This is a genomic window from Leifsonia sp. Leaf336, assembly GCF_001423695.1.
GTDB lineage: Bacteria > Actinomycetota > Actinomycetes > Actinomycetales > Microbacteriaceae > Leifsonia.
Genome location: NZ_LMOZ01000001.1, coordinates 281,648 through 337,290, shown reverse-complemented (window position 1 = coordinate 337,290; position 55,643 = coordinate 281,648). Strand labels below are relative to the sequence as shown.

Below are 55,643 nucleotides of genomic sequence, written 5' to 3'. Positions count from 1 at the left end.
CGCCCGGGTCGGGAGGGCGTCGGTGCACGGTCGGACCACGTGCGGTCGCACGGACGACAGGGGGGCCGTCGCACGCAATCTACCCGTGGATTCACGGGCCTCCCGGGCATTTCGACGGGGCGTCGCGCGAACCCGGCGACGATCGACCCGCCCGGGCTGCAGCCCCGATTCGCTTTCTGTCAGGGACTTCCGTATGCTTATTCGTCGGTGGTCATCAGAAAAAGAAAGTCTTCTGGGACGATCCGGCCCCATCGTTTAGTGGCCTAGGACGCCGCCCTTTCACGGCGGTAGCACGGGTTCGAATCCCGTTGGGGTCACGATGGCATCCTCTACAATTGAACAGCAACACAATTAGGCCCTGTAGCGCAGTTGGTTAGCGTGCCGCCCTGTCACGGCGGAGGTCGCGGGTTCAAGTCCCGTCAGGGTCGCCAAGGCGACAAGCCCTTCCAGATGGAAGGGCTTCCGTCTAGGTGGACGCAGTAATAGGCGTCCTCCGGCTCTGTAGCTCAGTTGGTAGAGCGTTCGACTGAAAATCGAAAGGTCACCGGATCGATGCCGGTCGGAGCCACAGCAGAATAGAGAACCCCCGGATCCCTTGCGGATGCCGGGGGTTTTTCGTTGCCTCTCGGGGCTCGATGGACGCCCGTATCACGCGTCGAACCCGCGTTCCCGGTAGAGGTCGATGCTCTCCTTCAGGGCCTTGAGCACGTACGGGGGGAACTCCATGCCGCTCCGCTCTGCCCAGAGCAGTTGCGCTTCGATCCGGCCGACCTCGCGCGCGTACTTCTCGAGATCGTCGGCGAAGCCGAGCACGCTCGCCACACCGCCCATCTGGGCGCGATAGCGGTCCTGGCCGTTCGTGCCGACGAGGTTGTACGTCTTCTCTCTCAGGATGCGCGCCAGGTAGAGCTGCCACGGCTTGAGCTCACCGCTCTGCACGAGCTGGGTCGCGCTCATCCGGTAGAACGCGAAGTGACCCGGTTCCTGCCTGCGGATCGGGCTGACGATCGTCTCGGCGATCGCAGCCTCGCCGAGGTCCAGCATCCCGTCGTAGAGGACGTTGTACGCCAGCACCGCCTGCCGCTCGGTACTCGCGCCGGTCAGGTAGTAGAGCAGCCGCGCGATGTCCTGGATCGACGAGAAGTGCGCGAGAGCGCCCATGATCTTGATCTTGAACGAGACGGCGAGCTCGGGTTGGGCGGCCGGCCGGCCGAGATCCTGCTGCAGGCGGTCGAGGATCAGTCCGTGCTGGATCTCCTGCGGCTGCCACACGTCGGCGTAGAACATGCGATCGACTTCGTGCACGTCAGGCAGCAGAACGAGCAACTCGAGCACGTTCCGGTCGACTTCGAGCTCCACCCGCGCGAGGTAGTCGATGACGTGGCCGTAGCGATCGGCGACAGCCGCTGGTGCGCGGACGTCACGGTCGACCGAGTCGAGAGCGATCGGCGGATGCTGCTCCCCGAGCCGCTGGACGTGCTCGAGAATCCTCTGCGGAGAGACGCGATCTGCCATCACGTCCATCATGGACCGACATCGTCGCCGTGTCAGGATGGAGTGCGCTGCCGGCGCTGGGCAACGAGTCGCCGCCGAAGTCGGATGAGTCCCATCCGGCCGCGGCGTCCTGGGCGCCGCGGCCGGCTACTGACTGTCACCTCGCGAGCGCGGAGACTCACCGTGGCGTCACCGCGACGTCCTTCCAGGTCGCACCCGCGTTGTAGGTCCGCACTCCGATCGCTCCGCTCGTCGGCGTGCAGCCGGTGTCGACCGCGCCAGCGGAAACGATGGAGCCGCCGTTCGCCGGCTGACCCGTCACGGTGATCGTGCAGCCCACAACCTCCACCGTCAGGTGATACCAGGTGCCCGTGGGCAACGAGACCGGCAGCGTCGCCGACGCGAGCTGCGTCCAGTTGTACAGCTCGCGGCCGAGCACGAGGCCGGTCGGGGTGACGCCTGCGTAGTAGCCGTCGAGGGAGTCAGCTCCGACTGCCGGGTTCGTCACGCGCACGATGAAGCCCGCGTTGGCGTTCGTGCCGAGGCTGTCGAGTCTGACGTCGCCCGTCAGCGAGTAGTTGCCCCAGGTGGCGGAACCCGCGACGCTCTTGTCGCCCGAGCCGCCTGCCGAGTCGGCGTACGTCTCTGTAGACGCGCTCGTGGTCCACGTGCCCCCGTAGCCGGTCCATCCCGTGGCGGCGCCGCTCGCGAATGGCGCGGCGTACGGGGCGACGGCGGTGGAGGCCGTGGCGCCGGCGGTGACCGCGATGTTCCGGAACGACGCGGTGCTGCCTTGGTCGCGGACGCCGATCGCGCCGGACGTCAGCGTGCAGCCGCTGTCGGTATACGTCAACGCGGTCGGCGCGGCCGTGCTCCCCACGGGCACCGCGCTGACAGTGAACGTGCACCCCGACGCCTGCGCCACCAGGTGGTACCAGGCTCCGGTCGTCACTCCGCCGGGGAGGCTCGCGCTCGACAACGACGTCCACCCGGAGTTCTCGCGGCCGAGCACCAGCCCGGTCGTCGTGATGCCGAGGTAGTAGCCCTTGAGCGCGTCGGTGCCGGCGGACGGGTTCGAGACCCGAAGCAGGAGGCCGGCCTGGGTGCCGGAGTCGATCCGCACGTCGCCCTGGACCGTGTAGTCGGTCCACGCGGTGGAGCCGGCCACCGCCTTCGGCCCGGCGGTGCCGCCGCAGGTCTCGGTGTAGACGTCGCCGGTGGTCGACCAGCAGCCGTTGTAGTCGACCCAGCCGGAGTCGCCGCCGCTGAAGGTCGAGCGGAACGGAAGTACACCCGCGTTGGTCTGGCCGGTGACCTCCTCGCAGCCGTTCGGCCCGATCGCGGAGGGCGCCGTGTAGCGAACCGACTGACCCGACGCCGAGACGAGGAGGTCGGGGCTGTAGTCCACGCTGCAGTTCGAGGCGGAGCCTGTCGTCGCGACGGGCGCCGGGATCCAGGACCACGGGCCGGTCGCGTTCGAGGACGAGGTGACGAACACGATCTGTCCGCCCTCCGAGCCTCCCGACTCGGTCTGGCCCGCCAGCAGGAACTCGCCGCCGCCGGCAGGGCTCCACGCGATGTACGGCGAGTGGAAGAGCTGCCTGCCGTCGGTCGTCGTCGCGGTCGTGCCGAGATCGGTCGGGCCCGACCCCCAGGTGTCGCCTGTGGTCGAGGATTTCACCCGGGCGACGCAGTTGAACGCAGGGCCGCACACCTCGTACGCCATGACATACGTGCCGGACGCGCTGACCGCGACGGTCGCCATTCCCGGTCTGTCGGACTGGGCCGTGCTGGCCACGTCGTTCACCTCGCCGGGCGCCACGCGCGTCGAACCGTCCGCGTTGGCGCTCCAGCTGACGCCGCCGTCGGTCGATACGATGTGGGCGAGCTTCTGGCTGTAGGTGGCGCTCTGCCGCTCGTCGGAGAAGTAGCAGTTCAGCTTGCCGGACGAGTCGAGCGCGAGGAAGGGCTCCCAGATCCCGGTGCCCTCGCCGCCTCCGGACTGGAAGGCCGAGACGTAGGTCCAGGTCGCGCCATCGTCGGTGCTGCGCCACTCCACGAAGGTGGTGCTGGCGTTCGCGGTCGGCGCGACGTTGCCGACGAGGAGGAGGGTGCCGGCGGGGTACGCGCCGAGCGCCTGCGGGAACTCGTACAGGAACGGCTGCCAGAGCTGGGACGACGGATGTCCGGCGCCGGTCAGCGGGTCGCTCAGGCTCGACTTCGTCGACCAGGTCGCGCCGTCGTCGGTACTCTGCCGGATGACGAACGAGGTCGCCGCGCCGCTCTTGTCCGCGTGCTCGAACGTCCCCAGCAGGGTGCCGTTCGCCGAGCCGCTGTGGGCCAGCCGGATCACTCTGCTGTACGCGAGGAAGTCGTTGGAGGACGTGGACGTGTACATGCTCGTGCCCGGACTGTTGGCGTGCGCCGGCGCGGCGACCCCCGCGACGAATGCGACGGCGATCGCGAGGATCGCGGCGGCGAGCGCCGCGACCCTGGCCATGAGCGGACGATGTACGAGTGACTGCATTGTCGACCTCCTGTTTCCGTGTGGGTGGAGCGGGTGGAGCTGGATCGGTGACGCGCCTACTTCCCCGCCCCGACCGCGATCCCCGCGACGACGTAGCGCTGCAGCAGGAGGAACACGATGAACAGCGGCAGCACCCCGAGCACGAGCGTCGGCAGCAGTTGCTCCGGGCTCATCGTGTGCGTCCCGATGGTGGCGTAGACGGCGAGGGTGACGGTCTGCTTGTCGTCCGACGACAACAGCACGAGCGGCAGGATGAGGTCGTTCCAGACCTGCAGGATGACGAAGATCGCCAGGGTGGCCGTGGCCGGGCGCAGCAGCGGGAACACGATCTTCCAGTAGGTGCGGATGAGCCCGGCGCCGTCGACGGCCGCGGCCTCCTCGAGCTCGGCCGGCACCGTCCGCAGGAAGCCGGCGAAGAAGAACACCGCGAACGGCATGATCGTCGCGGTGTACGCGAGCACGATGCCGATGTAGCTGTCGAGCAGGTGGAGCTTCTGCATCACCTCGTACAGCGGCGTCAGCACCACGAAGATCGGGATGGTGAGGCCCGAGACGAAGATCTGGTATAGCGTGCGCGTCCAGCGCCGGGTGTGGCGCACGATCGCCCAGGCCGCGAGTGAGGCCGCGAACACCGTGATGACGGCGGTCGCGAGGGTGATGACGAGCGTGTTCCCGACGCTGCGGAGGTAGTGCATGTTCTGGAACGCGTTGACGTAGTTCTGGAAGTCGATCGGCGCCGGGAGCGCGAACGGGTTCGACGGGGACGTGTTCCCGTGGTGCAGCGACACCATGACGAGCACCCAGATCGGCGTGAGGACGACAGCCGTGAACGCGAGCAAGATGATGGAGGCTATGACCTTCGACACGCGCGTGCGGAAGCGGCGGGAGCGGAACCGCGGGGCGCGGCCTCTCGGAGCCTCCGGGGTGACGTTGCCGTCGCGGGCGGCCTCGGTCTCCTGGCTGATGAGTGCGGTCATGCGAGGTCGGCCTCCCGTCGGCGCAGCAGCGTCGCCTGCGTGACGCCCACGACGATCGTGAGGATCAGCAGCAGGACGGCGAGCGTAGTGCCGTAGGCGAACTGGTAGTTCGCGAAGCTGTTGTTGTAGATGACGAGGCTCAGCGTCTGCGTCGCGTCCTCGGGGGCGCCCTGCGTCATGATGAACGGCAGGTCGAACACCCGCAGCGAACCGATGACGCTGAGCGTGATGTTGATCGTGAAGGACGGCGCGAGCAGCCGCCAATCGATGCTCCAGAACCGGCGCCAGCCCGCGGCGCCGTCAAGGTTCGCGGCCTCGATCAGGGCCGGGTCGATCGCCATGTAGTTGGCGAGGTAGATCGTTGCGGTGTAGCCGAGGAACATCCAGATGTAGATGGCCGCGATCGACATCAGCGCGGTGTGCGGGTCGCCCAGCCAGATCGGCTCGAGCGCGTGGAGGCCGAGGGCGTCCATGACGTCGTCGATCGGGCCCCCGAGCGGCGAGTACATGTACGACCACAGGTAGCCGACGGCGACGAACGCCATCATCGCGGGCAGCAGGAGGCCGGCGCGGACGAAGTTGCGCACACGCTCCAGCTTGAACAGCCAGAACGCTACGAGGAGGGCGAGGCCGTTCTGCACGACCACGACGACCGCGGTGTAGACGATCGTGTTGACGAGGGCGTGCAGCACGGTCGGGTCGGTCAGCGCGTGCACATAGTTCTTCAGCCCGACGAAGTTGCCGCCGCTGGGCCCGATCGCGTCGGTGAAGCTGAGCTGCACGCCGCGGATCAGCGGGTAGATCACGAACACGGCGAAGATGAGGGCTGCCGGCGCGATCAGCACCATCGCGGAACGGCCACGGATTTGCATGGGATCGCCTTTCGGGCTGGATGGTGCGGGTGCGGTAGAGCGGGTGCGGTGGTGCGTGGATTCCCGGCCGGGGAGGCGTGGGCAGCTCCTCGGCCGGGACGGTGGTGACTACTTCGTCTTCGGGATCGTCTGGTCGAGCTGCTTCAGGAGCGTGCTCGTCGACTGCGACGGGTCGTTGAAGAGCGAGGTGCCGACCTTCCAGAACTCCTGCTCGTAGGTCGGGAAGTGGAGGTACTCGATCGGCGACACCTGCGAGTGGCCGGCGTTGAAGGCGTCCACATAGGCGCTCGCCTTCTGCATCGTCGGGCTCGGCACGTTCTTCAGAGTGGTGAACGAGTTCTCCGCGGCCAGGTAGCGGCTGTCGTTGGCCGGGTCGGCCATGAACGCCACGTACTTCTTCGCGGCGTCGGTGTGCTGGCTCGCAGCGTTGACGCCCCAGCCGGAGCCGACGAAGGTCACGCCGTAGGGGCTGCTGCCCGCGTCTCCGCCCGGGAACGGGTTGAGCGAGAAGTCGAACTTCGCGTTCTGCTGGAAGTTCTGCAGCTCCCACGCGCCCATGATCGTGAAGGCCCACTTGCCGGCGGCGAAGTCCGCGTTGCCGGTGTTGAACGGCTCGATGCCGTTCATGAGCTTGCCGTCGACGTCACCCGAGGTCAGCAGCTGCTTGATGTGGTCGAAGACCGGCGCGAAGGACGGGTTCCAGTTGGTCTTGCCGTTGTCGTAGCCCTGGCCCCACTTGTCGTCCACCAGGTTCGCGGCGAGCGCCAGCGAGAGCTGCTCGCTGGTCCAGCCGCCCTGGTCGGCGAGCAGCAGGCCCGGCTGGCCGGCGGCCTTCAGCTTCTGCAGCGCGTCCAGGAAGTCCGGCCAGGTCTGCGGGACCTGGTCGATGCCGGCCTTCTTCAGGATGTCGAGGTTCGCGTACAGCCCGATCGGGATGTTCTGCTGGGTGAAGGCATAGGTCTTGCCGTTGATCGCGCCGAACGGGGCGACGTTCGGGAGGAGCTGCTTCACCCAGGACTGGTCGCTCAGGTCGGCGAGGTAGCCCTGCTTCTGCCACTGTTGCACGCGGGTCGCGTTCGTCATGAGGACGTCGGCGGCGGTGCCGGCGGCGAGGCGGGTGTTGTTGTACTGGTCGTACTCGCCGTTGGCGACGTACTTGTAGTCGATCGTGATGTTCGGGTACTTCTTGTGGAAGTCGGCGTTGATCTGGGGGATGTCGGCGAGCTCGGTGCCGCCGCCCTCGAAGCCGACGACGGTCAGCGTGGTCTTGCCGTTGCTGGAGCCGTCTGACGACGAGCAGCCGGCGAGCACCAGCGCCGCCGCCGAGATGGCGGCTGCGGCCAGGATCAGTTTCTTTCGCATGGGTGTCCACTCCTTTGTGAGGTGCCTGGTGTTGTCAGGTGGTGCGTTGCGTAGTGGGTGGTGCGGGGGTGTGGTGCGGGGGGTGTGAAGCCTGGCCCGCCCCGGGTCAGGGATCGAGGGGCGGCACGTCGTCGAGCTCATAGGCCGCGGGCCGCGACTGGATGTCGCGCAGGAGCCGGAGGTCGAACTTCGGCACGCGGCGGAAGTCGAGCACCCCGTTCTTCTCCTGGAAGACGTCCGTGAGCTGGGTGAAGCAGTAGCCGAACATGCCGGCGTCATCGAGCAGCGTGTCCACGAGCCGGCGGAACCGGTCGATCCACTCGTCGCGGGTGCGCGGCGCCTCGCCGTACCCCCAGGAGTCGTCGCCTGTGCGGTCGCTGTCCGACCACCAGATGCCGCCGAACTCGCTGCAGAAGTAGGGCTGCCCGGCGTACGGAACAGACCACTCCGTGCCGTCGAGCGCGGTGTTGACGTACGGGCGGCCGTCGGCGAGGCCCCCCATCCGCTGCGCGAACACGTCCGGGTCCTGCTCGTACAGGTGCGAATCGTAGATGTCGGCGCCGGGCACGCGGTGCGAGTAGCCGGACGCGTCGATCACCGGACGGGTGGGGTCGATCGCCTTGGTGACCGCGTAGAGCGCCTTGGTGGCGTCGTCCAGGACGGTCAGCCGGTCGGTCATCGGCTGGAAGGTCTCGTTGAGCGGGCACCAGCCGACGATCGACGGGTGAGAGACGTCGCGGGTCAGTGCTTCCACCCACTCGGTGACGAACGAGAGCGTCGGCTCCTGCGGTCCGCCTGGGCCGACCTTTGCGCCCCAGTCGGCGAACTCGCCCCAGACCAGGTAGCCGAGCCGGTCGGCGTGGAAGAGGTAGCGCTCCTCGAACACCTTCTGGTGGAGGCGGGCGCCGTTGAAGCCGGCGGCCATCCCGAGCTCGATGTCGGCCACGAGGGCATCGTCGCTCGGCGCGGTCATCAGGGTGTCGGGCCAGTAGCCCTGGTCCAGGACGAGCCGCTGGAAGACCGGACGGCCGTTGAGGAGGACGCGGCGGCCGTCGATCGCGATGGACCGCATCCCGGCGTAGCTGTCGAGGACGTCGACCACGGTCTCGCCGCGCAGCAGGGTGAAGCGAACGGAGTAGAGGTGCGGGTCCTCGGGCGACCAGGTACGCAGGCGATCGGTCTCGATCGGGAGGGTGAGCACGGGCTTCACCTGCGCCGTCACCTCCACCTCGCGGCTGACGACGAGGCCGTCGGCGTCGCTGATGTCGACCCGCGCGGTGAGTCCGGCGGCGGGGGATACGACGTCGAGCTCGACCGCGAACGACGACGAGGGGAGGTCGGGGCGGATGACCGGGCGGCCGAAGTGCGCCGGAGAGACGGGCTCGAGCCAGACCGTCTGCCAGATGCCGGTCGTGCGCGTGTAGAAGGCCTCGTAGTTCTCGGGGCGGCGGGACTGCTTGCCGCGCGCCTGGATGGTGAGGTGGTCGTCCTCCGCGAGGACGGAGAGGGTGAAGGAGGCTCCGGCGGCAGCCGCGACGGCGTCGGTGATGTCGATCGTGAACGGGGTGAAGCCGCCGCGGTGACGGCCGACCTCGACGTCGTCCACCCAGACCGTGGTGTCGAAGTCGACCGCGCCGAAGTGCAGGAGGAGGCGGTCGTCGGCCCAGTCAGCGGGGATCTCGATGGTGCGCTGGTAGCGGACCGCGGGGTGGAACGTCGTGCTGCCGATGCCGGAGCGCTCCGACTCGGGCGCGAACGGCACGAGGATGTCGCGGTCGAGGATCCAGGCGGTCGGGGCGGAGGCGTCCGCGGCCTCCGTCGCGCCGAAACCGAAGCTCCACACGCCGTTGAGGTTCAGCCAGCGGTCGCGCACGAACTGCGGGCGCGGGTACTCCGGGCGCGGCACGGCCTGCGCGACGGGAGCGTGACCGCCCTGTTCGATTTCCCTCGATGCAAATGACACGATCAGGATGCTAGCGTGCAGTTTGCCTCGATGCAAACACATTCTGGAAAATGTTGGAAATCACAGGCTGCACAGGTCACGGGACGGCCGGAGAAGCCGTACCTGCCCGCAGCGTGGGGGCGCTCTCCCGCACGATCAGCCGGTGCGGTCCCACGAGCACCTCCGGCTCCAGCGTCTCGCCCGCGAGCCGCCGCACGATACGGTCGAGTGCCGTCTCCGCCAGCCACTGCTTGTCCGGGCTGACAGTCGTGAGCGACGGGATGGAGAAACGGCCGTCCTCGATGTCGTCCCAGCCGACCACCGCCACCTCGTCCGGCACCGAGACCCCCGCCTCGTGCAGGGTCCGCAGCGCGCCGAGGGCCAGGGCGTCGGAGAAGCAGAAGATCGCGTCGAACGGTTCGCCGCCGTCGAGCAGGCGGCGCATCGCCGCGGCGCCCTCCGGCCGGCGGAACCCCTCCACGTACCCCACGATCTCGGGCAGGCCGAGGTCGGCGTGCGCGCGGATCGCGGCACGATAGCCCTCGAGTCGCTGCGAACTGGCGGCGCGGTGGCTGCGTTCGGCGCCGATCGCGGCGATGCGGCGGCGCCCCTGCGCGAGCAGATGCTCGACAGCCTCCCGAGCGGCCTGGAAGTTGTCGATCATCACCTTGTCGTAACCCGGGAACTCGTCTTCACCGAGGAACACCAGCGGACCGGCGGCGAGCGCCTCCAGATCCTCGGCGCGGAGGGCGAGCGGACTCAGGGCCAGCGCGTCGAAGAGCGAACCGCCCGCGGTCCGGCGGAGCAGGGCGAGCTCACGCTCCCGGTCGCCGTCGGTCTGGTCGACGACCACGGTCAGGCCCCGTTCGGCGCCGCCTTCGACGAAGGCACGGGTGAGTTCGGCGAAATAGGCGGTGTCCAGCTCTGGCAGCATCAGCCCGATGAGCCCGGACCGTCCCACCTTGAGGCTTCGTGCGAGCTCGCTCGGCTGGTACTCGAGCTCGTGGATGACGCGGAGGACGCGCTCCCGGGTCGCCGGCGCGACATGGTCGAAACCGTTGACGACGTTGGAGACGGTGCGGACGGAGACGCCCGCGGCCTCCGCCACCTCACGACGTGTCGCCGCCATGCTCCCCCGCTCCGTCGTCCGGTGTGCTCGTGTGTTTGCCTCGTGGCAACGGGGCGCGATCATCCTAGCGAAGAACGTGCAGGCGGGAGCGCGTACGCGTACGGGCTGAAGCTCCACGTCATCTCGCGACAGGAGATTCCACCCGTCCCATGAGGAACCCGGGGTTCGTTGCTCATTACAGCGCGAGCGGCACGCCGGTCGCCTGCTCCAGCCGGTCGACGAGGCGCGCCTGGAACGCCGGGTCGGCCGCGGCGGGGTGGGGCGCCCGTGGTTGCCGGTGGTACCAGTAGCCGCCCGTCACCGGGTGGATCTCGCTCGCTTCCGCGGTCGCCAGCCACTCCTGCGTTCTGTGCCCCTCCTCGAGGCTGTCCGGGGCGCCGCGCCCACCCATCCGGGTGGGCACCCAGCCCGGATCGACGGCATGCGACAGCGTCGGCGTCCGGGCGGCGAGCCACAGCGCCAGGGCGGTGACCAGGAGCTTGCTGGTCGAGTAGTCGCCGCTCCCGGCGAACGCGCGGTCGAGGTCCGGGGAGCCGGAGCGGTGCATCCCGCTGCTGAGCACGATCGACCGGGCCGGCGGAGTGAGCGTGGCCATGAGGAGGTACGGCGCGACGACGTTGACCGCCGTGACCGGACCATCGATCACGCCCGCGTTGTGGATGACCGCGTCGAAGCGGCCGAGATCGTTCGCCTCGCCCGCGAGCCGCTGTACGGCGGAGGAGTCGGCTAGGTCGGCGAACAGGAGGGCGTGCATCCGCTCGGCGACCTCCCCGTCGGCGAGACGGTCGGGCCGCCGCGCGTGGAGGACGACCCGGTGGCCGGCGCGGGCCAGCGCGTCCGCGGTCGCGAGGCCGAGTCCAGTGGATGCGCCGGTCACCAGGATCATCATGCGGAGGCCTCCCCTTCGCCGTCGAACAGCTCCTTCGCGATGGTCATGGCCGACATCGCCTTGGGCCAACCGACGTAGAAGGCCAGATGCGTGATCGCCTCGACGAGCTCCTCCCGAGTCACGCCGTTCTGCACGGCGAAGGGGAGGTGGAAGCGCAACTGGTCGACGTTCCCGCCGGCGAGAAGCGCGCTCACGGTGAGGAGGCTGCGGTCGCGCTTCGAGAGGCCCGGACGCTCCCAGACCTCGTCGAACAGCACCTCGTCGGTGTAGTGGACGAGGCCCGGCGCGAAGTCGCCGAACGCCTGCCGTCCTCCGGTCCAGGTGCTCATGACGCCCGCCCTTCGTAGTCGTCGTCGGTGACGTGCTCTTTCCACGTGGTCGTCGCGGCGGGGTCGTCGGCCGACTCCAGCATCGCGATGTGCTCCATGAAACAGCCCGGCGCCGCCGCGTGCCAGTGGTCCTGGCCCGGCGGCGTGTAGAGGGTCTGCCCGGGATGCACCTCGATGATGTTCCCGTCGCGGTCGCCGAAGCGGGCGACACCGGAGGTGACCCGCAGGTACTGCCCGCGGGCGTGGCTGTGCCAGGCGGTCCGCGCGCCCGGGGCGAAGCGGACGAGCGCGACGGTCATGCGCTGATCGCCATCGTGCGGAGCGGCGATCGGGTCGACCCAGACGTCGCCGGCGAATTGCTCCGGCGGGTTCTTGGCGGTGGGGGTGGTGGGTTCGATGTTCATGCGTTCTCCGTCTCCAGCAGCACCTTGACGGCTCTGCGCTCGTCCATGGCCCGGTAGCCCTCCGCCGCCTCATCGAGCGGCAGGGTGAGGTCGAACACCGCACCGGCGTCGAACTCATCGTTCATGATCGACTCGATCAGCTCGGGAAGGAAGCGGCGGACAGGAGCCGGACCGCCGTGCAGATGCACGCCGGAGAAGAACAGCTCCTCCCCCGGCAGCTCGACCCCGTGCGAGACGCCCACGTAGCCGACGTGGCCGCTGGGACGGGTGGCGCGGATGGCCTGCATCATCGACTCCTGCGTGCCGACGGCTTCGATGACCGAGTGCGCGCCGAGCCCGCCGGTGAGGGCCTTGATGGCGGCGACGCCGGCATCCCCGCGCTCTTCGACGATGTCGGTGGCGCCGAACCGGCGGGCGAGCGCCTGCCGGTCGGCGTGGCGGCTCATCGCGATGATGCGCTCGGCGCCGAGCCGCTTGGCGGCGAGGACGCCGAGGAGACCGACCGCGCCGTCGCCGACGACAGCGACGGTCTTGCCGGGCCCGGCCTCCGCGGCGACGGCGGCGAACCAGCCGGTGCCGAGCACGTCGGAGGCGGCGAGCAGGCTGCGCACCTGCGCCTGCGTGGGCTCGCCCGGCACCACGACGAGCGTGCCGTCGGCCAGCGGGACCCGCAGCTTCTCGGCCTGCGTGCCGATCGCGCCCATCGGGAACGCGTGCACGCAGCGCGACTGGTAGCCGGCGCGGCAGATCTCGCAGGTGTTGTCGGAGGCGAAGAACGAGCCGACGACGTAGTCTCCGACGGAGACGTTCTGCACCTCGGCGCCGACCTGTTCGACCACGCCCACGTACTCGTGGCCCATGGGGGTGGGCTCTGCGACCGCGTCCGTGCCGCGATACGGCCAGAGATCGGAGCCGCAGATGCAGGCGGCGGTGACGCGGATGACCGCGTCGGTGGGCTCCTGGATGGTCGGGTCGGCGCGTTCCTCCACGCGCACATCCCGGGGTGCGTACATGACTACTCCGCGCATGTCGGGATCCTTTCGTTCACGGCATCCAGCACACCGGGTCCTCTCGCGCCGAGGGAGTCCCTGATGAGAGGTGTACGGACGAGAGGTGTACTGAGAGAGCATCCCTGCCGGAGCAGGGTTCGGCTTAGCCTGGGCGGCATGGACAACCGATCCGAGGTGCGCGAGTTCCTGATGTCGCGCCGGGCGAAGGTGACGCCCGAGCAGGTCGGCCTCTCCGCAGGCAGCGGCCGCCGGGTCGCGGGGCTGCGCCGCTCCGAGGTGGCCATGCTCGCCGACGTCAGCGTCGAGTACTACGCCAAGCTCGAACGCGGCGGTATCGCCGGGGTGTCGGCCGGGGTGCTGGATGCGGTGAGCCGGGCCTTGCAGCTCGACGACACCGAGCGCGCCCACCTGTTCGACCTCGCGCGTGCCTCCGACGGCATCCCCCTCTCGGGGCGGCCGCGACGACGTGCCGGGAGCAGCCCGGCAGCGCGCCCGAGCCTCCACTGGGCGCTCGACGCGTTCACCGAGGGCGTGGCGGTCGTGCGCAACGCCCAGTCGGATGTGATCGCGTTCAACGCGCTCGGCCGCGCCTTCTACTCGCCGCTGATCGGCGACGGCGGACGGACGCCGAACTTCGCGCGGTTCCAGTTCCTCGACCCGGCGTCGCGCGAGTTCTACCCCGACTGGGACCGGTTCGCCGACATGTGCGTCGCCATGATGCGCGCCGAGGCGGGCCGCGATCCGCACAACCGCGCCCTGCAAGACCTCGTCGGAGAGCTGTCGACCCGCAGCGAGGAGTTCCGGAAGCTGTGGGGCGCCCACGACGTGCGGACCCACGGCGCCGGCACCAAGCGGTTCCGGCATCCTCTCGTCGGCGAGCTCACCCTCGCCTACGAAGAGTTCGCCATCACGGCCGAGCCCGGCCATGTGCTCCTCGTCTACACGGCCGAGCCGGGCTCGCCATCGGCCGAGCGGCTGCGGCTGCTCGCCTCCTGGGCCGCCGATCAGCCCGTGCCGCGTCAGTCCGTGACGGAGGAATCATGACGGCCTGGACCACCTACGAACGGCGCGCCATCGCCACCACGCTGAACGACCGCATCGACGCCGACTACGAGACGAAGTACGGCCGGAGCCCGTAGCCGACTGACCATCCAGCCCTATTCCGACAGTCCGGGCGCTGGTTGGAGCACGGCGTCAGCCGCTTTCGTGGGAGAGGGGTACCTCCCCAGAGACAGGTTCTGAACGAGCTCGTTGAGTTCGGCCATCATTTGGCGGTGCTGTTCGCTGAGTTGGATCAGGCGGTCGATCTCCTGCTTCGCCGCAACGTTCGTGTCGAAGTCGTGTTGGGCCATCGCGGCACTGATCGTGTCTTGACGCTTGGCGGAAATCAAGAGGATCGCTCCTTGCAGTCCGGCGAGCATCGAGAGGAACAGGTTGAGCAGGATGTACGGGTAGGGGTCCCACGACCCGTGTGCCAACGCGAGCGAGTTGACAGCAGCCCATACCGCCATGACGAGCAGAAAACCGCCGATGAACGGCCAGCTTCCCATGGCATTGCGGAGGACGTCGGCCGCACGTTGGCCCGCGGTGAGCGATTGAGCGTGCTTTTTGTGCCAGTTCTCGATTGCCATGCCATTGCCTCATTCCATTGCCCCGCGGGCACCCCGCGGCTGGTTGTCCCCTCGCTCGCTCAGGTCGACAACGTGAGCTCCGCCGACCGAAGATCGGCTGCAGTGAGTCCGTGTGGGCGGCGAGTCAGAGGCGCACGCACGCGCAAACCGTTCGTGGTGTGCTGACGCGCGGAGGGTCTGGGGATCGTTCTTTCTGCGCCCACCGCGAGCGAACCATCGAAATGAAAGGGAGTCGTCGGCGCGATCAGGAGCAGTTCGACGCCGTCCACGTGCGCGAGGACCACGAGTTCGGATCCTCCTGCCGCCAGCACCCGCGCTGCGTTCTTCTGAAAGACCAGGGCCATGCTAGCCCTCACCGAGAATTCGTTGCCGTTGTGATGCAGGACGACGACACGCTCACCAGGCATCGCGAGGTCGGATACGGCACTGGCCGGTCTGGTCAGATGCGCCCGCGGGGCGGGCTCTCGGACATGGAGCCGGATCGGTCCTGCACGCACATCGGCCGCGGTTCCCATTGCGGATCCCGATCTGCTTGTCGTCCGGGGCTTCTCACTCTGTAGGGGCTTCACACTCTGCGTCATCTTCAGACGTTACGCCGCCCGAATGTGAATAGGCCTGGCTTTCGCGCCTGTGTGCGCGCACATCTACGGCGCGTAGCGTCCGATCATGAACGCCCTCGACCGCTCGCCGTCCGCCGAACTCGAAGTCGGCGCCATCCTCACGGATGCACTACCTTCCACTCTGCTCACCCCTGAAGCCCCGGAACGGTACACCGTCTCCGCCGTCTTCACGCGCCGCCCCAGCCGGGCCGAGATCGACGCCATCCACGACAACGACACCCGCGACGCTCTCACCGCCGCCGGATACCCCGCCGTCGAGCTCCGGGTCTCCGATCGCCGGCTCGAGGTCGCTAACACCAACCTCGAGGAACTCACGTACGGGCTCGCTGCAGCCATCGCCGAACGGCTCCACGTCATCAGCCTGGACTCTGAAGCTGCCCACGAACGCTTCGAAGCCGAACTCCTGGAGAAGTCGCAGCGCGAGGCCGACCGTGCGGCGCTCGTGGCGCTCGCAGCCGCGGCCGTCACGTTCGCGCGAGTCGACGCAACAGCAGAATCCGAAGCGCGCTGGGAAGGCGAAGGCGGATCCGACGCGTCTCCTCATCGCCGCGCACACAACGACCGTCCGACCACGACCTGATCGACACCCGCTCGACGGACGCAGCATCGACGAGTTGTGAAGGCTTCGTTCTCTCTCTGCCGGGGCGCAACCCTGCCAGATGTGTGCGTACACATCTCGCAGACGTACCGTGAGTGCACACGGACCGCACTGATTCTGCGCCCAGCAGTTACGGGGCGCTGCGGCCGGCCCGCGTCCGTTGGCCTCACCCGCGAACGGCAATCTCAGAGAAGGTCATCATGACTGCAGGGCAAAGCATCAAAGACGCTGGCGAAAGTACCAGCAAGGTCACCGACCACGTCGTCGACGCGGTCGAAGACAAGGTCAACACCGTCACCGACGCTGTCGAGGACGCCCTCCGCACAGCGGCCGACAAGATTCACGCAGCTGCCAGCCAGCCTGCGTCCGTCCCCGCCGCCAAGTGACATCCGCCGCCTGAGTCGCGTCCGCGCGATGCCGCTCAGGCGGTTTTTCATGCCGCCACGCGAAACAGCGCCGCAGGTTTTCAGCCCCTATTGGTGTCGCATGGCGGCCGCGAGCCACTCCTCCGGGTCGAGCAGATGGCTGTGGTCGTCGAGCCCGAGGTCGATCTCGGCCCAGTCGATCCGCCCGGTGAACGACCCGTGGGGAGTGGTGTACCCCTCGTAGGCGGGCATCCCCGTATCTACGCCGACGTCGAGCCCCTCGTCGAACGAGAAGTACATCGGGTGCGTGCGTTCGACCTCGGCGCTGCCGGCAGGCTCACCATCGATGTAGAGGGTCACGGTGCCGCCCCTCCCGATTCCGCCTCCCGCGTAGGCGAACTCGGCGCGGACCTGGTGCTCGCCCTCCCCGATGCGTCGATCGGACAGCGCGGTGGACCGCAGCAGCCCGCAGTAGTTGTAGTGGAACCCGAGCTTGCCGCCTTCGGTGAAGAAGGACCACCCTCCGGTTCGCCCTCCCTGGGCCAGGATCGCGCCGTCGACCTCTCCGCCATCCGGTATCCGGAGCTGTGCGGTGGCGGACCAGGAACGGTTCTTGACGTTGATCGCCACGTTCTCGTTGAGGCGCTTCATGCCCTCGTGGAGGCGGAGCTTGGTGCCGGTGACGAGCGTCGGCCGTCCGGCGAACTCCGGATTCATCCGCTGGGCTGCGCGGTCGTCCATCGGGATGACGTTGTAGCGGGCGGCTTCGATGAGGAACAACTGCTGCAACTCGGCGAGTTTCTCCGGATTGGAGGCCGCGAGGTTGTTCGACTGCGTCCAGTCCGTGGTCGTGTCGTAGAGCTCCCACACGTCGGCGGAGAAGTCGGGGGCTGCTCCCACCACGTCCCAGGGGGTCCTGTGCTTCGTCTGCGCCGTCCAGCCCTCGTGGTAGATGCCGCGGTTGCCCATGATCTCGAAGTACTGAGTGCGGTGGCGTTCGTCGGCTGCGGCGTCGTCGAAGGTGTACTCAATCGAGACGCCGTGCATAGGCACCTGGGTGACACCGTTGACGGTGTGCGGCTGCGCCAGCCCGGCGAGCTCCAGGATCGTGGGCGCGATGTCGATGACGTGATGCCACTGGTCGCGGATCTCCCCGCGGGCCGCGATGCGGTTCGGCCAGTGCACGATCGTCCCGTTGCGGGTGCCGCCGTAGTGGCTGGCGACCTGCTTCGTCCACTGGTACGGCGTGCACATCGCGTGCGCCCAGCCGACGGCGTAGTGGTTGTACGCCTCGGGGCCGCCGATCTCGTCCAGGTGCTCCTTCCAGAAATCGAGAGTCTCGTACTCGGCTCCGCCGTTGGCGGCGGTGGAGAGCATGAAGGCGCCCTCGAGTCCGCCCTCGGCCGAGGCGCCGTTGTCGCCGATGATGTAGATGACCAGGGTGTCGTCGAGGAGCCCCAGGCCGTCGATCGCGTCGATGACGCGGCCGGTGTGGTGGTCGGCGTACTCGAGGAACGCGGCGTAGACCTCCATCTGGTGAGCGAGGATCGGTTTGCGCTCGTCGGGCACGTCATCCCAGGCGGGAATGCCTTCGGACCGCTCGGTCAGGACGGCGTCCGCGGGAACCACCCCGAGCTCCTTCTGCCGCGCGAAGGTCTTCTCGCGCAGCGCATCCCACCCGTCGTCGAACTCACCCGCGTGTCGGGCGATCCACTCCTTGGGAACGTGGTGCGGCGCGTGCGTCGCACCGGGTGCGAAGTAGACGAAGAAAGGCTTGTCCGGCGTCAGCTCCTTCTGCTGGTTGATGTACTGGATGGTCTTGTCGGCCAGGTCCGGCATCAGGTGGTAATCGGGATCCTCCGGAGGCTCGATCAGCGAGACGCCGTCGACCAGGGCGGGCGTCCACTGGTTGGTCTCGCCGCCGATGAACCCGTAGAACCGCTCGAAGCCGCTGAACGCCGGCCAGTGGTCGAAGGGGCCGGTCGGGCCGCTCTCCCACACCGGCACTTCGTGGCACTTTCCGAACTGGGCCGTGTTGTATCCGGCCTGCCGCAGGATCTCCGGCAGCGGGACGCAACTGTTCGGCCGGGTGGAGCGATAGCCGGGCGCCGGCGTGGCCGTCTCGGTGATCTGCCCCATCCCCACCTGGTGGTGGTTGCGGCCGCTGAGCAGGGCAGCCCGGGTCGGTGAGCAGATCGCAGTGGTGTGGAACCGGCTGTACCGGAGGCCACCGGCTGCCATCCGCTCGGCCGTCGGCATCGGCACAGGTCCGCCGAAGGCGCTGGACGCGCCGAACCCCACGTCGTCGAGCAGGACGAGAAGCACGTTGGGGGCCTTCTGCGGCGGACGCTTGACTTCGATCGGCTCCCGCTTCACCCCCAGCGTCTTCTCATCGACGGTGACCGGACCCACATAGACCTGATCGGGCAACGGAAGAACAGCACCCGGCAACACCTCGGACATACCCCACCTTTACTCGCCGAAACAACCACACAGAGAGGAGTCCGGCTCCCCCGTTGTGCAGAGATTTGCACAGTTCCCCGGGCGGGAAAAGAGTTGACAATCGCAGCGGCGCTTGCAAGAGCCGCCGCGGCATCGACCGCGGTCAGAGCCGCAGGTCACGCCGAACGACAGCCGCTGCGACCTCCGACAACCGTGCCTGATGCGAACGTGCGTACTGCCGAATCACGGTGAAGGCCTCCTCCACGGAGATCCGGTGCGAGTAGGCGACGACCCCCTTGGCCTGCTCGATCAAGACACGGCTGTCCAACGCCGTCTGCAGCTGCCGCCGGACCAGAGTGCTCTGCGCGATCGTGCGTGCGTGCAGAATGCCGATCGTCGCCACGTCCGCGAACGCGCGCGCTGCGATCAAATCGTCGTCGGGCAGTTCCCCGACCTCCTCGCCCAGCAGGTTGAGGGTGCCGATGATCTGTTCCCGCAGTCGCATCGGGACAGCGTGGACGGCACGAAAGCCGAGGTCGAGGGCCTTCGCGCGGAACTGGGACCACTCGGGAGGGGCGTCCCGGATATCGGCCAGCGACACCGGGCGACCGGTCCGGAAGCTCTCGATGCACGGCCCGGCAGACGCACTGAGCTGCATCACCTCGACCAGCCTGCTCGCCTCGCTGGTGGCAGCTACGACATCCAGCTCGCCGTGCTCGTCCGCAAGGAGGACTCCCGACGCGGTGGCGCCGAGGAGCGAACTGCAGGTCTCCACCAGCGTCTGCAGCAACTCGACGACGTCGTAGTCGTCCACCAGGGTGTCGGCCAGCCCGGCGAACGCCTCCAGCAACAACTGCTCGCGGGTCTCGGTCACGTCGACTCCTACCGTGTCTCGGGCGCAGAGAAGTCGATGCGGCGATCGAGCACGTCGCGGGCGACCTCCATCATCGATCGGTCGCTCGCGAACGCATGAGCCTGGATGACCAAGCGTGCATCGTCCGCGCTGATGCCCAACTGGGCCAGAACCATCCCTGTCGCCTGATGGATGATCTTCCGAGAGTAGGGCCGATTGTCTTCCGCGTAATCGTCGCCGCCTGCGCTCGCAGTCTGGAGGGCGGCTTGCAGGACCTGACGCGCGGTCGCGTCGGCAAAGTCCGCCGCCTTCTGCGTTTGACCGGGCTCGAGTGTGAGCGGCCGACGCGAGTAGAGATCGACCGCGCCGATCTCGAGAGGCCCGACGAGCAGCGGAAACGCGAACAACGCACGGATGCCTTCCGACCATACGGCCTCGGCGAAGGCGGGCCACGCGCCGCCGCCATCGCGGCGCAGATCGGGCAGGAGAACAGGCCGGCGGGACCGCACAGCTTCCCAGCACGGGCCTTCACCGAGGTCGAACTGTATCTCGTCGACGCGTGCGGCGAGCCGGTCGGTGGCCGCCACGGTCTGGACACCCAGCAAGTCGCCCAGAGTCGACACCGCGGCCCCGGTCACCGGAAACGAGCGGACGAAGCGGCGTGCCATCTCTTCGGCTGCGCCAGCCCCCGCCGGCCTCCCGTCTTCACCGGGCATCGCTCACGCTCCAGTCCCCGCACGCCCTGTGGTCAGTGACGACGGAACTCATTCACCAGGATGCTCGTCCTCATCCGGGAAGTCCAGGTCCGGGGGGTGCGGTCGTGACACCCGCGACGGCGGGAGGCAGCCCGCCGACGTCGAGCCCGGGCGCCTGGCGGATCTCGAGCAGCGGGCAGGCGAACGGATCCCTCTCGCCGAGACCGACCCGGTTGATGTGGCGGGTCACGATCGCGTAGGAGCGGAACAGACCGGTTTCGGTGTAGTGCACGCCGTTCTCCTCGCAGAACGCCCGGATCGCCGGGGCTGCGCGTCGCAGGTGCGGCCGGGGCATCGAGGGGAACAGATGATGCTCGATCTGGTAATTGAGGCCGCCCATCAGAAAGTCGAGCGCACGGCTGCCGCGGATGTTCCGGCTCATCAGCACCTGCCGGCGCAGGAAGTCGAGCTTGACTCCGTGCGGCACGAGCGGCATCCCCTTGTGGTTCGGGGCGAACGAGACCCCCATGTAGAAGCCGAAGAGTCCCAACTGCACGGCGAGGAACGCGGCCGCCTTGCCCGGCGAAAGCACCCAGAACACCAGCCCGAGATAGCCCAGGACACGGATGGCGAGGAACGCGATCTCCACGGGCCGCCGCTTGACCGGCTCGCGCGCGAGCACCCTCCGCACGCTCGAAGCGTGCAGCGAGACCCCTTCCAGCAGCAGGATCGGAAAGAAGAACCAGCCCTGGTGACCGATCAGCCAGCGAACGCCGGGAGGCCGCTGGGCCGCCTGCCGCGGGGTGAACGCGATCACCGGCAGCTCGATGTCGGGATCAGCGCCCTCCTGATTCGGGTTGGCGTGGTGGCGCGTGTGCTTGTGCTGCCACCAGCCGTAGCTCATCCCGACGAAGAGGTCCCCGACCACCAGGCTCACCCAGTCGTTCCAGCGACCGGAGCGGAAGATCTGCCGGTGCGCGGCGTCGTGGCCGAGGAACGCGATCTGAGTGAAGAGGAAGGCGAACAGGACCGCTGTGAACATCTGCCACCAGGTGTCGCCGATGACCACGAACACGACCACCATCGCCGCGGTGAGCGCCGGAACCAGCGCGAGCTTGGTCCAGTAGTAGCCGTATCGGCGCCGAAGCAGACCCGAGTCGCGGATGATCGCGGCGAGTGCGGTGTACTCGCCGCCCGATGCCGGCGGCTTCGGCCGACTCGCAGAGACCTCGGACATGGCCACACCCCTTCGCGCTGGATGACGTCGGGGTCCGGGCCGCCTGTGCTACTCAGCGTACGCGCGTCCGGGATTCGCGAGTACCGTCAGCGGCATGTTGACAGTAATCGTGATCCTCCTCGTCGTGTGGGCGATCCTGGCCGTCGTCGGGTTCGCCATCCAAGGTCTGCTCTGGCTGGCCATCATCGGCATCATCCTGTTCGTCGGCACCCTGATCTTCGGGATCGTCCGCCGCAACGCCAACCGGAAGAAGTCCGTCTGAGCGGCGCGCGGCGCCGTGACCACCATTGCCCGCCGGAGTCTCGAGTGGGACAATTCAAGTGATCGCCCTAGACCTAGGTGGTACCCCTGAGTGTGCGCACCGCCTTCCGGCCTGGCCCGGATCGCGGTGTTTCGGGTACTCCGCCATCCGGGCTCAGGATGTCGACGATGTCCTTTCGGCCCGTCTACGGGTCGGCCGGGTGGTCGTTGCGGACGTCGAACCACGTCGGGTCCGACGACCCATCCGCGTGCAGGACAGGCCCGGGCGAGCCGCCTGAAGAGGATGCGGTGAAGGTGACCGCCGCTGCCGCCAAGGCGATCAGCGCAGCACGGTCGGTCTCGCGGTGAGTCTTCGTCGGCGGCTCGGCCTCCGAGCGTTCGCGGGCAGCCGCGGAGCTCACGCTGATCGCGTACAGTCGTGCTGCGATCACCGACGCCAGGCCGCCGGCCAGCTCCTCGAGGTTCGTGTTCGCTATCTCCAGACGCCGGTCGGAGACGCGCAGTTCGACCGTCGGATGTCCCGAGTCGGTCAGCGTCGATCTGGTGGTGTTGTCCTGTATCTCGTCGATTTCCGCTCGGCTCGGACGGCGATTGAACACCGCTAGCACGGTGTACCGATCGGGGGCATCCGCCGTCAGCAATTCGCTCGGCAATGCATCCGCGAGAATGGCCCCGACACGCAGCTCATCCCGCCCGGCGTTGCGATGTGTGTTCATGATCGGACGTTACGCGCTGAACTTGTGCGTGCATCCAGGTTGCCGGTGAATCGTCGAGCGAACGTAGCCGACGACCCTCGGCAGGCGTACGCTCGAAACAGCGGGCTCCTCCGAGACGCGTTTCTGCCGGTCGATGCTCGATTCCGGGGCTCCTCGCTACTGATCGACGCGAATCGGTCAGAGAGGGGCACGTCATGTCGGATAGTTTGTTTCCCGAAGAGTCTCCCGAGCGGACCGAGCTCCGCGTCGAGAGGGCCTGGCAATCGCTGCGAACATCTCGCCGGGACGACCCCGACCGAATTCAGAAGGCTCACGACGCTTACCTGTCGGACCCGACCGACGAGGATTCGTCCTGAGTGTTCTGAACCGCTGGAAGGCAGATCGTACCCACTCTGACGTGGGCCGGTGAACTGCAATTCCCAGCAGGGGCGACGGCGAGGTCTCGCATCGGATCCCGATGCACCGGTCGCCGTCGTCCCGACTTCCTGCCGACTGCTCCTCGATGGCGCGTACTGTGCCTGACAACACGGGGGGAGGCAGGCGACGTGCGCATCGTGATCCACATCGACGGCCGTGTCTACGCCCCGGCCATCCGCTGGGAGCGGACTCGGCAGCAGATCGTCGGCGCCGCTCGAACCGGTGGGGGCTTCGTAGTGCTGCTGACCGCAGTCGGCGCGACCGAGGTCTTCGTCAGTGAGGCCAGCCGGATCTACGCCGAGCAGGTACCCGATGAACCATTCGAGCCTGAGCCCGACGACGTGACCTCCGACGGCGACTTCGACGATCTCTGACGAGGAGGCGTCAGGCGCGAGCGCGTTTCAGCAGCTCAAAGCCCGTCGAACGTGTCGTCGTCGATGCTCGACTGGGACACTTCGTCCGCCTCCGCGTCCGGGTCGCCTCCCACGTCGATCTGACTCCACACCACGGGCATGCCCGGCGAGAACAGGATGTCGATCCCGGGGCCGGAGTGCAGCGGCGGGATGTTCACGTAGTCCCCACCCGCCTGGATCGCGGCCTTGATCTTCTCGCGCAGCTCCGTCACTGAACCCGGCAGGAAGTAGTCCTTGCCGTCCACGGTAAGCCTGTTGACGATCACTGTTCATCCGTTCTGTCGGTCTTGTCCTGGGCCTGCGCCTGCGCCTCTGCCCCGGCGTCGGGTTCGTCGACGACACGGAGGCCCGAGACGCTGTTCGCCGTGCGGACGAGCGCCTCCACCCACGCGCGATTGATCGACTCGCGGGTATGCGTCGGGTAGGTGAAGCGGAGGCCGACGGTCGGCGAGATCCAGACCGAGTTCGAGCCGCTTCCGCCCGCGACAGGGATGTCCCACGAGAACACGAAGCTCTCGTTCCGCCGCAGCTTCGTGACGATCGCCAGCTGCAGGTGCGCGAGCAGGCGATCGTCGAACTCCACCGACGACAGATCGTCGCCGTAGAAGAGCGTCCCCATCAGCGCGCCACGGGCTCGGGGATCGCGCGGAGGCCGCCGACGCTGTTGGCGGCGTCCATCAGCGCCTCCGTCCAGGCGCGGTTCAGCGCGGGCCGGCGGCTGCCCACGTACTGGAAGTGCACCGGGACGGACGGGTTGATCCAGATCGCGGTCCGGCCGCGCGAGTAGGCCTCGTCGTGGTCCCATTCGAAGAGGAACTGCTCGTTCCGCCGCAGCTTCGACGTGATGACCAGCTGAAGGTGGGCCAGCAAGCGGTCGTCGATGTCGATCTTCGCGCCGGACCCGTAGATCAGAGTGCCCAACCGGTGCTCTCCTTCCGAGGGCGTGCGCCGCGCGGAGTCGCGTCGGCCTGACGATCATATGCTGCCCGAGCCGCCGATCGGGCGACGCACGCGCTCACGCGGGCTCGCGTTCCCGGGCCGCACGCAGGGCCCCTCGCGCCGCGGTCGCGACGTCCGCTGCGGACGGCCTCAGCGACGGCTCGGAGTGCGTCATCGCTTGGATGAGCGCGCGCCAGCGATCGGGGATGGTGTCGGGCGTCTCCGGATCGCGGTCCAGCCGGGCGAGCGCCGACTCCACGGGCGTCCCCGGAAAGGCGACCGTCCTCGTGAAGCACTCCAGCAGGACGAGGCCGAGCGAGTAGATGTCCGAGGCCGGCGTCAGCGTCTCGCTGCGCACCTGCTCTGGGCTCAGGTAGGCGGCGGTTCCGAACGTCGCCTCCGCGAGCTCCTGAGGGCGCGTCGCGTGGATGGCGATCCCGAAGTCCGTCAGCCTCGCCCGCGGGCGAGAGAACCGGGTGCCGTAATCGACGACCATGATGTTCGTCGGTGTCACGTCGCGATGGATCACGCGACGCGCGTGGACGTACTCGAGCGCCTCCGCGATCTCGAACGCGACCTCACCGATCTGCCGCGTGGTCAGCTGACCCGAGTTCAGCACCGCGCGGAGCGTGTCGCCTTCGACCAGCTCGATGACCAGGAAGGGGCGAGGGTCTTTGGGCGACGAGTCATCGACGCCCGCATCGAGGATCGACACGACGCCGTGATGGCGGAGGCCGGCGAGCACGCCCACCTCCGCCCGGAACCGCGCGAGATCGTTCCGGCTTCCCGAGGAGAACAGCTTGACCGCGACGTCGCGACCCAGGTTCTCGTCGCGAGCACGGAAGACCATCGAGGAGCCGCCGCGCGCGAGCAGCCGGTGGGGCCGGTACCTCCCGAGAAGAAGCGGAACCGGGGTGTCGGGTTTGTTCACCTCGACATTCTCCGACATTCCCGGCGTCGCCGCCGCCCACTAGACCGCGACGCGAACCTGCGGTATGCGATGCGGCTGCGGCCGCTACCGCTCGATTCCGTGGACGACCGCCTGATCGCCGCCGCCCCGCTTCGCGGCGTACATGGCCTGGTCGGCGAGGCGGATGAGATGGTCGATCGAACGGTCGGCGACCTCCGCGTCGGCGATGGCGATTCCGACGCTCGCGGTGATGTTCAACTCGGTGGGGATGCCGGGGAAGTCCTGCGCGATGGCCGCCCGGGCCCGGTCGGCCAATTCGAGGGCGTCCGACGTGCCGCCGACCTGCAGCGCGGCGATGAACTCGTCGCCACCGTAGCGAGCGATCATGTCCTCCTGCCGGAAGACGCTGCTCAAGCGCTCGGCCACCTCCTTGAGCACGGTGTCACCCGCGGCGTGCCCGAGGGTGTCGTTGATGGCCTTGAACCCGTCGAGGTCGACGAAGAGCACGGCCACCTGGTCGGTGTGCGCTAGCTCCGTCTGCTGAAGGTTCTCGTCGAACAGGCGTCGGTTGGGCAGACCCGTGACCTCGTCGAGCATCGCCGCGCGGCGCAGCCGCGCCTCCAGGCGCAGCCGCACCATGACCTGCCCGGCGAGCTGGGCCAGCGCCTCGGCCAGCGGCACGGCCTGATCGTCGAAGGTTCGGGGCTGATCGAAGTAGCAGGCGAACGCGCCGTACAGCACGCCGTCTTCGATGATCGGCACACCGATGACCGCGGAGACCCCCGCCCGCTCGAAGACACCGCTCAATCCGAGGCCCGGCGCGACGATGTCGGCCTCGGCGGGCGTCTGCACCGTCACCACGCCGCCGAGCGGGACCGCCTTGCCCTGCGAGTCCTTGGGCCACTCCTTCGCCAGCATGTTGTCGCCCGCCACGAGCGTGTAGTTCCCCGGCTCGCCGGTGTGCACGCTGCATGCGGTCGCGTTGAACGCTCGGCGCGCGGTCTCGGAAAGCAGTTCGCCGAGCTCCTCCTCCGACTGCGTCTTCGCGAACGCGACGGAGGCCGAGAGCAGCAGCTGCAGGCGGTCGCTCTCGCGTCGGCCGAGCGCTGAGGTGCGCTCGCCGACCGCAGCCAGCTCGGGGTCGAAGGCGACGATCGTGTGTCCCCCGGAGATCCGCACGGCGCGGATGACCACCGAGCTCCGCGTCCCCTGGTAGCTGTGCGTGGTGGACGCGAGGCGGATTCCGCCCGGGTTGCCTGTCGCCAGTGCCGCGGCCAGTTCGTCCGGGTCGACGCCGAGCACAGTGGCGAGCGGCATCCCGACGAGCGATTCGGAGGTTCGGCCGGCCCAGACCTCCAGTGCCATGTTGGAATCCACGACGACGTGGGATCGGTCGATGAGAGCTCGGGGGAAGGGCTGCATGCGCGCGACTTCGGCGAGCATGTCGGGCCTCAAATGTGTGACCGGTCTAAATGCATGTGTTGAGAGTGACGGTTGCCGAGGCGATCGTCAAGTCAGCGCGCCCTACTCATCCGCGTGGATGCGGCCCGGCGCCGACCAGAAGGCTGTCCACATCCGCCTTGGTCGTCGGACGCGACAGCAGATACCCCTGGCCGCGATCGCAGTGAAGCTCGCGGACTCGCGCCAGCTGCGCCTCCGTCTCGATGCCCTCCGCGACCAAGCGCATCCCCTGTGCTTTGCCGAATGCGACCGCGCGCGCCAGATCTTCGGCGTGGGCGCCGCGGGTCTCCTGCACGAGGGACTGGTCGACTTTCAACTCGGTCGCCTGGAGTGCGATGACCTGCTCCGGCGACGCGTACGCGGCGCCGAAGTCATCGATCGAGATGTTCACTCCGAGCGTGCTCAAGCGGTGGACGATATCGATCGCCTCCGGAACATCGGTCACCGGAGTGGTCTCGGTCACTTCGAGCGTCAGGAGGCTCGGGGCGAGGGAGAACTCGCCGAGCAGCCCGGCGACCGTGTCCACGATCGTCGAATTCCGAAGCTGGAGGATCGACACGTTGACCGCGACCTCGATCGGGTGCCCCTGGTTCTGCCAATCGCGGGCGGCGTTGCAGCCGAGCCGCAGCATGACATCCCCGATACCGCCGACGAGCCCCAGGCGCTCGGCCATCGGGATGAACTCGCCAGGCGCGATCAGACCCAGCTGCGGATGGATCCAGCGGCTCAGCGCCTCCGCCCCGACGACCTCGCCGGTCTCGAGGGAGAACTGCGGCTGGAAGAAGGCGACGATCTCGCCGCGGACCGCGGCGCGCGGGAGGTCACGCTCCAGTAGCGCGCGGCGATCGTCCAAGTGCACGATTGACCTCCCAACTTGCATCGACCGTCCTAGTTTCCCGTATCCGCTCGGAAGGCCGGGGGCGTTGGCAAACCGCTCGCGATGACGTACACTACGCCGACTGGTTCTTCCGCTGGTGACGGCTACGCTCGCGCCATGGCGCATCTCGACGGAGTGACTTGGCCTCCTGCCCCCATACGGACCGAGCGGTTGATCCTTCGTGCAGCAGAGGCGCGCGATCGCGAACCGATGCTCGACCTCTTCAGCGACGAGGAGGTCCACTCCTACGTCGGTGGCCCTGAGCCGCGCGAGCATCTCGACGAGCTGATGCCTGCCGTGCCCGGCCAGCGGCCCGGCTTCTTCGTCGTCGAACGCGATGGCGAGGCGATCGGCATCGTCACTCTCGATCGACGTGAGGCGCGTCTGGGACATGTCCGCCCCGAAGGCGGCGAAGCGGAGCTCGGATACATGCTGCTGCCGAGGTCATGGGGGCACGGCTATGCGACGGAGGCGTGCGCGGCAGCGATGGAGTGGTTCCGCTCGGCGCTGCCGGAGGAGCCGCTCGTGGTCTCGACGCAGCTCAAGAACACCCCTTCGCTGCGGGTCATCGAGAAGCTCGGCTTCGAGGAACTCGGCCGATACGAGGAGTACGGCGAGCCGCAATGGTTCGGAGCGTGGCCGCTGAGACCGCGGAACCCTTGACCGACCGCGAGGCCCCTCCCCGGGACGATCAGGTCACTCACCGAGCTCGGACGAGGAAGCGGCCGCCGCCCGTCCTCCTGCTCCGGCCGCGGAGCGCCGGCCCACGATGCGAGCGACCTCGCGGGCGTGGCTCAGCATCACCACGTGCGGAGCACCCTGCACCTCCACGAACCGGCCCTCAGGCGCGAGGGCGGCGACCGCGCGCGCCCAGTCCGCGCGGGCGATCGGGTCGCGCTCCCCGCGGACGATCGTGACAGGCGCCTCGATCAGCGGGAGGTCGTCTTCGAGGCGGTGGTCGAGCATCGAGGGCAGGACGCTCAGATACCACCGCAGTCCGCAACGCAGGTAGTCGGTGAGGACGAGCGCGTTGCTGTGCGGACTCTCGCGGAGGGTATCGAGGGCCAGCCTGCTCGCCGCGCGCAGCGGAGCGCGGTCCTCCGGTGCCATGACCGGTCCGAGGAGCACGAGCTCAGCCACGAGGTCGGGTCGACTCCGCGCGAGACTCGTGGCGACCTGGGTGCCCATCGAGTGGCCGACGACCACGACGCCGCGGAGCTCTCGGCCGTCGGGGAAGGTCGCGACGAGGTCGGCGTAGTCCTCGACGGTCATCCGGCGTCCGGGCTTCGGCGCACGGCCGAAACCCGGCAGGTCGACCGCGATGGTGCGGCCGCGCTCGGCGAGCACGGAGGACAGCCGATGGAAGTACCGCGAGCTGACGCCGATCCCGTGCAGCAGTAGCACGGTCGCCTCATCGAGGCTCTCGCCCTCGCGAGCCCGGCCACCCCGATCCGACGTCACTACGATGCGCGCCTGCACATCGGGCACCCCTGCACGCATCGAACCCCTTCCGGTCTCCCTTCGTACCGTCGGCCCGCGCCTCCTGACTGTCAAGCCCTGGTGCCGAGGTGCGTAGCCCCACGAAGTGGGGGTCCTCATAAATGAGGACAGAATGCTTATACTGTCCGCACCACAGAGAGAACTGAGGATTTCTCGACTGGTCTCAGGTGCCGGCACCCGACCCCCGGCACGAGGGGGCGAGCCGCATGGCCATCCACAGCATGCGCATCCATCCGCATGATCGCAACGGACGCTGGCTGCGTGCCGCGATCGTGCTCGCGTCGGTCGTCCTGCTCTTCGCGGGAACGGCCTTCGGCGTCGCGGCGTTCTATGCCGGGAGCGTCGCGAGCACGTTCGACTCGCACGTGACGAGGCTTCCGAACGCGCTGCCCACGGCCGTTCCGAGACCGCCCGTCTCATCCACCGGCGCGATGAACATCCTGCTGCTCGGCTCGGATTCGCGCGGCGACCCCACCGCCGTCGGCACCACCGCGCTGTCGAATCAGCGCTCCGACACGATGATGCTCGTGCACATCGACGCCGACCGCCGGGACGTCTACGTCATGTCGATCATGCGCGACCTCTGGGTGCCCATCCCGGGGAACGGCACGGCGAAGATCAACGCGGCCCTCGCCTGGGGCGGCACCCCGCTGACCGTGCAGACGGTGGAGCAACTGCTCCAGGTGCGCATCGACCACGTCGCGATCCTCGACTTCGCCGGGCTGAAAGACATCACGAACGCCATCGGGGGCGTGGACGTCGACAGCCCCGTCGCCTTCACCACGGTCAAGTCGCCGCACTACACATTCGTCAAGGGCATGAACCACCTCGACGGCGACGAAGCCCTCGCGTTCGCACGCGAGCGCTACGCCTTCCCCGAAGCCGACTATCAGCGCGTGGCCGATCAGCAGGCCCTCCTGGCCGGGTTCGCCACGACCCTGATCCACCGCTCGGTGCTCACCGACCCGTCCGCCCTCCTGGCGTTCGCGCGGAGCACCGGATCCGCCGTCAGCGTGGACTCCTCGTTCGACCTGCCGAGCATGCTCGCGCTGGCGGCGAGCATGCGTATCTCAGGCGCGTCGGGCATCCACACCTTCACGCTGCCGACCGCCGGGACCGGCACCTCCGCCGACGGGCAGTCGATCGTGAACGTGGACCCGGCCGCGCTCGCCCGCGTCCGCACGGCGCTCGCCACCGACACGCTCTCGCAGTTCGCTCCCGGTCCGTGATCGGGGCGGACGGGCGCTGACGGCGGCTTCGCGAAAGTCGCGGTCGACCCCACTTGCGCGATCGAATGTATGCGCATACGGTCCGCGGGGTGATCAATGACGACACGAAACGGAGACCGTCCATGACCAGACCCCGTCCCGCCCGGCGCTCCCGCCGGGCAACCGTGATCCTGCGACTGTCCGTCGCGCTCGGCCTCGCCGCCGGGTCCCTCATCACCGCGCAGACGGCGACGGCCGCCCCTGCGCCCGCGCCGGCCCCCGCCGGCCACGGGCCGGGCGGCATGCAGGGGATGAGCGCGCAGCCGCCGCTCACCGCCTCCCAGAAGGCCGACCTCCTGCAGGTCGCGAAAGACACCTGGAACTTCTTCAAGCAGGACGTCGACCCCACCACCCATCTGCCGCTGGACAACCTCGGCCCGGCCGCGACGCGGGGCGGATACACGTCGGCGGCCAACATCGGCGTGTATCTGGAGGCCGTCGTCTCCGCCGGCGACCTGGGGATCATCAAGCGGCCGGAGGAGCGGGCGCTGATCTCGTCGACGCTGACCGGCGTCGCCGCGCTGCGCTCGTCGCACGGCTTCCTGTTCCAGTGGTACGACACCGGCACCGGCCACACCATCCTGAACCCGGGCGCGGCCGACTGCTCCACCGAGACGACGCCGAAGCAGGACAACTGCTCGTTCCTCTCGGCCGTCGACAACGGCTGGTACGCGTCGGGTCTGCTCGTCGCCCGCCAGGCGCTGCCCGAGCTGCGGAAGCAGATCGACGCGCTGATCGCGCCGATGGACTTCTCGATCTTCTACGACGACCGGGCGCAGACCGCCTGCAACACCAACCCGGACATCGCGGGCAACCAGCCCACCGGCCAGATGTACGGCGGCTACTACGCCGACCAGGGCCCGGCCGGCTACCACAACGGCGCGATCTACAGCGACCCGCGCATCGCGATGTACATCGGCATGGGCCTCCACCAGATGCCGGGCGACGTCTGGTGGCGCACCTGGCGCACCCTCCCGCCGCAGCAGTGCAGCACCGATCCGGACTTCTCGTGGCAGGGGCAGTGGCCGGTCGCCGGCGACTGGCAGAAGTACACCGACCCGCAGAGCGGCAAGGTCTTCAACGTCTGGGAGGGCCACTACACCTATCCCGGCACGTCGCTGACGTTCCTGCCGACCTGGGGAGGAGGCATGTTCGAGGCGACACTCGCCAACGAGATCGTGCCGGAGACCACGTGGGGCCAGAACGGATTCGGCCTGGCAGACGTGCGCACCGCCCAGGTGCAGGAGAAGTACGCGACCCAGACGCTCGGCTACCCGGTCTGGGGCATGTCGCCGTCCAGCACGGCCGATGACACGGGCGGCTACGGCGTCTACGGCGCCGCAGGCCAGAAGTTCCCGGCGGGGCAGGCGCTCGCGCAGTGCCCGGCCTGCTCGGCGGAGGACGTGGTCACCCCGCACGCCTCCTTCACCACCCTCGGCGTGCTGCCGCAGGACTCCTACGCCAACATCGCGAAGCTGCGGTCGCTCTACCCGGGCATCTACAGCGCCGACGGCGGCTTCTTCGACGCCGTGAACCCGGCCAGCGGGTCGATCGGGCATCGCCGGCTGGTGCTGGACCAGTCGATGATCATGATGTCGATCGACAACGCCCTCCAGAACGGCGCCCTCCGCCAGCACTTCGCGGACGACCCGGCCTCCTGGGCGGCGAAGACGTACCTGTCGATGGAGACGATGACGCTGAAGTAGCCTGGCTGTCCAACACGGCCCAGGAGGTGCGATGAAGGACCGGATACTCGACCTCGTCTTCCTCCTGGGCGTGCTCTTCAAGGGGCTCGACGGCCTGGTCGAGCTCGTCGGCGGCGTGCTGCTGCTCTTCGTCACTCCGGCGAAGCTGCAGCACGTCGCCGACACCGCGACGTCCGGGGAGCTGGCCGAGGACCCGCACGACCTCATCGCCAACCTCATCGTCCACGGCGCCGCGCACCTCCAGCGCGGCAGCCTCGTGTTCGCCGCGGTCTACCTGCTGGTGCACGGCGCCGTGAAGCTCGCGATCGTGATCGCGCTGCTGGTCGGGTCGCGCCGTATCTACCCCTGGGCGATGGCCGCGCTCGGGGCGTTCCTGATCTTCCAGGTCTACGAGTTGGTGACGAAGCCCTCCATCGGCGTCGCCGTGCTGACCGTCTTCGACGCGGTCATCATCTGGCTGACCTGGCGGGAGTGGCGCCGCGGCCGCGAACTGCGCACGACCTGGCGGGGGACGGTGGCGTGGGTCTTCCGGAGGCCGGTGGCGGGCTAACCCGCCTCACGGCGCGTACGACGTCGACACCTGGTGCTCGAGCTGCTTCAGGTGGGTGCCGAGGGTTCCGCCGACCGCAGGGTAACTGCCGACCGGGTCGGGTGCCGGGTGCGCGGAGGCGCTGAGCGCGCCGATCGTCAGGATCACCGCGACGACGGCGGCGAGCGCGTCGAGGGCCAGGATCACTGCGAGCGCCGTGCGCCGGCGAGGTGACGCCGCGCGCTCCGACCGTGCGGGCCGCTCGGTCTCGGGCTCCGGGGTCGTCGACGGCCGCGCCGCCGGCGCCTTCGACGCCAACGGATGCGTCGGCTCGGCATCCGATGCCGGGAGCAGCAGCGTCGGCGGCAGAGTCGTCGTCACGTCCCGTGCCGCCACGGGCGCCGTGGGCACCTCGTCCGGCGCTGGAAGCACCGCCGTCCTGGCCTCCTCGGCGAGGAGGGCGCTCAACTGCGACGCGGCCTCCCCCGCGGCCAGGCGCCGACCGGGCTCGCGCGCCGTCATCCCGCGCAGCAGCTCCGTCCACGCGACGCCGAGCGACTCCGGGATCACCGGGTCGCGGGAGAGCCGGGCCGTCGCCGACTCCACGGCGTTGCCGGGGAACTCCCGGCGACCCGTCAGGCACTCCAGCAGCACGAGGCCCAGGGAGTAGACGTCGGTCGCCGCGGTCAGCGGCCGGCCGGCGGCCTGCTCCGGGCTCAGGTAGCTCGCCGTCCCGATGACCGTGCCGGTCGCGGTGACTTTGGCGTCGTCCACCAGGCGGGCGATGCCCAGGTCCGTCAGCTTCGCGGCGACCCCGGAGGCGGTCGACTCCGGGAGCAGGATGTTCGCCGGGGACACGTCCCTGTGCACGACGCCGGCCCCGTGGAGGTACGCGAGCGCCCGAGCGATGTCCGCGCCGATCGCGGCGACGGCCGGCGTGGCGAGCGGGCCCGAGCGCAGGCGCTCCCTGACGTCGGTGCCCTTCACGTACTCCAGCACCAGCACGCCGCGGCCCTCGGCGTCCGAGATCGCGTCGAACAGGGTCACCAGCGACGGATGCGACCGGGTCGCGAGAATGCGGACCTCATCCTGCTGCCGGCGGAGGTCGGCCGCCGACGCGAACTCCGGGCGGAAGATCTTGAGCGCGACCTCCCGGCCCAGCGCCTCGTCGGTCGCGCTGTAGACATCGGCGAGGCCCCCGCGGCCGATCCGGTCGAGGATGCGGTAGCGGTCGGCGATCAGCCTGCCGGTCTCGCCGGTCAGCTGTCGTGGGGTCTCGTTCGTCGTCGACATCACCCGTCACCGTCGGAGCCGGACTTGCCCTTGCCGTGGCCCTTGTCCTTCTGGTCCTTCTGCTGCTGCTGCTGTTGCTGGAGCTGCTGGAGCTGCTGCTGCAGCTGGGTCTTCTCGGCCTGGTCCTGCAGCTGCGTCAGGTCGGCGCGCACCGCGACGATGGAGGTGTTGATCGCAGCGTGCCTGGCGCCGCTGATCTCGCCCTTCGCCAGGGCGGCGTCGTTCAGCTTCGCCAGCGCGGCGAGCTTGGTCTGCGCGCCGGCGAGGTCGTTCGCGTGCGCAGCCGTCGCCACCTCGAGCACGCCGTGCTGGAGGGTGGAGGCGGTCTGAGGCGAGTACTCCGATCCCGCAGCGCAGCCGCTGAGGCCGAGAGCGACCGCGAGAGCAGCGGCGACGACGACACGCCGGACGGGTCCTCCGGCTGACCTCATACACGCCACCTCCTCACGGCCTCAAGCACGGTAGCCGCAGACGCGGCCGGTGTCGAGGCGGATGGGCAGTCACACCGGAGATCCTCAGCGAGCCGGCTGCTCCGTCGAGGCGGCCGCGTCGCGGGTGCGCGTCCCGATCCGGCGGAAGGGCGCGGCCAGCGTCGGCGGCACCAGGCGCGCCTGCCGCGCCAGCAGCGCGACCGCCAGCACCGCGTAGACGGCCGACACCACCCAGCGGGCCTCGGTGGAGGTGAACACGAACGTCGCCGCGAAGAGCACGAACAGGGCAGCGGCCCAGCGGCCGGAGAAGCGCAGCCCGACGAGCATCGCGACCCCGAGCACGGTCTGCGCGACCGTGAGCGTGAACTCCTCGACCTGGCGGCCGTCCAGCGGCAGCGCCCAGCCTCCGCCGCCCACGAGGTGCGCGACGGGCAGGGTGCCGACGAGCGCGGTCCACTGGTTGACCTTGCTGGCCAGCAGGATGCCGAGGCCCATCGCCGCCTTGCCTCGTGTGGCGAAGATGATCGCGATGACGAACTCGGGGGCCTCCGACGCAAGGGGCGCGAGCCACTGCACGAGGAGGAAGTCGTCGATGCCCGCTGCACGACCTCCCGCGATCAGGCTGTGCGCGAACGGCTCCGCGAGCAACAGGATGACAACGGCGGAGACGACGAAGATGCCGATGACGGTCGCGCGACGGGCGACCGTCGGGAGCGTGCCGATCGCGCGGGGCACGCCCACGAGCTCCGGCTCCTCGCTCTCGCCCCGCGAGACGCGCCAGAGGTAGTAGCCGAACAGCGCGAGCAGCCCGACGCCGAGCACGACCGGGATGCTCCCGGTCAGCGGGATGACCAGGGTGAGCATCGACGCGATCACCAGCAGGCCGAGCTCGACCCGATTGCTCTCGGGGAGGCGCACCGCGAACGGGCGCGCGCTCACGTCCGGGTCGGTCGGCCGGCGGCGGGCGCGCGCCGTGCGGTACACGAGGAACGCGATCAGCAGGAGGAAGGGCCAGCCGAAGCCGAGCAGCAGCCGGTTGGACCCCGTCATGTTCGCGGCGGCGTACTGCGCCTGGCTCGGGTCCGAGCCGGACGTGAACGCGAAGTAGAGGTCGATCGCGTACTCGGGGAGGATCGCGATGATCGCCAGCAACCCGACCGCCAGGCCTCCCGAGATGTCGACCTCGGCCGCCTCCCCCGCCCACGCCAGCGCGAACGCGGCGGCGACGATGGCGAGACCGAACATCAGGATGCCGACGATCGGCGGCGCCTCGACGCCGCTCAGGCGCAGCGCGACGCCCTGCGCCGCGACGAGCGCCACCAGCCCGAGCGGGATCAACACTCCGCGGAGCGATCCGGCGGCGCGCGGCGGCGCGGGTGTCGCGCTGGTCGCTCGGGTGTCTGTTCTGTTGCTGGTCATCTGGCCGGCCTCTCGGTCGAGGGCGCCGGACAGCACGCAGCAAGGAGAGTCCGGTCACCGTGGTGGGACCGAAGGTCTCGCTCGCCCGGCCGATGTGGCACGGGAGGCACGCCGGGCCGCTTCGACGCGAGCCAGTATGTCGACGTGCCCGCACACCCGGGAACCGGGTGCGGAGCTACTCCCCTTCGCGTCGTCCATCCTTCCGGACCTCGGCGCCCGCACCGGCATGCTCGGGCGGATTGCCAGCGTTTCGTGCGGCCTAACTCGACGGCTAGTCGGGGCGGCCTCTGGAGCTCGGAGGGTCAGGCCGTCGGGTGCGGGACGCCGAACACCCGTTTCGTGGCGATGACCGCCTCGCGGTCGTCGCCGCGGCGCAGGGCGCTCTTCAGCGCCTGGTACCTGCGCGCCAGGTCGCCGAGGTCGGCGTGCAGGCCTTGGGAGGCCACGCTCACGTGGTAGCTGAGCGACGGTGCGGCACGCTCGATGAGCTCGACAAGGACCGGGTTCGGGCACGACCGCAGCATCGCCCCGAAGAGCGACTCCGCCGAGCGCGTGATCGCGGGCACGTCGCCGGAGCCGAGCTGCGCGATCACGTCGTCGATGCCCTCACCCATCGCCGCGCGCGCCTCGGCGCCGAGCTGCGGCAGGGTGAGGAGGGTCGCGCCGGCCAGCAGCACGCCGATCGTCTGCAAGGTCTCCTGGGCCTGCTCGGGCCGCGGGGCGATGACGGCCGAGTGCGATTGCGGGGCCGTCTGCACCAGGCCCTCCAGGCTCAGCGTGTGCAGCGCCTGCCGGATCGGGGTGCCGGAGACGCCGAGCCAGCGGCGCAGCTCGGCCTCGTCGAGGCGCTCACCGGGCAGCAGCACGCCGGTGAGGATGGCGTCTTTCAGACGGCCGTAGACCCGGTCGCGCACGAGTTCGCGCGGTGCACCGGCGGCGCCTGCGGCATCCGGGATCGGCATCACGACGCCTTCCCCGGGGTCTGGAGGCCGGGCAGGTCGATGCGGAACACCACTTTCGTCGCATCGGCGACGCCCTGCGCGTCGCCGGCCTCGACGGCGTCGCGGAGCCTCCGGTAGGCCGCCGCCGCCTCCTCCCACTGCACGTCGAGCGCGCGGTAGGCCGTCGTCACGTAGTACGCCCGCGCTGCGAGGGCGCGCGCGGAGAACTCGACCAGCACGCTGTTGCGGCAGTGCGTCATCAGGCGCGCGTAGTAGGCCGCCGACGCGGCGATGGAACCGTCGATGTCCGTGCGGTCCAGGGCCTCGATGAGCCGGTCGAGGTCGCCGACGACGTCGAGCCGGCCGGCCTCGCCGAGCTCCTCGAAGACGAAGTCGAGGATGCCGAGGACGACCACGCCGATCGTCTGCAGGTTCGCGACGGCGTCCTCCGCCCGCGGCTCGACGACGCGCGTGTGCGACTGGGCGACGGTCTCGACGAACCCTTCGACGGTGAGGGCGTGGAGGGCCTGCCGGATGGGCGTCTTCGACATCCCCAGCCAGGCCTGCAGCCGGTCGTCGTCGAGTCGCTCGCCGGGGAGGATCGTGCGCGTGAGGATGGCGTTCTTCAGGGCCTCGTAGGCGCGGTCGCGTGCGAGAAGGCGCACGGGTGCGCTGCTCGGTGAACCGGGAACCGGCATCCCCCCACCTCCTCCCGACCCGCGTATCCCCGACCTCATCGTACTGACGGCTTCGGCCGAACTGGAACTTCAATCTGGATTAAAGTTCCAGTTCGCGCGTAAACTGCACGCACAGTGCGAATACCGCTCTCGAGAGCCTCGTTCCCCCGACGCGGCTCTCGACCCTGAGTCCCGGATTCTGATCTCGGGACTCAGTCGGGGTCCTGCGCTTCGGGTGCGCAGGACCCCGACCATCATTCTCAGAAACGCCTCCAGCCCGAGGGAGCCACCGCAGCGATGTTCCTCGATCGAACGGATCCCGGCGAGCTCACGGTCACCGTCGAGCACGACGTCTATCTGCGCCTCCTTCGTCGTGCCGCGGAGCACGGCCTGACCCCGGAGGCCTTCGTCGAGCGGCTCGCGCGCGACGCGTTCGACTGCGCGATGATCGTGCCCCGAACCGACGGCGTGCGACGGGACCCGACTTCCTAGTCCCCTACGGACGGGATGCCGGCGGTTCCTCCGCTGCGCCGAACTCGGCGGTGTACACCCGCCGGAAACGATCGCCGGAGGCGAATCCCCAGCGGACGGCGAGGTCGTCGTCGCTGGTCGACGGGTCGCTCATCCGGTCGGAGCGCGCCGCGGACAGCCGCGCATCCCGCAGATACCGGCCCGCACTCGAGCCGGTGCGCGACCGGAACGCCAGATCGAGGTCGTAGCGGCTCGCTCCCGCCGCTGACGCGATGTCGCCCACGGTGATCGGCAGCGAGAGGTAATCGTCGACGAAGGAGGTCGCCCGCCGGAAGATGGTGTGCTCGGACCGGTTGGTCGCCGGCCGCCTGCGGCGGTCGCCCACCAGCGGGAACGTCTCGAGGACGTCCACGGCGAGCTCGTGGAAGAGGCTCGCGCGGACCAGCGGGCTGTCGATCGTGCCTGAGCGGAGGAACTCCGCTGCGAGCTGGATGGATTGGAGCATCCGGTAGCTCCGACGCAGGTCGACGGGTCGCGGTGAGGCGAACTCCGGCACGGCGCTGTCGTCCGCGAAAGCCACCCGCGCCACGTCGCGGAGGAGTTCGGGCGCGATGTAGACGTTGACGATGGTCAGATTCTCACCGTGCCCGAACAACTCATGTCCCGGCCGGGCCAGGAACGGCGCTGCGTAGGCCGAATCGCGCTCCCCGTCGATCTCCCACCGATAGTCGCCCGAGAAGACGCCGGAGACGCTGAACTGGTCGAACTCGCCGTCTGACTGCCACTCGCCGCCGATCCGGTAGAGGCCGACCGACAGGCCGTCGTCGCCGGCCTGATCGACACGGAACGAGAAATCGGAGCCGGGATCCCGCGAGAAAGCGAACCGCCCGTCCGCTTCACGCAGCAGGACATCGGCCTCGGTCGGGTCCGCTGTGCTGCTCTGCACGCGCCTGAGGTCGCTCACAGACCGAACAGTACCCCCGGATGATGTCGTCGCCCATTCCCCGCGCTCGACGGCTGGAGGCACGGTGCGCCCGGCGGTACTGTGGTGGTCCCTGTAGCTACGGGTATGGGGAACAATGCCAGAGCCCGTCCGAGCGATCGGGCGGGCTCTGGTCTACTCGGCTCTACGCGGCTCTACTCGTCACGGGCGTCCGGCCGATCGAACTCATCGAGCTGATCGATGCCCTGCGGCTCCTCGATCTCCACCTCGACGCCGCCCTCGGCCTGGTCGCCGCCCTCCGCCTCGTCGCCGCCCTCCCGGTCGCCGCGGAACGCGCCGGTGCCCTCGTCGAGCGTGCCCTCGCCGTCGGGGTAGCCGGCCTCGTCGGGGTATTCGACGCCTCCGGTGTTCGAGATGTCCATGGGTCTCCCTCCGTCTGCTGACGATCCTGCAACACGGCCGAGGCGGCGCGCCAGAGCCACGATCGACGCGGGTGACGAACGAGTCGCGCCGCAGGTGAATCGGGGGTGATTCTCACGGTTTCCGGTACCCGGATCGCGCTCTGTGGAGGGACACTCTCTGACAACCCACACCTCCCGGAGCCCGCCATGCGCACCAGCACCCTCGTCCCGGTCGTCGCCGGCCTCGTCGCGCTCGCCGGCGTCGCCCTCGCCGCCGGACCGACGTACAGCGCGGGCGCCGGCGTCGATGCGGGGATGGCGCCCTCGCTCGACCTGGTGACGATCGACAGCCGCGGCATCGTGAACCGATCGCATGGCGACGCGGCGTTCCTCCCGCTCGGCGACGACGATCGGTACGCACCCGGGCGCGCGTTCCACCTGAACGTCGGTGTCGCCGACAACGATCCCGACACGGGCGCCGCCGTGACCCTGGCCGTCCTCCCGATGGACGTCGCGGGCACCGGTCAGGTCGGCGCCTCGCCGAACCTCACGCCGTTCCTGCTGGTGACGGTGGTCGACGAGACGACCGGGCAGGTGCTGGTCGGCGGCAGCGCGACCGATCCGAGCCGGGGCGTGGAGGTCGCCGACGCGTCAAGCCTCCTGAACCGTCTCGAGCCCCGCGACGCCGACCCGCTGCCGGAGGGCTCGCGCTGGATCCCGGGGGCCTCGGGAAACCGGCACGACCTCGACGTCACGATCTACTGCCCGGATACCCCGGCCGTGCGGGCGCTGGCGAACGGCCGGTCCGACCTCGACCTGATGGTCTACGGGACCGGAGCCCCCTCACCCCATTGACGAGGTCGCTCGAACGGCGTTCGGTAGTGGCATGGTTGCTCTCATCATCATCCTGCTCGTGATCTGGCTCATCCTCGCGATCCTCGGGTTCGCCGTGAAGGGCCTGCTGTGGCTGGCGATCCTCGGCATCGTGTTCTTCGTCATCACGGCGATCGTGGGCTGGTTGCGCCGACGCGCCTCGCGCAGCTGACCCCGCAGGGGCGTTCGGCCGATTCATCCGTGCGGGGGCACAATCGCATCGGCCTGCGCTATTGGACGAAGAGGCGCGCACCGGGGAGGCTGGTGGCATGACCTACGTACCGAACCCGTCCCGCTACGACCGGATGCCGTATCGCCGCACCGGCCGTAGCGGCCTGGACCTCCCCGCGCTGTCTCTCGGCCTCTGGCACAACTTCGGCGACGACCGTCCCTTCGAGACCCAGCGCGCCATCGTCCGACGCGCCTTCGACCTCGGTGTCACCCACTTCGATCTCGCCAACAACTACGGGCCTCCGTACGGCGCCGCCGAGATCAACTTCGGCCGCATCCTCCACGAAGACCTCCGCCCGTACCGCGACGAGCTGATCGTGTCGTCGAAGGCCGGCTGGGACATGTGGCCGGGGCCGTACGGCCAGGGTGGAGGCAGCCGCAAGTACATGCTCGCCAGCCTCGACCAGTCGCTCACCCGGCTCGGGCTCGACTACGTCGACATCTTCTATTCGCACCGGCCCGACCCCAGCACCCCGCTGGAGGAGACGATGCAGGCGCTCGACACCGCCGTGCGCAGCGGCAAGGCGCTCTACGTGGGCATCTCGTCGTACGGTGCGGAGGAGACCCGCCGCGCCGCGGAGATCCTGGGCGAACTGGGCACCCCGCTCCTCATCCACCAGCCGTCGTACTCGATGCTCAACCGGTGGATCGAGACCGAGGGGCTGCTGGAGGCCGCAGGCGAGCTCGGCGTCGGCGTCATCGGCTTCACGGCGCTGGCCCAGGGGATGCTGACCGGCAAGTACCTCGACGGCATCCCGGAGGGCTCGCGTGCCGCCGCGGGGACGTCCTTCGACGCGAGCTGGCTCACCGCTGACGCGGTCGAGCGGCTGCGCGGGCTCGACGCGATCGCCTCCTCCCGCGGGCAGACGCTCGCGCAACTCGCGCTCGCGTGGGCTCTGCGCGATCCGCGCGTGACGTCGCTGGTGATCGGCGCCAGCAGCGTCTCCCAGCTGGAGCAGAACATCGGGGCGCTCGACAACCTCGAGTTCTCGGCCGAGGAGCTCGCGGCGATCGACGGGTTCGCCGTCGACGCCGGCGTCGACCTCTGGGCCGGCGCCCGCCGCGGCGAGGTCTGAGTACGCACCTCGGCTACCACCTCTCCGATCGCACGTAAATCCCCTCCCCCGAGTGCGCGGGCGCACGTACCGTGGTGCCATCACGTCGGATGCGGCGTCGCGTGGATCACGGACACGGCGTCTTCCCGATGTGTGTGGGGCGGATCCCGGGCGGCGGGCTTCGAGCCGGCCTCCCGGGGTCCGAGTATTCGACGATGCGGTGAACTCCGGGCCACTGGTGGGTGAAATATCCGTAGATTATGTGTTTCCGCAGTCCTTCCCCAGGGAGTCCCCGGAGTCGTCTGATTGGCTGGATGCCGTTCAGGTATGCGAGGCGAGATCGGGGGATGCGACTTCGATGGCAGTGAGCACGCAGGCCGCGAGCGATCGCCAGGTCGGCACCCAACCCTTCCGGGCGGTCCGTCCGTGGACCCTCGCGATCACCTTCGGTCTCGTCGCGACGATCGTGTGCGCCGCCGGCAGCTGGATCCCGTCGCTCTGGGGCGACGAGGCCACGACGCTTCTGTCCGCGAGGCGCCCCGTCACCACGCTCCTGCCGATGCTCTTCCACGTCGACGCCGTGCACGGCCTCTACTATCTCGGCATGCACGGCTGGATCCGGCTGGTGGGCGAGAGCCCGTTCGCTCTGCGGTTCCCGAGCGCGGTCGCGATCGGCTTCGCGGTCGCGGCGGTCACCCTGCTCGCGGGGCGTCGTGGAGGCCCGAGGGCCGCCGTCGTGGCCGGCATCGTCGCGTGCGTCCTCCCGAGGATGACGTACGCCGGCGAGGAGGCGCGGTCGTTCGCCTTCACCGCTGCGGCCGCGGCGTGGCTGACGGTGCTGCTGCTCTGGCTGGTCGATGGTGGCGGACGAACAGCTCCCGCCTCCGTGCGCCGCAGCTGCTGGGCCGTCTACGCCGCCGGGCTGGCGCTCACCTCGTACCTCTTCCTCTACACCGCGTCGATCGCGGTCGCGCACATCGGCATCCTGCTCCTCTCGCGGGCCTCCCGCCCGGCGCTGCGCTCCTGGGCCGTGGCGACCGGCTGCGCGCTCCTCGCTCTCGCCCCGCTCGTGCTGCTCGCCTACTTCGAGCGCAGCCAGATCAGCTACCTGGGCAATCAGGCCCTCGACCCCTCCACCCTGGTGTGGATGCCGTGGTTCGGCAACGTCTGGGTCGCGATCGCGGCCTGGGCGTGCATCGCGCTCGCGGTCGGCGCGGCTGCCCACGCCCGGTGGGGCAGGGCCGGGCGGGAGGCGGCACAGGGGGCGTCGCTGTCGGTCTCGGCCACGCTGGTGGGCGCGTGCTGGCTGATCCTGCCGACCGGCACCCTGCTCCTGATCAATCTGGTCTTCCCGATGTACGCGGCGCGGTACTCCACGTTCGCCGCTCCCGCGGCCGCCCTGCTCGTCGCCGAAGGACTCCTCGTGCTCGGTCGCCTCGTCTCGCGCCGTGCCGGGGTTCCCGCCGTCGCCGTGACCGGGGCCGGCCTGCTCGCCTTCGTCGCCGTCTGCACTCCCGTCTACCTGTCGCAGCGCGGCCCGTACTCCAAGAACAACTCCGACTGGGCGGAGGTCAGCGCAGCGATGGGCACGGCCGCGCAGCCCGGCGACGCGGTGGTCTTCGACGAGTCCACCAAACCGTCGCAGCGCCCGCGGCTCGCGATGCGCACCTACCCGGCCGGCTTCACCGCGGTCAGCGACCCCACCCTCCGCACGCCGTACGACCGCAACATCGGCTGGGCCGATCGCGTCTACGCGATCCCGACGGCCGCTGAGCTCGGCCGCTTCGACAGTGTGCGGCGGGTCTGGCTCGTCGAGAACGACGTGGACGGCAGCCTCGACCATTACGGGCTCGCCGAGTTGCAGGCTCTGGGCTTCGAGGAGACCGGGCGCAGCATCCCGACCCACCGGACGATGCTCATCGAGCTGACCCGTTGACTCTCGCGCCGATTGACTCCCGCGCCGACGCCCTCTCGGCAGGGCAGGGCGGTCGAGCTTAAGCTCGGACCATGAACACCGCGGTGTCGCAGGACGGTCTCGGCGAACACCGGGCCGCCGAGCGGATCTCCCGCCGCCTGCAGGCCGCGTCCGTCGAGTCGCTCGCGCTCGGCATGGGAGCGCTCGCGTTCGTCGCCGTCGGGGTGGTGGCGTTCGTCGTCTTCGCCGGTCACGATCTCTCGATCGCCGGTGCGGGCTCGGTCGGCCAGTTCGCGGCGATCGCCTGCTGCATCGTGGCTCTCGCCGCCTACGGCGCCGGCCGCGTTGCGACCTGGAGCATCCCGTGGTTCAGCCGCCCCAGGGAGCACCGATCGCGGCTCGGCGAGGCCGTCGAGGTGTTCGACTCGCTCGCGATCTCGGTCGCACACGCTGTGGTCGTGCTGCTGCTCTGGACGGTGCTGAGCGACGTACTCTCGCGCAGCTTCCAGGACGCGCAGGTGTTCGCCCTCCCGGCCACCCTGCTCGTCGGCACGGCGGCGGCGGTCACCGGCTACTACGTGTTCCTGTCGGCGGCCAACATGAATCCGCTGCTGCTGTCGGCCGTGCTCGCGGTCTTCCTGGTCGTGGGGGCTCTGACGAGCATGCTCACGGCCTCCAACCCGCACTGGTGGAAGCAGAACCTCAGCGTGCTCGGCATCAGCGACGACTGGTCGTCGGCGACGTTCAACATCACGGTGATCGTGGGAGGCGTCATCGTGACGGCCATCGCCCGGTACGCCACCGACAGCGGCAGCCTCGAGCGGCGCCCGACCCGCGGCGAGCTGCAGGTGCGCACCGGGCTCATCATCGTCGGTGCGATGCTCGCGTGCGTCGGCCTGTTCCCCGTCGACCGCTTCTTCGTGCTGCACAACACCGCCGCGACCGGGATGGCCGTCGTCTTCTGCATCCTCGCCGTCGGGATCCGCTGGATGATGCCGCACCTCCCGCGCACGTTCTACGTGCTCGGCTGGGTGTTCATGGCCGTCATCGTGCTGGTGGCCCTGTTCTTCGCGGTGGGCTACTACAACCTGACCGCGGTGGAGCTGGTCGCGGCCGTGCTGATCTTCAGCTGGATCATCGTGTTCCTGCGGATCACGGAGGCGGCCAGCGGAGACCGGGCGGCGTGAGCGAGTGCGTCGCCGGGGGGTTCACACCGGCTGGATGAGTTCCGGCCCGTCGCCGACGACGGGGCCGACTCGGTCGAACACCAAGGCGTCCGCGACCGGCAGCGCCGCGCGCACGGCCTCGTCGACGAGCGCCTGATCGCCGACCACCGTCGGGTCGACCCAGTGGTCCCAGAGCTCGCGCGGCAGCGGCACGGGGTTGCGGTCGTGGATGTCGGACAGGGTCTGAACGGCGTCCGAGGTGAGGATGGTCGCCGTGAGGTGCCAGCGCTCGGGGTCGTCGCGCGAGAGCGCCGGGTCGGCCCACCAGGCGTACAGGCCGGCGAAGCCGAGCAGCTCGCCGTCGGCCGAGTGGATGAAGTACGGCGTCTTCTTCTTGGTCTCGGGGTCGGTCTGCCACTCGTAATAGCCACGGGCCGGGATGATCGCGCGCCGGGAGGCGACGGAAGCCTTGAACATCGGCTTCTCGGCGGCGGTCTCCGCGCGGGCGTTGAAAGTCGGAACCTTGGTCTTCAGCTCTTTGGACCACGAGGGGACGAGCGACCAGCGGGCGAGCTCGAGCCGTCGCACGCTCGGCTCGTCTGCCTTCTTGCTCTCGAGGAACACGGGGATGGGATCGGTCGGCGCGATGTTCCAGCTCGGCCGCCAGTCGCGGAAGTCCCCGCCCTCGGCCACGAACTCCTGGATCATGTCGTCGGTCTCTTTGTCCAACGCGAAGCGTCCGCACATGCCGCTAGCTTAGGCGCGACCTCCGACGCCGTGTCCGGGGGGCGCTCATTCGCGCGCACCCCCCAAATGCGGGGAGCGCCATCCTGAGAAAACGATGTATTCTCACCTTTGTGAATTGGTGAGGAACAATCACTTTATTGCAGGAGAACAACCCGAAGCCCGCACGGAGCGACCTCACCGGTGCACACCACCCGAAAACGCACCAACCCGAACCCAGGGACGACCCGTGAACCCGACACGATCGCACCGAGCGCCTCACGCACTCGACCCCATCCGGGGTGCCCGGCGCCTGACGGGCACGGGCCGTCCCTCGCGGAACGGAGTCGGCGGCGGTGAATCCGTTCGAGACCACGGTTTCCCCCAAGCCGCCGTCGGCTCTTCCACACTCCGGACGGAGGACCCACGATGACCGTCCTCCGCCCGCGCCTGGCGACACTGGCCCACAACGGCCACAGCCACGTCCGCCAGCTCACTTCGGAGCGCAGCTGGGCGCGGCACTACCGCTTCCGCCTGATCGCGACCGACACGCTCATCATCCTGGCGAGCACCATCGGCGCGATCTTCGTGCGCTTCGGCTTCGAGGACACCCCCAGCACGGCAGGCGAAGGCCTGCGGATCGACTACGTGACGGTGTCGCTCGTGATCGCCCTGACCTGGATGTTCACGCTCGCGGCCTACCACACCCGCGACTCCCGGGTCGTCGGCGTCGGGGTCATCGAGTACCGGAGGGTGGTCGCCGCGACCGCCATCACCTTCGGCCTCCTCGCCATCTTCTTCCTGGTCGGCAAGGTCGACATCGCCCGCGGCTACTTCGTGCTCGCCCTCCCGCTCGGCATGGGCGGCGTGCTGTTCTCGCGGTGGCTGTGGCGGCACTGGCTGATCAGGCAGCGCTCGTTCGACCACTATCTCTCGCGGGCCCTCGTCGTCGGCCGATACGACGACGTCGACACCGTCGTGCGCCAGATCCACCAGAAGTCGGGAGCGGCCTACAACGTCGTGGGTGCCGCTCTCGACACGGGGAAGCGGAAAGGCGCCAAGAAGGATGCGGAGCTGAGCCGCCGCATCGCCTCCCCTGAGAGGGAGGTGCCCGTCGTCTCGGACCTGTCGGGGGTCGCGGAGGCGGCAGCCCGGCTCGGCGCCGACACTGTGATCGTCGCCGGCCGGGCGCTCAGCGGGGGCGACTTCGTCCGCCGGCTGGCGTGGAAGCTCGAGGGCACCGCGACCGAGCTCGTGCTCGCGTCGCCGCTCACCGACATCGCCGGGCCGCGCATCCACTTCCGGCCGGTCGAGGGCCTCCCGCTCATCCACGTCGAGATCCCGCAGTTCGAGGGCGGCAAGCACGTGCTGAAGCGCGCTTTCGACTTCTTCGCCTCCGGCCTCGCGCTGATCCTGCTCGCTCCGGTCTTCCTGGCGGTAGCCATCGCCATCAAGCTCGACGACGGAGGACCGATCATCTTCTCGCAGGAGCGCGTCGGCCGCGGAGGCGAGCGATTCCGGATGCTGAAGTTCCGGTCGATGTGCGTCGACGCGGAGGCGCGGCTCGCCGCGCTCCAGGAGAAGAACGAGGGAAACGGCCTCCTCTTCAAGCTCCACGACGACCCGCGGGTGACCCACGTCGGCCGTGTGCTGCGCAAATACTCTCTCGACGAGCTGCCGCAGATCGTCAACGTCTTCCTCGGCGAGATGAGTCTCGTCGGGCCACGGCCGCCCCTCCCCGCGGAGGTCGACGGCTACGAGAACCATGTGCACAGACGCCTGTACATCAAGCCGGGGCTCACCGGGATGTGGCAGGTCAACGGACGATCGGACCTCTCCTGGCAGGAGAGCGTCCGCCTGGATCTCTACTACGTGGAGAACTGGTCGCTCACCGGCGACCTCGTCATCATGTGGCGCACCGTCAAGGTGCTGACACATCCCGTGGGGGCGTATTAGTTGCGCCCCCGGTATTCGCACCGCAATCCCGAGCACCTTCCCGACCGAACAGACACCGAGGTTGTCATGAGTACAGAGAAAGTCCCACGCGCTCGCTCGCTGGCCAGTTCTCGCAAACTAGCCTGGCTGACCGCCATCCTGACGGCCGTCGGCCTCATCTTCGGCGGGCTCGCCATCGCGCAGCCTGCCGCGGCCGACAGCAATCCCCCCGATCCCACGAACCCCTCGACCCCGCCGACCGTCACCGCCGACGTGCTGCCCACCCCGCAGATCAACGGAGTCGTCTGGTCGCAGGTGGTCGTCGGCAACACGGTCTACGTCGCGGGCAAGTTCACCTCGGCGCGGCCGGCCGGCTCGCCCGCAGGGACGAACGAGACCCCGCGCAACAACCTGCTGGCGTACGACATCACGACGGGCACTCTGCTCCCCTTCGCACCGAACCTGAACGCCCAGGCGCTCTCGATCGCGGCGTCGCCCGACGGCAGCCGCATCTACGTCGCGGGCGACTTCACGTCGATCGACGGCAAGGGCTACTACCGTCTCGCCGCGTTCTCCACGGCCACGAACACGATTGTCAGCACGTTCAAGCCGATCCTGTCGACGACGGGCCGCGCGGTCACGGCATCGAACACCGCGGCGTACGTGGGCGGTGACTTCACGACCGTCAACGGCGTCGCTCGCAAGTACCTCGCCGCGGTGAGCGCCACCGACGGCTCGACGCTCAACTGGCAGGCGGACGCCGACGACTCGGTCTACGCCACGGCTCTGACCAAGGACGGCTCCAAGGTGATCGCCGGCGGCCGGTTCCAGAACGTGGGAGGCCTCGCCAACTACGGTCTCGTCGCGGTCGACGCCAGCACTGCAGCGATCCTGCCGTTCGCGGCCAACCAGACCGTGCGCGACGCCGGGTCGCAGGCGAGCATCTACTCGCTGGCCACGACCAACGACCGCGTCTACGGCTCCGGCTATGTGTTCGGTTCGGGAGGCAACCTCGAAGGCAGCTTCTCGGCCGATCCGAACACGGGCGCGATCAACTGGATCGAGGACTGCCACGGCGACACGTACTCCGTGTTCCCGCAGGCGGACAACGCGCTCTACATCGCCGGGCACATCCACTACTGCGGCAACATCGGCGGCTTCCCGCAGACCAGCCCGACGTGGACGTTCCACCACTCGCTCGCGTTCAGCAAGGCGGCGACGGGCACGATCACGAACGACCCGTACGGCTACTTCAACTGGGCGGGCAACCCCTCCCCGTCGCTGCTGGACTGGTTCCCCGACTGGACGACCGGCACCTTCACCGGCCAGGGCCAGGCGACCTGGAGCGTCAACGGAAACAGCAAGTACGTCGTCTACGGCGGCGAGTTCCCGTCGGTGAACGGTGTCGCGACGCAAGGCCTCGCGCGGTTCGCTCTGACGAGCTCCGCGCCGAACAAGGTCGGGCCCATGGGCATCCCGCTCACGCCGACGGCGGCCTCCTTCAACGCCGGCCAGGTGCGCGTCAGCTTCGCGGCCACGTACGACCGCGACAACGGCTACCTCACCTACAAGGTCTACCGCGACGCCGGCACCACCCCGGTCTACCAGACCACCGTGCACTCGAACTTCTACACGCGGCCGATCATCGGGTTCGTTGATTCCGGGCTGACGCCCGGGAGCCACCCGGTTTACCACGTGAAGGTGTACGACCCGGTCGGCAACATGACGTCCCGTGACACCAACGCGGTGACCGTCGCCGCCACGAGCAGCGGAGGCGCCTACTCCGACTCGGTGAACCAGGCGGGTGCGACGTCGTACTGGCCGTTCGACGAGTCCAGCGGGACCACGGCGCTCGACCACATCGGGTTCACCGATCTGACCGAGACCGCCGTCACGCAGGGAGCCGCCGGACCGATCAGCGGGGTCACCGCGAGCACCTTCAACGGCTCGACCAGCCTCGCCGTCACGCCGACCGCGATCGCCGGCCCGAACACCTTCACGGTGTCCGCATGGTTCCGCACGACGTCGACGAGCGGAGGCAAGATCCTCGGCTTCGGCAACGCCAACACCGGTACCTCCGGAAGCTACGACCGTCACATCTACATGGACAACGCCGGGCGCATCTTCTTCGGTGTCTACCCGGGCGGTGTGGCGACCCTGAACACCGCTCCCGGATACAACGACGGCCAGTGGCATCAGGTGACGGCGTCGCTCGGCGCCAACGGAATGCGCCTGTACCTCGACGGCAAGCCGGCGGGAGCGCGCACCGACGTCACGGTCGGGCAGCCGTACACGGGCTACTGGCGGATCGGCGGAGACAACCTGGGCGGATGGCCGAACCAGCCGTCGAGCAACTTCTTCGCCGGTGACATCGGCCAGGTGTCGATGTACCCGACAGTGCTCGACAAGATGACGGTCGCCAACCAGTACGTCGCCTCCGGGCGCCCGTCGCCGCTGAACCCGGCTCCGGCCGACGCCTATGGCAAGGCCGTCTACAACGCCGGGCCGGACATCTACTGGCGGCTCGACGAGACCTCCGGCAGCACGGCCCTCGCCTCCGACCCGTACGGCACGACCGGGACCTACTCCGGCACGGCGACGACTCAAGGCGTCGCGGGTGTGCTGAACGGCGGCACCGACAACGCGGTGAGGTTCAACACCAACTCCAACGGGTCGTCCGGCGGAGTGGTGGCGAGCACGGTGCCGGCCACGAACCCGACGGTCTACACCGAGTCGATCTGGTTCAAGACCAACACCACGCACGGCGGCAAGCTGATCGGCTTCGGCGACCAGCAGACCGGCCTGTCGAGCAACTACGACCGTCACATCTACATGCAGGACGACGGCCGCATCGTGTTCGGCGTCTGGACCGGCCAGACCAACACCATCACCTCGCCCAACCCGCTGAACGACAACAGCTGGCACCAGGCGGTGGCGACCCAGGGACCGGACGGCATGAAGCTGTACGTCGACGGTCAGCTGATCGGCACCAACCCGCAGACGCAGGCGCAGTCGTACACCGGCTACTGGCGCATCGGCGGGGACAACACCTGGGGCTCCACCGGGCCGTACTTCAACGGCACCCTGGACGAGGCGGCGGTCTACTCGACCGTCCTCTCGGCACAGGACGTCGCCAACCAGTACAGCCTGGGGACGTCGGGTACACTGCCCAACCAGCCTCCGGTGGCCTCCTTCACCAAGACCGCGTCGCAGCTGACGGTGAACGTCGACGGATCGGCCTCGTCCGACCCGGACGGCACCATCGCCTCCTACGCGTGGGACTTCGGTGACGGATCGCTCGCGACAGGCCCGACGGCCAGCCACACCTACCTGCAGGGCGGCAGCTACAACGTCACCCTCACGGTGACCGACAACCAGGGAGCGACCAACACGACCAGCCAGGGCGTGAGCGTCGTCGCACCGCCGCCGAACCAGCCTCCGGTGGCCGCGTTCACCTCGAGCTCGACCTACCTCGCGGCCTCGTTCGACGGAACCACGTCGTCCGATCCCGACGGAACGGTCGCCTCGTGGGCCTGGGACTTCGGAGACGGCTCCACGGGAACGGGCTCCACTGCCACCCACACCTACGCTTCGGCCGGCACGTTCCAGGTCAAGCTCACGGTGACGGATGACAAGGGCGCCCAGACCAGCGTGACCAACCCGATCACGGTGGTGGCCAACCAGCCCCCGGTGGCCGCGTTCACGTCCTCGGCGACCAACCTGGCCGCGACGTTCAATGGCACGACCTCGTCCGACCCGGACGGCACCGTGGCCTCCTACGCCTGGGACTTCGGTGACGGAGCGACGGGCACGGGAGCGACGGCGAGCCACACGTACGCCACGGCGGGAACCTTCACCGTGACGCTCACCGTGACGGACAACGCCGGCGCGACCAACCAGGTCCAGCACCAGGTCACCACGACCCTGCCGCCGAACCAGCCGCCGGTCGCCTCGTTCACCGCCACCCCGGCGGGGCTGGGAGTCGCGGTCAACGGCAGCGCGTCGAGCGACCCTGACGGCACCGTCGCCTCCTACGCCTGGAACTTCGGCGACGGAGGAACGGCGACCGGAGCCACGGCGAACCACACCTACGCGACGTCCGGCACCTACACGGTCACCCTGACCGTGACGGACAACCAGGGTGCGACGGCGACGGCCACCAAGTCGGTGACGGTCACCAGCGCCCTCGCGCAGGACGCGTTCGAGCGGTCGACCCCCAACGGCTGGGGCAACGCCGACACCGGCGGGGCGTGGACGCTCTCGGGCGGCGCGACCAGCTTCAGCACCGCGGGCGGGTTCGGCCAGCAGACGGTCTCGGCAGGCACGACCAAGACGGCGACCCTGCCGTCCGTCACCTCCACCCGCAGCGACCTGACGGTCACCCTCTCCGGTGACTCGGCGGCGAGCGGCGGCGGCCTCTACTACTCGGGCATCGGCAGAATGGTGGGCAGCGCCGACTACGAGGCACGGGTCTGGGTGAAGGCCGGAGGCGCGGTGCAGCTGCAACTGCTGCAGGGCTCGACGACGCTCTCGGCGGCGAACATCACGGGTCTCACCGTGGTCAACGCCACCGACCAGCTGAAGCTGCGGGTCCAGGTCTTCGGCACCTCGCCGACCACCATCCGCGCGAAGGTCTGGTCGGGCACCGGCACCGAGCCCACCGCCTGGACGCTGAGCACGACCGACTCGACTGCGGCCCTCCAGGTCGCCGGCACCGTCGGCCTCCGCTCGTACCTGTCGGGCAGCGCGACCACCACCCCGGTGGTCACGCGCTGGGACAACTTCGCGGTGGTCCCGGTACCGTGACCCGGTCGCCTCACGCGGCCATCCTCGTGGCGCACCCCGGTTCGGAGCTGTACGGCTCCGACCGGGTGCTCCTCGAGTCGGTTAGCGGACTCCTCTCCGACGGCTGGGACGTGCTGGTCACCGTCCCGGCCGACGGCCCCCTGATCGCCGAGCTGCGGCGGCGGGGGGCCAGGGTGGAGCTGTGCCCCGCCCCGGTCGTCCGCAAGAGCGTCCTCCGCCCGCGGGGGTTCGTGCGCTTCGCCGCCACGACCCTCCGCGGGCTGCGGCGCGGCGGGGCGCTGCTCCGCCGGGAGCGGCCGGCGGCGGTGTTCGTCAACACCGTGACCATCCCGCTCTGGATCGGCCTGGCGCGGCTCGCCCGCATCCCCGTCGTCGTGCATGTGCACGAGGGCGAGGGCACGGCCTCCCCGATCGTCAAGAAGGTGCTCTCGGCGCCCCTGCTGCTCGCGCAGACGGTGATCGCCAACAGCGCCTTCAGCGTGGAGGTGCTGCGCAGCGCCTACCCGTCGCTCGGCCGCCGCACGACCGTCGTCTACAACGCCGTGCCGGGCCCCGAGCACCGGCGGCCCGCCAGGGCCGTCATCGACGGAGACCTGCGGGTCACCTACATCGGACGGCTCTCGCCGCGCAAAGGCGTCGACGTCGCGATCGACGCGATCGCCGAGCTCCAGCGCCGCGGGGTGCCCGCCCGGCTCGACCTGGTCGGCGCCGTCTTCCCCGGCTACGAGTGGTACGAGCGCGACCTGCACCGCAAGGTCGACGAGAAGCGGCTGCAGTCCCGGGTCTCGTTCGTCGGCTTCCAGCCGTCGGTGTGGGACTACCTGAGCGCCGGCGACGTGGTGCTGGTGCCGTCGGTCGCCGACGAGCCGTTCGGCAACACCGCGGTGGAGGGCATCCTGAGCGGCCGCCCCGTCATCGCCAGCGCGACCAGCGGCCTGCTGGAGGCCACCGACGGGTACCGCACGGCCGTCACCGTCCGCCCGGGCGACGCCGCCTCCATCGCGGACGCCCTGCAGCGGACGGTGGAGCACTGGGCCGACGCCTCCGCCCTGCTGGACCGCGACGTGCAGGCGGCCGAGGAACGGCACAGCCCGGAGTCGTACCAGCGGCGCATCGCGGAACTCGTCCGAGCCACCGTCGGCGCGACGACCGCACCCGCGCCTAAACTGAGCCCACGCACGCCGAGCCGTCGCACGCTGAGCCGCCTGAGGCTGAGCCCGCGCGGACGCTGACCGGGAGGGGGTGCGCCGTGCTCGTACTCTCGAACGGGCCGCTGGACGCCCCTTCGGTCGACAAGACTCTGCTGATCGCCGTCGCTGTCGCGGTCGCGGTCCTGGGCTTCGTGGTGCTGCACCGGTACCCCAGACTGGCCGTGGCCTCCTGGATCGTCTCGATCTGCTTCGTGCCGATCTGGCTGGGCTTCGGAGTCGGCTTCAACGGCAACTACTACCTCCCGCCCGCGACGGCCGCGGCGTTCCTGGTCGTGGCCGCGCTGCTGCCGGTGCCCCGATTCCGATTGAGCTGGCTGGACGGCCTGATGACGCTCGTCGTCGTCTGCGCGATCTGCTCGCTGTTCACCGGCAACGCCGGCATCGCGCTCGGGGCCGCGATCCTCGTTGTCACCTATTTCGTCGCCGGCTACATCGTCGGCCGGGTGGCGCCGCTGAAGGTGGACCCGCTCTGGATCCACGGCGCGATCGCGGTCTGCTTCACGATCGTCGCGCTGCTGGCGATCGTGGAGGGGCTCACCCGCTTCAACCCGTTCGTGCTGATCAAGGCGCCGAACTCGCTGTACTCCGCCTGGGGCTCCATTCAGTCGCGGGGAGGCGTCCCCCGGGCCGAGGGCGCGTTCGGGCACTCGATCGCCCTAGGCGCGAGCCTCGCGATGGCCATCCCGATCACGCTGGCGTCGCCGTTCCGGTTCTGGATCCGCGTCGGGATGTCCCTGACGATGCTGGTCGCGACCGTCTTCACGTTCAGTCGCATCGGGATGGTGTGCGCGCTGCTCGGCGTCGTGCTCTCGATCCTGTTCATGCGCGACGCGATCTCCCGTCGCGCCAGGATCACCCTCGTCACGATCGTCATCATCGCGTCGGCCGCGCTGTTCCCGCTGGTCATCTCGGTCTTCGACGACGCCGGCTCGGAGGCCACGGACAGCGCCAACTACCGCGGCGACCTCACCCAGCTCTTCGGCACGATGAACCCGATCGGGGTGGCGAGCTCGGCCGAGAAGAACTCGGCGGGCACCCTGTACTTCGGCAACTTCCGCTCGATCGACAGCCAGCTCATCCTCACCGGGCTCACCAACGGCGTGATCGTCCTCGTCGCCGTGGTGGTGGCGCTGGTGTTCGGCATCCTGCTGGTGCTGCGCGGCAAGGCGACCGCCGCGACCGTGGCATTGGTCGCACAGATCCCGGCCTTCGCCACAGTGGCGCTCATCACGCAGTACTCGATCTTCGTGTGGTTCGTCGCCGGGCTGGCCGCGACCACCCAGCTGATGCCGGAGGCCATGAAGATCGGCGTCATCGGCATCCCGAAGCGCGCGGACGAACCCACCGCGTCGCTCGCGCCGCTGCGCTGAGACCCGCGGGGTTTGCGAAGCCGCTAGGAGGTCGTGCGCGCGGGGTCGCCCGACGACTCGGGCTCGGAGGCCGTGCCGGCTGCGGCCTCCGCGATGTCCGGCTCGTCGGCGCCGGTCGCGACCGGCTCGAGCTGCTCGCCTTCCGCCTGCTGCGGCGTCGTGCGCGGGCTCTTCGTCCGCTCCGCCGACGTCTTGGCGCCCGACTTGGCGGCCGCCTTGGCCGCCGCTTCGTGGTCGCCCGTCTTGCGGGCGGGCAGGCCGATGCGCCGCGACGGCGTCTCGGTCACGTAGTACGCCCCGCGCTGGCTGCGGTTGTGGATGCGGTTGAGCACGATGCCCAGAACCGCGGCGCCCGACTTCTCGAGAGAGTCGATCGTCTGGGCGAGCTGCTGCCTGCGCACCTGCGTCCGGTCGACCACGACCAGTGCGCCGTCGACCTGGCGCGCCAGGATGGAGGCGTCGGCGACCGAGCCGAGCGGTGCGGTGTCGATGACCACGGTGTCGTACTCGGTACGCAGCCGCGCCAACAGGTCCGCCATCTTGCGCGACGAGAGCAGTTCGCTGGGGTTCGGCGGGATCGGTCCGGCCGCGAGCACGTGGAGGTCGCCGTCGCCCCAGCTCTGCACGACCTCGTCGAACTCCGCGCGGCCGGCCAGCACGGACGTCAAGCCCGCGCCTCCGGTCAGCCCGCTGTACGACGCGATCATCGGCCGACGCAGATCGGCGTCGATCAGCAGCACGCGCTGCCCGGTCTCTGCGAGCGCCAGAGCGAGGTTCGACGAGATCATCGACTTGCCCTCGCCCGGCACGGACGAGGTGACGACGATGGCACGGTTCGGGGAGCCCAGCGTGACGAACTCGAGGTTCGAGCGGAGCTGGCGGTACGCCTCCGCACCGACCGTGAGCGGCGCATCGATGAGCACGAGACCGGGGTTGCTGCCGCGCTCGCGCGGGATGGAGCCGACGAGCGGAGCCTTGGCCACTTCCACGGCGGTCTCGGCATTGTGGACGCGCGTGTCGAACGTCTCGCGCAGCACGACGATCAGCGCGCCGATGATGAGGCCGAGCAGGAGGCCGGAGAGCACGTTGAGCCGCGTGTTGGGCGCCGACGCGAACTGCGGAACGGGCGCACGCGCGATGACGCGCACCGTCACGGTCGTCTTGCCCGTCGCGCCCTTGGGCGCGATCTGCTCGACGGTGCTGCCGAGGTTCGCGGCCACGGCGTTCGCGATGGCGGCCGCCTGCTTCGGGCTGGTGTCGGCGACCGCGATCTGCAGGATCACCGTGTTCTGCGGCGTGCTCACCGTGATCGCGTTCGCGAGCTGACTCGGCGTCTCGGCGAGCTTCAGGTCGTCGATCACGGGTTGCAGCACCGCGGGCGACTCTGCGAGCTGCGCGAACGAGAGCAT

The 55,643-nt window shown here is 69.2% G+C and carries 53 protein-coding genes and 3 tRNA genes (1 of these 56 cut by a window edge); 22 read left to right on the top strand and 34 right to left on the bottom strand.

Annotated features, from left to right (window positions below):
- Window positions 1-244: 244 nt before the first annotated feature.
- From ASF88_RS01575 to ASF88_RS01565, 3 genes are all read left to right on the top strand, one after another.
- Window positions 245-317: transfer RNA gene (locus ASF88_RS01575), tRNA-Glu, on the top strand.
- A gap of 37 nt (window positions 318-354) precedes the next feature.
- Window positions 355-431: transfer RNA gene (locus tag ASF88_RS01570), tRNA-Asp, on the top strand.
- Between the two features lie 64 nt (window positions 432-495).
- Window positions 496-568: transfer RNA gene (locus tag ASF88_RS01565), tRNA-Phe, on the top strand.
- Window positions 569-648: 80 nt separating this feature from the next.
- On the opposite strand, the gene ASF88_RS01560 is transcribed toward ASF88_RS01565, so the two are convergent.
- The 11 genes from ASF88_RS01560 to ASF88_RS01510 all read right to left on the bottom strand — a co-directional run bounded on the left by ASF88_RS01560 (window position 649) and on the right by ASF88_RS01510 (window position 12,953).
- A complete protein-coding gene (locus ASF88_RS01560) occupies window positions 649-1,515 on the bottom strand; it encodes a hypothetical protein (protein ID WP_055916567.1) in 867 nt (288 codons plus the stop codon).
- Between the two features lie 157 nt (window positions 1,516-1,672).
- The gene (locus ASF88_RS01555; protein WP_055913293.1) at window positions 1,673-3,994 is read right to left on the bottom strand and encodes a family 16 glycoside hydrolase; all 2,322 of its coding nucleotides are present in this window, start codon (window positions 3,992-3,994) and stop codon (window positions 1,673-1,675) included.
- Window positions 3,995-4,077: 83 nt separating this feature from the next.
- A complete protein-coding gene (locus ASF88_RS01550) occupies window positions 4,078-4,998 on the bottom strand; it encodes a carbohydrate ABC transporter permease (protein WP_055913290.1) in 921 nt (306 codons plus the stop codon).
- Complete coding sequence (locus ASF88_RS01545) at window positions 4,995-5,870, bottom strand: carbohydrate ABC transporter permease (RefSeq protein WP_082518684.1); 876 nt, start codon at window positions 5,868-5,870, stop codon at window positions 4,995-4,997. Before ASF88_RS01545 ends, ASF88_RS01550 begins: the two co-directional genes overlap by 4 nt.
- Before the next feature lie 108 nt (window positions 5,871-5,978).
- Window positions 5,979-7,232, bottom strand: a complete 1,254-nt coding sequence (locus ASF88_RS01540) for an ABC transporter substrate-binding protein (RefSeq protein ID WP_055913284.1) — start codon at window positions 7,230-7,232, stop codon at window positions 5,979-5,981.
- A 106-nt stretch (window positions 7,233-7,338) separates the two neighbouring features.
- Window positions 7,339-9,195, bottom strand: a complete 1,857-nt coding sequence (locus tag ASF88_RS01535; protein ID WP_235493232.1) for a glycoside hydrolase family 2 protein — start codon at window positions 9,193-9,195, stop codon at window positions 7,339-7,341.
- A gap of 76 nt (window positions 9,196-9,271) precedes the next feature.
- On the bottom strand, window positions 9,272-10,303 hold the full coding sequence (locus ASF88_RS01530; protein ID WP_055913281.1) for a LacI family DNA-binding transcriptional regulator: 1,032 nt from the start codon (window positions 10,301-10,303) through the stop codon (window positions 9,272-9,274).
- A gap of 175 nt (window positions 10,304-10,478) precedes the next feature.
- Entirely contained in the window at window positions 10,479-11,192 is a 714-nt protein-coding gene (locus ASF88_RS01525) for an SDR family NAD(P)-dependent oxidoreductase (RefSeq protein WP_055913279.1), read from the bottom strand.
- Complete coding sequence (locus tag ASF88_RS01520) at window positions 11,189-11,521, bottom strand: carboxymuconolactone decarboxylase family protein (RefSeq protein ID WP_055913276.1); 333 nt, start codon at window positions 11,519-11,521, stop codon at window positions 11,189-11,191. The genes ASF88_RS01525 and ASF88_RS01520 overlap by 4 nt, the downstream gene beginning before the upstream one ends.
- Complete coding sequence (locus ASF88_RS01515; protein WP_055913273.1) at window positions 11,518-11,925, bottom strand: (R)-mandelonitrile lyase; 408 nt, start codon at window positions 11,923-11,925, stop codon at window positions 11,518-11,520. The genes ASF88_RS01520 and ASF88_RS01515 overlap by 4 nt, the downstream gene beginning before the upstream one ends.
- A complete protein-coding gene (locus tag ASF88_RS01510; RefSeq protein ID WP_055913270.1) occupies window positions 11,922-12,953 on the bottom strand; it encodes a zinc-dependent alcohol dehydrogenase family protein in 1,032 nt (343 codons plus the stop codon). The genes ASF88_RS01515 and ASF88_RS01510 overlap by 4 nt, the downstream gene beginning before the upstream one ends.
- A gap of 138 nt (window positions 12,954-13,091) precedes the next feature.
- Between ASF88_RS01510 and ASF88_RS01505 the strand changes: the two genes are divergently transcribed.
- Window positions 13,092-13,979: a helix-turn-helix transcriptional regulator gene (locus tag ASF88_RS01505; protein ID WP_200935215.1), complete on the top strand. Its 888-nt coding sequence runs from the start codon at window positions 13,092-13,094 to the stop codon at window positions 13,977-13,979.
- 113 nt (window positions 13,980-14,092) lie between these two features.
- Here the strand turns inward: ASF88_RS01505 and ASF88_RS01500 are convergent, their stop codons facing one another.
- Both ASF88_RS01500 and ASF88_RS20235 read right to left on the bottom strand, forming a co-directional pair.
- Window positions 14,093-14,566, bottom strand: a complete 474-nt coding sequence (locus ASF88_RS01500; protein ID WP_235493230.1) for a DUF1003 domain-containing protein — start codon at window positions 14,564-14,566, stop codon at window positions 14,093-14,095.
- Window positions 14,567-14,625: 59 nt separating this feature from the next.
- Window positions 14,626-15,081 (bottom strand): hypothetical protein, encoded by a 456-nt coding sequence (locus ASF88_RS20235; RefSeq protein WP_157498147.1) that lies wholly within the window; start codon window positions 15,079-15,081, stop codon window positions 14,626-14,628.
- A gap of 151 nt (window positions 15,082-15,232) precedes the next feature.
- Here ASF88_RS20235 and ASF88_RS01495 point away from each other — a divergent pair, with 151 nt between their 5' ends.
- Window positions 15,233-15,766 (top strand): hypothetical protein, encoded by a 534-nt coding sequence (locus ASF88_RS01495; RefSeq protein ID WP_200935214.1) that lies wholly within the window; start codon window positions 15,233-15,235, stop codon window positions 15,764-15,766.
- 218 nt (window positions 15,767-15,984) lie between these two features.
- The gene (locus ASF88_RS01490; protein ID WP_055913267.1) at window positions 15,985-16,170 is read left to right on the top strand and encodes a hypothetical protein; all 186 of its coding nucleotides are present in this window, start codon (window positions 15,985-15,987) and stop codon (window positions 16,168-16,170) included.
- 87 nt (window positions 16,171-16,257) lie between these two features.
- On the opposite strand, the gene ASF88_RS01485 is transcribed toward ASF88_RS01490, so the two are convergent.
- The 4 genes from ASF88_RS01485 to ASF88_RS01470 all read right to left on the bottom strand — a co-directional run bounded on the left by ASF88_RS01485 (window position 16,258) and on the right by ASF88_RS01470 (window position 21,376).
- Window positions 16,258-18,612, bottom strand: coding sequence for an arylsulfatase (locus ASF88_RS01485; RefSeq protein ID WP_055913264.1), 2,355 nt, complete (start codon window positions 18,610-18,612; stop codon window positions 16,258-16,260).
- 142 nt (window positions 18,613-18,754) lie between these two features.
- Window positions 18,755-19,465 carry a GAF and ANTAR domain-containing protein gene (locus ASF88_RS01480; RefSeq protein WP_055913261.1) on the bottom strand — a complete coding sequence of 237 codons (711 nt, stop codon included), beginning with the start codon at window positions 19,463-19,465 and terminating at the stop codon, window positions 18,755-18,757.
- A gap of 8 nt (window positions 19,466-19,473) precedes the next feature.
- Window positions 19,474-20,160 (bottom strand): GAF and ANTAR domain-containing protein, encoded by a 687-nt coding sequence (locus ASF88_RS01475; protein ID WP_055913258.1) that lies wholly within the window; start codon window positions 20,158-20,160, stop codon window positions 19,474-19,476.
- Between the two features lie 70 nt (window positions 20,161-20,230).
- Window positions 20,231-21,376, bottom strand: coding sequence for a fatty acid desaturase family protein (locus ASF88_RS01470; RefSeq protein WP_082518681.1), 1,146 nt, complete (start codon window positions 21,374-21,376; stop codon window positions 20,231-20,233).
- Between the two features lie 94 nt (window positions 21,377-21,470).
- Here ASF88_RS01470 and ASF88_RS20775 point away from each other — a divergent pair, with 94 nt between their 5' ends.
- Window positions 21,471-21,638, top strand: a complete 168-nt coding sequence (locus ASF88_RS20775) for a hypothetical protein (RefSeq protein ID WP_200935213.1) — start codon at window positions 21,471-21,473, stop codon at window positions 21,636-21,638.
- A gap of 184 nt (window positions 21,639-21,822) precedes the next feature.
- Here the strand turns inward: ASF88_RS20775 and ASF88_RS01465 are convergent, their stop codons facing one another.
- Window positions 21,823-22,353, bottom strand: a complete 531-nt coding sequence (locus ASF88_RS01465) for a hypothetical protein (RefSeq protein ID WP_200935212.1) — start codon at window positions 22,351-22,353, stop codon at window positions 21,823-21,825.
- A gap of 545 nt (window positions 22,354-22,898) precedes the next feature.
- Between ASF88_RS01465 and ASF88_RS01460 the strand changes: the two genes are divergently transcribed.
- Window positions 22,899-23,144 carry a hypothetical protein gene (locus ASF88_RS01460; protein WP_055913252.1) on the top strand — a complete coding sequence of 82 codons (246 nt, stop codon included), beginning with the start codon at window positions 22,899-22,901 and terminating at the stop codon, window positions 23,142-23,144.
- Window positions 23,145-23,179: 35 nt separating this feature from the next.
- On the opposite strand, the gene ASF88_RS01455 is transcribed toward ASF88_RS01460, so the two are convergent.
- From ASF88_RS01455 to ASF88_RS01430, 6 genes are all read right to left on the bottom strand, one after another.
- Window positions 23,180-23,449: a hypothetical protein gene (locus ASF88_RS01455; RefSeq protein WP_055913248.1), complete on the bottom strand. Its 270-nt coding sequence runs from the start codon at window positions 23,447-23,449 to the stop codon at window positions 23,180-23,182.
- Entirely contained in the window at window positions 23,446-23,802 is a 357-nt protein-coding gene (locus ASF88_RS01450) for a DUF7882 family protein (protein ID WP_055913245.1), read from the bottom strand. Before ASF88_RS01450 ends, ASF88_RS01455 begins: the two co-directional genes overlap by 4 nt.
- On the bottom strand, window positions 23,802-24,104 hold the full coding sequence (locus ASF88_RS01445) for a DUF7882 family protein (protein ID WP_055913243.1): 303 nt from the start codon (window positions 24,102-24,104) through the stop codon (window positions 23,802-23,804). The genes ASF88_RS01450 and ASF88_RS01445 overlap by 1 nt, the downstream gene beginning before the upstream one ends.
- Window positions 24,105-24,198: 94 nt before the next feature.
- Window positions 24,199-25,053: a serine/threonine-protein kinase gene (locus ASF88_RS01440; RefSeq protein WP_235493229.1), complete on the bottom strand. Its 855-nt coding sequence runs from the start codon at window positions 25,051-25,053 to the stop codon at window positions 24,199-24,201.
- Window positions 25,054-25,137: 84 nt separating this feature from the next.
- Complete coding sequence (locus ASF88_RS01435) at window positions 25,138-26,397, bottom strand: diguanylate cyclase (RefSeq protein WP_162242553.1); 1,260 nt, start codon at window positions 26,395-26,397, stop codon at window positions 25,138-25,140.
- Between the two features lie 163 nt (window positions 26,398-26,560).
- Window positions 26,561-27,352 (bottom strand): EAL domain-containing protein, encoded by a 792-nt coding sequence (locus ASF88_RS01430; protein WP_162242552.1) that lies wholly within the window; start codon window positions 27,350-27,352, stop codon window positions 26,561-26,563.
- Window positions 27,353-27,433: 81 nt separating this feature from the next.
- On the opposite strand from ASF88_RS01430, the gene ASF88_RS01425 reads away from it, so the two are divergent.
- On the top strand, window positions 27,434-28,033 hold the full coding sequence (locus tag ASF88_RS01425) for a GNAT family N-acetyltransferase (protein ID WP_327063227.1): 600 nt from the start codon (window positions 27,434-27,436) through the stop codon (window positions 28,031-28,033).
- A 33-nt stretch (window positions 28,034-28,066) separates the two neighbouring features.
- Here ASF88_RS01425 and ASF88_RS01420 read toward each other — a convergent pair whose 3' ends face one another.
- Entirely contained in the window at window positions 28,067-28,870 is an 804-nt protein-coding gene (locus ASF88_RS01420) for an alpha/beta fold hydrolase (protein WP_162242551.1), read from the bottom strand.
- 206 nt (window positions 28,871-29,076) lie between these two features.
- Between ASF88_RS01420 and ASF88_RS01415 the strand changes: the two genes are divergently transcribed.
- From ASF88_RS01415 to ASF88_RS01405, 3 genes are all read left to right on the top strand, one after another.
- Window positions 29,077-30,099: an LCP family protein gene (locus tag ASF88_RS01415; protein ID WP_082518678.1), complete on the top strand. Its 1,023-nt coding sequence runs from the start codon at window positions 29,077-29,079 to the stop codon at window positions 30,097-30,099.
- 122 nt (window positions 30,100-30,221) lie between these two features.
- Window positions 30,222-31,844, top strand: a complete 1,623-nt coding sequence (locus tag ASF88_RS01410) for a glucoamylase family protein (RefSeq protein WP_082518677.1) — start codon at window positions 30,222-30,224, stop codon at window positions 31,842-31,844.
- 31 nt (window positions 31,845-31,875) lie between these two features.
- Window positions 31,876-32,394: a DUF2127 domain-containing protein gene (locus tag ASF88_RS01405; RefSeq protein WP_055913222.1), complete on the top strand. Its 519-nt coding sequence runs from the start codon at window positions 31,876-31,878 to the stop codon at window positions 32,392-32,394.
- 6 nt (window positions 32,395-32,400) lie between these two features.
- On the opposite strand, the gene ASF88_RS01400 is transcribed toward ASF88_RS01405, so the two are convergent.
- The 5 genes from ASF88_RS01400 to ASF88_RS01380 form a co-directional block, all read right to left on the bottom strand.
- Window positions 32,401-33,666, bottom strand: a complete 1,266-nt coding sequence (locus ASF88_RS01400; RefSeq protein ID WP_055913219.1) for a serine/threonine-protein kinase — start codon at window positions 33,664-33,666, stop codon at window positions 32,401-32,403.
- Window positions 33,666-34,097 carry a hypothetical protein gene (locus ASF88_RS01395; RefSeq protein ID WP_055913216.1) on the bottom strand — a complete coding sequence of 144 codons (432 nt, stop codon included), beginning with the start codon at window positions 34,095-34,097 and terminating at the stop codon, window positions 33,666-33,668. Before ASF88_RS01395 ends, ASF88_RS01400 begins: the two co-directional genes overlap by 1 nt.
- 84 nt (window positions 34,098-34,181) lie before the next feature.
- The gene (locus ASF88_RS01390; protein WP_082518823.1) at window positions 34,182-35,516 is read right to left on the bottom strand and encodes a sodium:proton exchanger; all 1,335 of its coding nucleotides are present in this window, start codon (window positions 35,514-35,516) and stop codon (window positions 34,182-34,184) included.
- A gap of 302 nt (window positions 35,517-35,818) precedes the next feature.
- Window positions 35,819-36,478, bottom strand: coding sequence for a GntR family transcriptional regulator (locus ASF88_RS01385; protein WP_055913213.1), 660 nt, complete (start codon window positions 36,476-36,478; stop codon window positions 35,819-35,821).
- Complete coding sequence (locus tag ASF88_RS01380) at window positions 36,478-37,122, bottom strand: GntR family transcriptional regulator (protein WP_055913210.1); 645 nt, start codon at window positions 37,120-37,122, stop codon at window positions 36,478-36,480. Before ASF88_RS01380 ends, ASF88_RS01385 begins: the two co-directional genes overlap by 1 nt.
- A gap of 309 nt (window positions 37,123-37,431) precedes the next feature.
- On the opposite strand from ASF88_RS01380, the gene ASF88_RS01375 reads away from it, so the two are divergent.
- Window positions 37,432-37,626 (top strand): hypothetical protein, encoded by a 195-nt coding sequence (locus ASF88_RS01375; RefSeq protein WP_055913207.1) that lies wholly within the window; start codon window positions 37,432-37,434, stop codon window positions 37,624-37,626.
- A gap of 4 nt (window positions 37,627-37,630) precedes the next feature.
- Here ASF88_RS01375 and ASF88_RS01370 read toward each other — a convergent pair whose 3' ends face one another.
- Together ASF88_RS01370 and ASF88_RS01365 are read right to left on the bottom strand one after the other, a co-directional pair.
- Window positions 37,631-38,569, bottom strand: a complete 939-nt coding sequence (locus tag ASF88_RS01370; protein WP_055913204.1) for a helix-turn-helix transcriptional regulator — start codon at window positions 38,567-38,569, stop codon at window positions 37,631-37,633.
- Between the two features lie 173 nt (window positions 38,570-38,742).
- The gene (locus ASF88_RS01365; RefSeq protein ID WP_055913202.1) at window positions 38,743-38,970 is read right to left on the bottom strand and encodes a hypothetical protein; all 228 of its coding nucleotides are present in this window, start codon (window positions 38,968-38,970) and stop codon (window positions 38,743-38,745) included.
- Window positions 38,971-39,156: 186 nt separating this feature from the next.
- Here ASF88_RS01365 and ASF88_RS01360 point away from each other — a divergent pair, with 186 nt between their 5' ends.
- From ASF88_RS01360 to ASF88_RS01345, 5 genes are all read left to right on the top strand, one after another.
- Window positions 39,157-39,804: a hypothetical protein gene (locus ASF88_RS01360; protein WP_055913199.1), complete on the top strand. Its 648-nt coding sequence runs from the start codon at window positions 39,157-39,159 to the stop codon at window positions 39,802-39,804.
- Between the two features lie 31 nt (window positions 39,805-39,835).
- On the top strand, window positions 39,836-39,994 hold the full coding sequence (locus tag ASF88_RS20770) for a hypothetical protein (protein ID WP_200935211.1): 159 nt from the start codon (window positions 39,836-39,838) through the stop codon (window positions 39,992-39,994).
- A 97-nt stretch (window positions 39,995-40,091) separates the two neighbouring features.
- On the top strand, window positions 40,092-41,129 hold the full coding sequence (gene mgrA / locus ASF88_RS01355; RefSeq protein WP_055913196.1) for an L-glyceraldehyde 3-phosphate reductase: 1,038 nt from the start codon (window positions 40,092-40,094) through the stop codon (window positions 41,127-41,129).
- Between the two features lie 337 nt (window positions 41,130-41,466).
- A complete protein-coding gene (locus ASF88_RS01350) occupies window positions 41,467-43,044 on the top strand; it encodes a hypothetical protein (RefSeq protein WP_055913193.1) in 1,578 nt (525 codons plus the stop codon).
- A gap of 71 nt (window positions 43,045-43,115) precedes the next feature.
- Window positions 43,116-44,210: a hypothetical protein gene (locus ASF88_RS01345; RefSeq protein WP_157498143.1), complete on the top strand. Its 1,095-nt coding sequence runs from the start codon at window positions 43,116-43,118 to the stop codon at window positions 44,208-44,210.
- A gap of 21 nt (window positions 44,211-44,231) precedes the next feature.
- Here ASF88_RS01345 and ASF88_RS01340 read toward each other — a convergent pair whose 3' ends face one another.
- Complete coding sequence (locus ASF88_RS01340) at window positions 44,232-44,936, bottom strand: SOS response-associated peptidase (RefSeq protein ID WP_082518675.1); 705 nt, start codon at window positions 44,934-44,936, stop codon at window positions 44,232-44,234.
- 405 nt (window positions 44,937-45,341) lie between these two features.
- Between ASF88_RS01340 and ASF88_RS01335 the strand changes: the two genes are divergently transcribed.
- The 4 genes from ASF88_RS01335 (at window position 45,342) to ASF88_RS01320 (ending at window position 54,234) form a co-directional block, all read left to right on the top strand.
- Window positions 45,342-46,868, top strand: coding sequence for a sugar transferase (locus tag ASF88_RS01335; protein WP_055913190.1), 1,527 nt, complete (start codon window positions 45,342-45,344; stop codon window positions 46,866-46,868).
- Between the two features lie 66 nt (window positions 46,869-46,934).
- Complete coding sequence (locus tag ASF88_RS01330; RefSeq protein WP_055913187.1) at window positions 46,935-51,653, top strand: PKD domain-containing protein; 4,719 nt, start codon at window positions 46,935-46,937, stop codon at window positions 51,651-51,653.
- Window positions 51,650-52,885 carry a glycosyltransferase family 4 protein gene (locus ASF88_RS01325; RefSeq protein WP_082518674.1) on the top strand — a complete coding sequence of 412 codons (1,236 nt, stop codon included), beginning with the start codon at window positions 51,650-51,652 and terminating at the stop codon, window positions 52,883-52,885. Before ASF88_RS01330 ends, ASF88_RS01325 begins: the two co-directional genes overlap by 4 nt.
- Before the next feature lie 17 nt (window positions 52,886-52,902).
- Window positions 52,903-54,234 (top strand): hypothetical protein, encoded by a 1,332-nt coding sequence (locus ASF88_RS01320; protein ID WP_235493227.1) that lies wholly within the window; start codon window positions 52,903-52,905, stop codon window positions 54,232-54,234.
- Between the two features lie 23 nt (window positions 54,235-54,257).
- On the opposite strand, the gene ASF88_RS01315 is transcribed toward ASF88_RS01320, so the two are convergent.
- Window positions 54,258-55,643, bottom strand: partial view of a polysaccharide biosynthesis tyrosine autokinase gene (locus ASF88_RS01315; protein WP_082518673.1) — the 3' portion only. The gene runs 204 nt beyond the window's last position; 1,386 of the gene's 1,590 nt are visible here — the last part of the coding sequence; its start codon lies beyond the right edge, outside the window; the stop codon is at window positions 54,258-54,260.

What these genes read in the sequence shown, in the direction of transcription:
- ASF88_RS01365 (WP_055913202.1), bottom strand. Translation starts at nt 38,970, where the DNA reads ATGGACATCTCGAACACCGGAGGCGTCGAATACCCCGACGAGGCCGGC.
- ASF88_RS01550 (WP_055913290.1), bottom strand. Translation starts at nt 4,998, where the DNA reads ATGACCGCACTCATCAGCCAGGAGACCGAGGCCGCCCGCGACGGCAAC.
- ASF88_RS20775 (WP_200935213.1), top strand. Translation starts at nt 21,471, where the DNA reads ATGTTGACAGTAATCGTGATCCTCCTCGTCGTGTGGGCGATCCTGGCC.
- ASF88_RS01415 (WP_082518678.1), top strand. Translation starts at nt 29,077, where the DNA reads ATGGCCATCCACAGCATGCGCATCCATCCGCATGATCGCAACGGACGC.
- ASF88_RS01360 (WP_055913199.1), top strand. Translation starts at nt 39,157, where the DNA reads ATGCGCACCAGCACCCTCGTCCCGGTCGTCGCCGGCCTCGTCGCGCTC.
- ASF88_RS20770 (WP_200935211.1), top strand. Translation starts at nt 39,836, where the DNA reads ATGGTTGCTCTCATCATCATCCTGCTCGTGATCTGGCTCATCCTCGCG.
- ASF88_RS01395 (WP_055913216.1), bottom strand. Translation starts at nt 34,097, where the DNA reads ATGAGGTCAGCCGGAGGACCCGTCCGGCGTGTCGTCGTCGCCGCTGCT.
- ASF88_RS01510 (WP_055913270.1), bottom strand. Translation starts at nt 12,953, where the DNA reads ATGCGCGGAGTAGTCATGTACGCACCCCGGGATGTGCGCGTGGAGGAA.
- mgrA (WP_055913196.1), top strand. Translation starts at nt 40,092, where the DNA reads ATGACCTACGTACCGAACCCGTCCCGCTACGACCGGATGCCGTATCGC.
- ASF88_RS01540 (WP_055913284.1), bottom strand. Translation starts at nt 7,232, where the DNA reads ATGCGAAAGAAACTGATCCTGGCCGCAGCCGCCATCTCGGCGGCGGCG.
- ASF88_RS01425 (WP_327063227.1), top strand. Translation starts at nt 27,434, where the DNA reads ATGACGTACACTACGCCGACTGGTTCTTCCGCTGGTGACGGCTACGCT.
- ASF88_RS20235 (WP_157498147.1), bottom strand. Translation starts at nt 15,081, where the DNA reads ATGGGAACCGCGGCCGATGTGCGTGCAGGACCGATCCGGCTCCATGTC.
- ASF88_RS01340 (WP_082518675.1), bottom strand. Translation starts at nt 44,936, where the DNA reads ATGTGCGGACGCTTCGCGTTGGACAAAGAGACCGACGACATGATCCAG.
- ASF88_RS01410 (WP_082518677.1), top strand. Translation starts at nt 30,222, where the DNA reads ATGACCAGACCCCGTCCCGCCCGGCGCTCCCGCCGGGCAACCGTGATC.
- ASF88_RS01450 (WP_055913245.1), bottom strand. Translation starts at nt 23,802, where the DNA reads ATGGGGACGCTCTTCTACGGCGACGATCTGTCGTCGGTGGAGTTCGAC.
- ASF88_RS01495 (WP_200935214.1), top strand. Translation starts at nt 15,233, where the DNA reads ATGAACGCCCTCGACCGCTCGCCGTCCGCCGAACTCGAAGTCGGCGCC.
- ASF88_RS01350 (WP_055913193.1), top strand. Translation starts at nt 41,467, where the DNA reads ATGGCAGTGAGCACGCAGGCCGCGAGCGATCGCCAGGTCGGCACCCAA.
- ASF88_RS01485 (WP_055913264.1), bottom strand. Translation starts at nt 18,612, where the DNA reads ATGTCCGAGGTGTTGCCGGGTGCTGTTCTTCCGTTGCCCGATCAGGTC.
- ASF88_RS01530 (WP_055913281.1), bottom strand. Translation starts at nt 10,303, where the DNA reads ATGGCGGCGACACGTCGTGAGGTGGCGGAGGCCGCGGGCGTCTCCGTC.
- ASF88_RS01465 (WP_200935212.1), bottom strand. Translation starts at nt 22,353, where the DNA reads ATGAACACACATCGCAACGCCGGGCGGGATGAGCTGCGTGTCGGGGCC.
- ASF88_RS01545 (WP_082518684.1), bottom strand. Translation starts at nt 5,870, where the DNA reads ATGCAAATCCGTGGCCGTTCCGCGATGGTGCTGATCGCGCCGGCAGCC.
- ASF88_RS01490 (WP_055913267.1), top strand. Translation starts at nt 15,985, where the DNA reads ATGACTGCAGGGCAAAGCATCAAAGACGCTGGCGAAAGTACCAGCAAG.
- ASF88_RS01375 (WP_055913207.1), top strand. Translation starts at nt 37,432, where the DNA reads ATGTTCCTCGATCGAACGGATCCCGGCGAGCTCACGGTCACCGTCGAG.
- ASF88_RS01400 (WP_055913219.1), bottom strand. Translation starts at nt 33,666, where the DNA reads ATGTCGACGACGAACGAGACCCCACGACAGCTGACCGGCGAGACCGGC.
- ASF88_RS01470 (WP_082518681.1), bottom strand. Translation starts at nt 21,376, where the DNA reads ATGTCCGAGGTCTCTGCGAGTCGGCCGAAGCCGCCGGCATCGGGCGGC.
- ASF88_RS01435 (WP_162242553.1), bottom strand. Translation starts at nt 26,397, where the DNA reads ATGGCACTGGAGGTCTGGGCCGGCCGAACCTCCGAATCGCTCGTCGGG.
- ASF88_RS01420 (WP_162242551.1), bottom strand. Translation starts at nt 28,870, where the DNA reads ATGCGTGCAGGGGTGCCCGATGTGCAGGCGCGCATCGTAGTGACGTCG.
- ASF88_RS01500 (WP_235493230.1), bottom strand. Translation starts at nt 14,566, where the DNA reads ATGGCAATCGAGAACTGGCACAAAAAGCACGCTCAATCGCTCACCGCG.
- ASF88_RS01555 (WP_055913293.1), bottom strand. Translation starts at nt 3,994, where the DNA reads ATGGCCAGGGTCGCGGCGCTCGCCGCCGCGATCCTCGCGATCGCCGTC.
- ASF88_RS01505 (WP_200935215.1), top strand. Translation starts at nt 13,092, where the DNA reads ATGGACAACCGATCCGAGGTGCGCGAGTTCCTGATGTCGCGCCGGGCG.
- ASF88_RS01345 (WP_157498143.1), top strand. Translation starts at nt 43,116, where the DNA reads ATGAACACCGCGGTGTCGCAGGACGGTCTCGGCGAACACCGGGCCGCC.
- ASF88_RS01405 (WP_055913222.1), top strand. Translation starts at nt 31,876, where the DNA reads ATGAAGGACCGGATACTCGACCTCGTCTTCCTCCTGGGCGTGCTCTTC.
- ASF88_RS01475 (WP_055913258.1), bottom strand. Translation starts at nt 20,160, where the DNA reads ATGCCCGGTGAAGACGGGAGGCCGGCGGGGGCTGGCGCAGCCGAAGAG.
- ASF88_RS01390 (WP_082518823.1), bottom strand. Translation starts at nt 35,516, where the DNA reads ATGACCAGCAACAGAACAGACACCCGAGCGACCAGCGCGACACCCGCG.
- ASF88_RS01520 (WP_055913276.1), bottom strand. Translation starts at nt 11,521, where the DNA reads ATGAGCACCTGGACCGGAGGACGGCAGGCGTTCGGCGACTTCGCGCCG.
- ASF88_RS01560 (WP_055916567.1), bottom strand. Translation starts at nt 1,515, where the DNA reads ATGGCAGATCGCGTCTCTCCGCAGAGGATTCTCGAGCACGTCCAGCGG.
- ASF88_RS01330 (WP_055913187.1), top strand. Translation starts at nt 46,935, where the DNA reads ATGAGTACAGAGAAAGTCCCACGCGCTCGCTCGCTGGCCAGTTCTCGC.
- ASF88_RS01385 (WP_055913213.1), bottom strand. Translation starts at nt 36,478, where the DNA reads ATGCCGATCCCGGATGCCGCAGGCGCCGCCGGTGCACCGCGCGAACTC.
- ASF88_RS01525 (WP_055913279.1), bottom strand. Translation starts at nt 11,192, where the DNA reads ATGATGATCCTGGTGACCGGCGCATCCACTGGACTCGGCCTCGCGACC.
- ASF88_RS01515 (WP_055913273.1), bottom strand. Translation starts at nt 11,925, where the DNA reads ATGAACATCGAACCCACCACCCCCACCGCCAAGAACCCGCCGGAGCAA.
- ASF88_RS01335 (WP_055913190.1), top strand. Translation starts at nt 45,342, where the DNA reads ATGACCGTCCTCCGCCCGCGCCTGGCGACACTGGCCCACAACGGCCAC.